The 57,671-nt window shown below is 63.6% G+C and carries 43 protein-coding genes, 2 tRNA genes, 3 rRNA genes and 5 pseudogenes (2 of these 53 only partly in view); 26 read left to right on the top strand and 27 right to left on the bottom strand.

The features are described from left to right. The 4 genes from BLV47_RS04120 to BLV47_RS04105 all read left to right on the top strand — a co-directional run. Nucleotides 1–560 carry the 3' portion of an AraC family transcriptional regulator gene (locus tag BLV47_RS04120; protein ID WP_092310207.1) on the top strand. It extends 250 nt beyond the left edge of the window, so the window shows 560 of its 810 coding nt (coding positions 251–810); the start codon falls outside the window, past its left edge; the stop codon is at nt 558–560. 80 nt (nt 561–640) lie between these two features. Next, entirely contained in the window at nt 641–1,027 is a 387-nt protein-coding gene (locus BLV47_RS04115; RefSeq protein WP_092310204.1) for a cupin domain-containing protein, read from the top strand. 257 nt (nt 1,028–1,284) lie between these two features. Then, nucleotides 1,285–1,899, top strand: a complete 615-nt coding sequence (locus BLV47_RS04110; RefSeq protein ID WP_092310201.1) for a biliverdin-producing heme oxygenase — start codon at nt 1,285–1,287, stop codon at nt 1,897–1,899. Then, nucleotides 1,896–4,130 (top strand): ATP-binding protein, encoded by a 2,235-nt coding sequence (locus BLV47_RS04105; protein ID WP_092310198.1) that lies wholly within the window; start codon nt 1,896–1,898, stop codon nt 4,128–4,130. Before BLV47_RS04110 ends, BLV47_RS04105 begins: the two co-directional genes overlap by 4 nt. Nucleotides 4,131–4,167: 37 nt before the next feature. On the opposite strand, the gene BLV47_RS04100 is transcribed toward BLV47_RS04105, so the two are convergent. Beyond that, entirely contained in the window at nt 4,168–5,067 is a 900-nt protein-coding gene (locus tag BLV47_RS04100; protein WP_092310195.1) for a LysR substrate-binding domain-containing protein, read from the bottom strand. Between the two features lie 102 nt (nt 5,068–5,169). On the opposite strand from BLV47_RS04100, the gene BLV47_RS04095 reads away from it, so the two are divergent. Further along, on the top strand, nt 5,170–6,099 hold the full coding sequence (locus BLV47_RS04095) for a DMT family transporter (protein ID WP_092310192.1): 930 nt from the start codon (nt 5,170–5,172) through the stop codon (nt 6,097–6,099). A 7-nt stretch (nt 6,100–6,106) separates the two neighbouring features. On the opposite strand, the gene BLV47_RS04090 is transcribed toward BLV47_RS04095, so the two are convergent. Beyond that, complete coding sequence (locus tag BLV47_RS04090) at nt 6,107–7,513, bottom strand: MFS transporter (protein WP_092310189.1); 1,407 nt, start codon at nt 7,511–7,513, stop codon at nt 6,107–6,109. Between the two features lie 97 nt (nt 7,514–7,610). On the opposite strand from BLV47_RS04090, the gene BLV47_RS04085 reads away from it, so the two are divergent. Further along, on the top strand, nt 7,611–8,495 hold the full coding sequence (locus BLV47_RS04085) for a LysR family transcriptional regulator (RefSeq protein ID WP_092310186.1): 885 nt from the start codon (nt 7,611–7,613) through the stop codon (nt 8,493–8,495). On the opposite strand, the gene BLV47_RS04080 is transcribed toward BLV47_RS04085, so the two are convergent. Then, nucleotides 8,485–9,087 (bottom strand): flavin reductase family protein, encoded by a 603-nt coding sequence (locus tag BLV47_RS04080; protein WP_092310183.1) that lies wholly within the window; start codon nt 9,085–9,087, stop codon nt 8,485–8,487. The two genes, BLV47_RS04085 and BLV47_RS04080, sit on opposite strands and share 11 nt — an antisense overlap. 163 nt (nt 9,088–9,250) lie before the next feature. Between BLV47_RS04080 and BLV47_RS04075 the strand changes: the two genes are divergently transcribed. The 3 genes from BLV47_RS04075 to BLV47_RS04065 all read left to right on the top strand — a co-directional run bounded on the left by BLV47_RS04075 (nt 9,251) and on the right by BLV47_RS04065 (nt 11,625). Further along, the gene (locus BLV47_RS04075; protein ID WP_092310180.1) at nt 9,251–10,024 is read left to right on the top strand and encodes an SDR family oxidoreductase; all 774 of its coding nucleotides are present in this window, start codon (nt 9,251–9,253) and stop codon (nt 10,022–10,024) included. Between the two features lie 109 nt (nt 10,025–10,133). After that, nucleotides 10,134–11,039 (top strand): LysR family transcriptional regulator, encoded by a 906-nt coding sequence (locus tag BLV47_RS04070; protein ID WP_092310177.1) that lies wholly within the window; start codon nt 10,134–10,136, stop codon nt 11,037–11,039. A 58-nt stretch (nt 11,040–11,097) separates the two neighbouring features. Beyond that, nucleotides 11,098–11,625 carry a GNAT family N-acetyltransferase gene (locus BLV47_RS04065; RefSeq protein ID WP_092310174.1) on the top strand — a complete coding sequence of 176 codons (528 nt, stop codon included), beginning with the start codon at nt 11,098–11,100 and terminating at the stop codon, nt 11,623–11,625. Between the two features lie 47 nt (nt 11,626–11,672). Here BLV47_RS04065 and BLV47_RS36885 read toward each other — a convergent pair. The 4 pseudogenes from BLV47_RS36885 to BLV47_RS36870 form a co-directional block, all read right to left on the bottom strand. After that, nucleotides 11,673–12,107, bottom strand: a pseudogene (locus BLV47_RS36885) (methyl-accepting chemotaxis protein); the annotation flags it as partial. 108 nt (nt 12,108–12,215) lie between these two features. Next, a pseudogene (locus BLV47_RS36880) lies at nt 12,216–12,989 on the bottom strand (PAS domain-containing protein); the annotation flags it as partial. A 190-nt stretch (nt 12,990–13,179) separates the two neighbouring features. After that, nucleotides 13,180–13,611, bottom strand: a pseudogene (locus BLV47_RS36875) (methyl-accepting chemotaxis protein); the annotation flags it as partial. Nucleotides 13,612–13,725: 114 nt separating this feature from the next. Next, a pseudogene (locus BLV47_RS36870) lies at nt 13,726–14,496 on the bottom strand (PAS domain-containing protein); the annotation flags it as partial. Between the two features lie 215 nt (nt 14,497–14,711). Here BLV47_RS36870 and BLV47_RS04050 point away from each other — a divergent pair. Continuing rightward, nucleotides 14,712–15,206 carry a RidA family protein gene (locus tag BLV47_RS04050; protein ID WP_092310165.1) on the top strand — a complete coding sequence of 165 codons (495 nt, stop codon included), beginning with the start codon at nt 14,712–14,714 and terminating at the stop codon, nt 15,204–15,206. 23 nt (nt 15,207–15,229) lie between these two features. On the opposite strand, the gene BLV47_RS04045 is transcribed toward BLV47_RS04050, so the two are convergent. Then, nucleotides 15,230–15,562 (bottom strand): DUF2790 domain-containing protein, encoded by a 333-nt coding sequence (locus tag BLV47_RS04045; RefSeq protein WP_092310162.1) that lies wholly within the window; start codon nt 15,560–15,562, stop codon nt 15,230–15,232. Between the two features lie 331 nt (nt 15,563–15,893). Here BLV47_RS04045 and BLV47_RS04040 point away from each other — a divergent pair, with 331 nt between their 5' ends. Together BLV47_RS04040 and BLV47_RS04035 are read left to right on the top strand one after the other, a co-directional pair. After that, nucleotides 15,894–17,222: an OprD family porin gene (locus tag BLV47_RS04040; RefSeq protein ID WP_092310159.1), complete on the top strand. Its 1,329-nt coding sequence runs from the start codon at nt 15,894–15,896 to the stop codon at nt 17,220–17,222. A gap of 176 nt (nt 17,223–17,398) precedes the next feature. Beyond that, nucleotides 17,399–17,617, top strand: coding sequence for a hypothetical protein (locus tag BLV47_RS04035; protein ID WP_092310156.1), 219 nt, complete (start codon nt 17,399–17,401; stop codon nt 17,615–17,617). 650 nt (nt 17,618–18,267) lie between these two features. On the opposite strand, the gene BLV47_RS04030 is transcribed toward BLV47_RS04035, so the two are convergent. The 3 genes from BLV47_RS04030 to BLV47_RS04020 all read right to left on the bottom strand — a co-directional run bounded on the left by BLV47_RS04030 (nt 18,268) and on the right by BLV47_RS04020 (nt 24,064). After that, nucleotides 18,268–21,405: a CusA/CzcA family heavy metal efflux RND transporter gene (locus BLV47_RS04030; protein WP_092310153.1), complete on the bottom strand. Its 3,138-nt coding sequence runs from the start codon at nt 21,403–21,405 to the stop codon at nt 18,268–18,270. A 26-nt stretch (nt 21,406–21,431) separates the two neighbouring features. After that, nucleotides 21,432–22,616 carry an efflux RND transporter periplasmic adaptor subunit gene (locus BLV47_RS04025; protein ID WP_092310150.1) on the bottom strand — a complete coding sequence of 395 codons (1,185 nt, stop codon included), beginning with the start codon at nt 22,614–22,616 and terminating at the stop codon, nt 21,432–21,434. Nucleotides 22,617–22,813: 197 nt separating this feature from the next. Then, nucleotides 22,814–24,064, bottom strand: a complete 1,251-nt coding sequence (locus BLV47_RS04020) for a TolC family protein (RefSeq protein ID WP_092310147.1) — start codon at nt 24,062–24,064, stop codon at nt 22,814–22,816. Between the two features lie 385 nt (nt 24,065–24,449). Between BLV47_RS04020 and BLV47_RS04015 the strand changes: the two genes are divergently transcribed. Next, nucleotides 24,450–25,124: a heavy metal response regulator transcription factor gene (locus BLV47_RS04015; protein WP_092310144.1), complete on the top strand. Its 675-nt coding sequence runs from the start codon at nt 24,450–24,452 to the stop codon at nt 25,122–25,124. Between the two features lie 52 nt (nt 25,125–25,176). Here BLV47_RS04015 and BLV47_RS04010 read toward each other — a convergent pair whose 3' ends face one another. Then, on the bottom strand, nt 25,177–26,073 hold the full coding sequence (locus BLV47_RS04010; RefSeq protein ID WP_092310141.1) for a cation diffusion facilitator family transporter: 897 nt from the start codon (nt 26,071–26,073) through the stop codon (nt 25,177–25,179). Nucleotides 26,074–26,608: 535 nt separating this feature from the next. Between BLV47_RS04010 and istA the strand changes: the two genes are divergently transcribed. Genes istA through BLV47_RS03990 form a run of 3 tightly spaced genes read left to right on the top strand, consistent with a single transcriptional unit; the run spans nt 26,609 to nt 29,371 of the window. Continuing rightward, the gene (gene istA / locus BLV47_RS04000; RefSeq protein ID WP_062838241.1) at nt 26,609–28,294 is read left to right on the top strand and encodes an IS21 family transposase; all 1,686 of its coding nucleotides are present in this window, start codon (nt 26,609–26,611) and stop codon (nt 28,292–28,294) included. Next, nucleotides 28,182–28,931 (top strand): IS21-like element IS1474 family helper ATPase IstB, encoded by a 750-nt coding sequence (gene istB, locus BLV47_RS03995; protein WP_062838242.1) that lies wholly within the window; start codon nt 28,182–28,184, stop codon nt 28,929–28,931. The genes istA and istB overlap by 113 nt, the downstream gene beginning before the upstream one ends. Next, complete coding sequence (locus BLV47_RS03990; protein ID WP_244168838.1) at nt 28,928–29,371, top strand: lysozyme inhibitor LprI family protein; 444 nt, start codon at nt 28,928–28,930, stop codon at nt 29,369–29,371. The genes istB and BLV47_RS03990 overlap by 4 nt, the downstream gene beginning before the upstream one ends. 110 nt (nt 29,372–29,481) lie before the next feature. Here the strand turns inward: BLV47_RS03990 and BLV47_RS03985 are convergent, their stop codons facing one another. After that, nucleotides 29,482–29,976 (bottom strand): hypothetical protein, encoded by a 495-nt coding sequence (locus BLV47_RS03985; RefSeq protein WP_208605245.1) that lies wholly within the window; start codon nt 29,974–29,976, stop codon nt 29,482–29,484. A 193-nt stretch (nt 29,977–30,169) separates the two neighbouring features. Further along, entirely contained in the window at nt 30,170–31,495 is a 1,326-nt protein-coding gene (locus tag BLV47_RS03980) for an MFS transporter (protein ID WP_092310132.1), read from the bottom strand. A 176-nt stretch (nt 31,496–31,671) separates the two neighbouring features. Here BLV47_RS03980 and panB point away from each other — a divergent pair, with 176 nt between their 5' ends. Next, the gene (gene panB / locus BLV47_RS03975; RefSeq protein ID WP_092310129.1) at nt 31,672–32,499 is read left to right on the top strand and encodes a 3-methyl-2-oxobutanoate hydroxymethyltransferase; all 828 of its coding nucleotides are present in this window, start codon (nt 31,672–31,674) and stop codon (nt 32,497–32,499) included. On the opposite strand, the gene BLV47_RS03970 is transcribed toward panB, so the two are convergent. Both BLV47_RS03970 and BLV47_RS03965 read right to left on the bottom strand, forming a co-directional pair. Next, complete coding sequence (locus BLV47_RS03970; protein ID WP_092310126.1) at nt 32,475–33,875, bottom strand: aminotransferase-like domain-containing protein; 1,401 nt, start codon at nt 33,873–33,875, stop codon at nt 32,475–32,477. The genes panB and BLV47_RS03970 overlap by 25 nt on opposite strands. Before the next feature lie 4 nt (nt 33,876–33,879). Beyond that, entirely contained in the window at nt 33,880–34,113 is a 234-nt protein-coding gene (locus tag BLV47_RS03965; RefSeq protein WP_092310123.1) for a Pathogenicity locus, read from the bottom strand. Nucleotides 34,114–34,227: 114 nt separating this feature from the next. On the opposite strand from BLV47_RS03965, the gene BLV47_RS03960 reads away from it, so the two are divergent. The 5 genes from BLV47_RS03960 to BLV47_RS03940 all read left to right on the top strand — a co-directional run bounded on the left by BLV47_RS03960 (nt 34,228) and on the right by BLV47_RS03940 (nt 42,335). Next, entirely contained in the window at nt 34,228–35,646 is a 1,419-nt protein-coding gene (locus tag BLV47_RS03960) for a short-chain fatty acid transporter (RefSeq protein ID WP_092310120.1), read from the top strand. Between the two features lie 194 nt (nt 35,647–35,840). Then, the gene (locus tag BLV47_RS03955; protein WP_092310117.1) at nt 35,841–37,541 is read left to right on the top strand and encodes an acid phosphatase; all 1,701 of its coding nucleotides are present in this window, start codon (nt 35,841–35,843) and stop codon (nt 37,539–37,541) included. Between the two features lie 192 nt (nt 37,542–37,733). Next, nucleotides 37,734–39,431: a molecular chaperone HscC gene (locus BLV47_RS03950; RefSeq protein ID WP_092310114.1), complete on the top strand. Its 1,698-nt coding sequence runs from the start codon at nt 37,734–37,736 to the stop codon at nt 39,429–39,431. Nucleotides 39,432–39,442: 11 nt separating this feature from the next. Next, nucleotides 39,443–41,053 carry a J domain-containing protein gene (locus BLV47_RS03945; RefSeq protein WP_092310111.1) on the top strand — a complete coding sequence of 537 codons (1,611 nt, stop codon included), beginning with the start codon at nt 39,443–39,445 and terminating at the stop codon, nt 41,051–41,053. A 109-nt stretch (nt 41,054–41,162) separates the two neighbouring features. Next, the gene (locus tag BLV47_RS03940) at nt 41,163–42,335 is read left to right on the top strand and encodes a hypothetical protein (RefSeq protein ID WP_092310108.1); all 1,173 of its coding nucleotides are present in this window, start codon (nt 41,163–41,165) and stop codon (nt 42,333–42,335) included. A gap of 46 nt (nt 42,336–42,381) precedes the next feature. Here the strand turns inward: BLV47_RS03940 and can are convergent, their stop codons facing one another. Further along, nucleotides 42,382–43,026, bottom strand: coding sequence for a carbonate dehydratase (gene can / locus BLV47_RS03935; protein ID WP_092310105.1), 645 nt, complete (start codon nt 43,024–43,026; stop codon nt 42,382–42,384). A gap of 190 nt (nt 43,027–43,216) precedes the next feature. Between can and BLV47_RS03930 the strand changes: the two are divergent. Next, nucleotides 43,217–43,408 (top strand): annotated as a pseudogene (locus BLV47_RS03930) (serine kinase/phosphatase); the annotation flags it as partial. 139 nt (nt 43,409–43,547) lie between these two features. Here BLV47_RS03930 and rimI read toward each other — a convergent pair. Beyond that, a complete protein-coding gene (gene rimI, locus BLV47_RS03925) occupies nt 43,548–44,000 on the bottom strand; it encodes a ribosomal protein S18-alanine N-acetyltransferase (RefSeq protein WP_016963566.1) in 453 nt (150 codons plus the stop codon). Next, complete coding sequence (locus BLV47_RS03920) at nt 43,997–44,797, bottom strand: energy transducer TonB (protein ID WP_092310099.1); 801 nt, start codon at nt 44,795–44,797, stop codon at nt 43,997–43,999. Before BLV47_RS03920 ends, rimI begins: the two co-directional genes overlap by 4 nt. A 179-nt stretch (nt 44,798–44,976) precedes the next feature. On the opposite strand from BLV47_RS03920, the gene mksB reads away from it, so the two are divergent. The 3 genes from mksB to mksF are packed head-to-tail and all read left to right on the top strand — an operon-like array spanning nt 44,977 to nt 49,791. After that, a complete protein-coding gene (gene mksB / locus BLV47_RS03915) occupies nt 44,977–46,254 on the top strand; it encodes an Mks condensin complex protein MksB (RefSeq protein WP_167365623.1) in 1,278 nt (425 codons plus the stop codon). Continuing rightward, the gene (mksE, locus tag BLV47_RS03910) at nt 46,244–46,951 is read left to right on the top strand and encodes an Mks condensin complex protein MksE (RefSeq protein WP_047285462.1); all 708 of its coding nucleotides are present in this window, start codon (nt 46,244–46,246) and stop codon (nt 46,949–46,951) included. The genes mksB and mksE overlap by 11 nt, the downstream gene beginning before the upstream one ends. Further along, nucleotides 46,948–49,791 (top strand): Mks condensin complex protein MksF, encoded by a 2,844-nt coding sequence (mksF, locus tag BLV47_RS03905; protein WP_092310093.1) that lies wholly within the window; start codon nt 46,948–46,950, stop codon nt 49,789–49,791. Before mksE ends, mksF begins: the two co-directional genes overlap by 4 nt. A gap of 156 nt (nt 49,792–49,947) precedes the next feature. Here the strand turns inward: mksF and BLV47_RS03900 are convergent, their stop codons facing one another. From BLV47_RS03900 to BLV47_RS03865, 8 genes are all read right to left on the bottom strand, one after another. Beyond that, nucleotides 49,948–52,251: a PqiB family protein gene (locus tag BLV47_RS03900; protein WP_092310090.1), complete on the bottom strand. Its 2,304-nt coding sequence runs from the start codon at nt 52,249–52,251 to the stop codon at nt 49,948–49,950. After that, complete coding sequence (locus tag BLV47_RS03895; protein ID WP_092310087.1) at nt 52,244–52,867, bottom strand: paraquat-inducible protein A; 624 nt, start codon at nt 52,865–52,867, stop codon at nt 52,244–52,246. The genes BLV47_RS03900 and BLV47_RS03895 overlap by 8 nt, the downstream gene beginning before the upstream one ends. Next, complete coding sequence (locus tag BLV47_RS03890; protein ID WP_092310084.1) at nt 52,854–53,513, bottom strand: paraquat-inducible protein A; 660 nt, start codon at nt 53,511–53,513, stop codon at nt 52,854–52,856. Before BLV47_RS03890 ends, BLV47_RS03895 begins: the two co-directional genes overlap by 14 nt. 150 nt (nt 53,514–53,663) lie before the next feature. After that, nucleotides 53,664–53,779 (bottom strand): 5S ribosomal RNA (gene rrf, locus BLV47_RS03885). Nucleotides 53,780–53,932: 153 nt separating this feature from the next. Continuing rightward, nucleotides 53,933–56,824 (bottom strand): 23S ribosomal RNA (locus BLV47_RS03880). A gap of 231 nt (nt 56,825–57,055) precedes the next feature. Next, nucleotides 57,056–57,131 (bottom strand) — tRNA-Ala (locus tag BLV47_RS03875). A 10-nt stretch (nt 57,132–57,141) separates the two neighbouring features. Next, nucleotides 57,142–57,218, bottom strand: a tRNA-Ile gene (locus tag BLV47_RS03870). A 123-nt stretch (nt 57,219–57,341) separates the two neighbouring features. Next, nucleotides 57,342–57,671: ribosomal RNA gene (locus BLV47_RS03865) — 16S ribosomal RNA — on the bottom strand (it continues 1,209 nt past the right edge of the window). The 16S, 23S and 5S rRNA genes sit together here with 2 tRNA genes alongside, the layout of an rRNA operon.

The following is a 57,671-nucleotide window of genomic DNA, read 5'->3' as shown; positions in this document are numbered from 1 at the left end:
GCTTCCACTACCGCATGCTGTATGTCGAACCCGCGCTGATCCAGCAGATCCTCGGTGGCCAGCCCCTGCCCTTCATTGCCGGCGGCCTGTCCAACGATCCCCGACTGTCTGCCGCCACCGACGCCTTGCTGCGCGGGGTCGACAGGCCCCTGGATCCGCTGGAGCAGGAAGACGCCCTGTTCGATCTGGCCCACGCCCTGAACGGCGCGTCCGGCGTCGCCCGGCCGCGGCAGAGCTTCGACTACGTGGCCGCCGAACGCGCCCGGGAATACATCCACAGTGCCCTGGACCGGACCCTGACCCTGGACGAGTTGGCAGCCCACAGCGGGCGCGACCGCTGGAGCCTGTCCCGGGACTTTCGCCTGCTGTTCGGCACCAGCCCCTACCGCTACCTGAGCATGCGCCGCCTGGACCTGGTCCGCGCCCTGCTGGTCCAGGGCCAGTCGCTGACCCAGGCGGCGCTGATCGCCGGCTTTTCCGACCAGAGCCACATGACCCGGCAGTTCCGCCAGGCTTACGGCCTGCCTCCGGCCCGCTGGCTGAAGATGCTCGGGCGCTGAGCCACGCACAATCGTTCAAGAAACCAACACCGCCGGCTGTTTACCCTCAGTGCTCATTCATCACTGATGTGGACCGCAACATGCCCAACCCAACCGCGCAAAACGCCTACCAGAGCATCAACTTCAAGCACAAGCTCGGCCTGTTCAGCGAACACTGGACCCCCAAGGTGATCGCCGAGATGAATGACTACCAGTTCAAGATCTCCAAGCTGCAAGGGGAATTCGTCTGGCACAGCCACGCCGACACCGACGAAACCTTCATCGTCCTCGACGGCCAGCTGTACATCGACTTTCGTGACGGCCGGGTGGCCATCGGCAGCGGCGAGATGTTCGTGGTGCCCAAGGGCGTCGAGCACAAGCCCTGGGCCGAGCAGGAGGTCAAGCTGCTGCTGATCGAGCCCAAGGGCGTGCTCAACACCGGCGATCAAGGCGGCGAACGTACTGCACAGAACGACGTCTGGATCTGACCCTGGCCTGAATCTGCAAGGTGGAAAAGGGAATTTCCACCGCAGCGGCGGGGTCAGAGACTCTGACACGCCACTCAATCATCGCTGCTGGCCGACCGACGGCGTACCGAAAACCCTACGTCGAGGGAACCAGCACGGGTAAAGTGACGCTCCAATTTTTTCTGTGCGATGGCTCTATCGCGGGGATGCCAGCCAGGTCCCGGCCTTTGATGACGCCCATGGCGCGTCCATTACCTGTTGCGACCCCTGATCCCTGCATGCCGACACCGCACCAAACCAGCACCACTCCCACCCTGCTTCAAGACCTGCGCACCGGCACCGCGACCTTGCACGTAGCCCTGGAGCAACGCCTGCCATTCTTCTGCGCGCAGCTGGATGCAGCCTGGTATCAACGCCTGATCCAGGCCTATTACGGTTTCTATCAGCCCCTGGAGGCGGCCCTGCATGCCAGCGGCTTGATCCCACAGGGCTACGACACCCAGCAACGCCTGAAGACCCCGACCCTGTTCGCCGATCTGCGCGCCCTGGGCCTGGACGCCGCCAGCATCAAGGCCCTGCCCCGCTGTGAGCACCTGCCCCCCCTGGTCAGCGCCGGGGCCTGCCTGGGCGTGCTCTACGTACTGGAAGGCGCGACCCTGGGCGGACAGATCCTGCGCCGGGAAATGGCCCGGCGCCTGGATCTCGACGCCGATAACGGCGGCGCCTTTCTGGATGTCTATGGGGCTGCCACCGGGCGGCGCTGGAAGGACTTTCTCGACTACCTGGGGCGCATGCCCGACGACGCGAGCACACGCCGACACGTGGTCAGCGCCGCGCAATCCACATTTGCCTGTTTCGAACGCTGGCTCGACCGCCGCGAGGTGCTGCTATGACCCCCCAAGACTCCCAAACCTTCGAACAGTTGCTGGCCAACTGCGCCAACGAACCGATCCGCTCCCCGGGGGCGATCCAGCCCCACGGCGTGTTGCTGACCCTGGACGAACCGCGACTGCACATCCAGCAGATCAGTGCCAACGTCGAAACGCTGCTGGGCCAGCCCGCCGAATCGCTGGCGGGGCAGCCCCTGGAGCAGTTGCTGGGAGCCGCGGACAGCCAACGCATCCGTGAGGTGTTGCAACTTGAGCGGCTGGCCGATGCCCCTGCGCTGTACCTGTCGCTCAACGGCCGACGCTTCGAAGGCTTGCTGCATCGCCACCAGGGGGTGCTGATGCTGGAGCTGGAAATCCAGCCCGATCAGCCGCGGCCACTCACCGGGCAGAACGAGGACCTCGGGCGCCTGTTGCGGCGCCTGCAAGCGGCCAGGACCCTGCACGAGCTGTACGCCATCAGCGTCAGCGAGATCCAGGCCATGACCGGCTACGACCGGGTGCTGATCTACCGCTTCGAGGAGGAAGGCCACGGCCAGGTGATCGCCGAAGCCACTCGTCCCGACATGGAGGTGTTCAACGGCCTGTTCTTCCCCGCCTCGGACATTCCCCAGCAGGCCCGCGAGCTGTACCGCAGCAACTGGCTGCGGATCATCCCCAACGCCGACTACCAACCGGTGCCACTGCTGCCGACCCTGCGCCCGGACACCCAGGAGCCCCTGGACCTGAGCTTCGCCACCCTGCGCAGCGTCTCGCCGATTCACTGCCAGTACATGAAGAACATGGGCGTGCTGTCGTCCATGAGCATTTCCCTGCTCAAGGACGATCAGCTCTGGGGCCTGATCAGTTGCGGCAACCGCCAGCCGCTGCTGGTGCCCCACGAACTGCGCATTGCCTGCCAGACCATTGGCCAGGTGCTGTCGCTGCAGATCAGCGCCATGGAATCCCTGGACATCAGCCGCCAGCGGGAAGAGAAAGTCACGGCCCTGGCCAGCCTGGAGCAGGCCATGCGCGACGCCGCCGGCAGCGTTTTCGACGGCTTGACCCAGGCACCGCAACTGCTGCTGGACCTGACCCAAGCCGGCGGCGTGGCGATCATCGAGGACAAGCAACTGCACTGCTTCGGCCAGTGCCCGCCCCGTGAGGAAATCCGCGCCCTGCAGCGCTGGCTGCAAGGCACCGGGCAAGCGGTGTTCGCCAGCCATCACCTGGCCAGCGTGTATCCGCCGGCGGCGAGTTATCAACAGGTGGCCAGCGGCGTCCTGGCCATGAGCCTGCCCAAGCCTGTGGATAACGGCGTGCTGTGGTTTCGCCCGGAGGTGAAGGAAAACATCCACTGGAGCGGCAACCCGGAAAAGCCCCTGGACCTGGAAAGCTCCGACGCGGGCCTGCGTCTGCGGCCACGTACTTCGTTCGAGATCTGGAAGGTGGAAATGGCCGGGATCTCCAGCAAGTGGAGCCACGGTGACCGCTTCGCCGCCAACGACCTGCGCCGCTCGGCCCTGGAACACGACCTGGCCCGCCAGGTGCTGCGCGAGCAGCAGGCGGTGCGCGCCCGGGATGAACTGGTGGCGGTGGTGTCCCACGACCTGCGCAACCCGATGACCGTGATCTCCATGCTCTGCGGCATGCTGCAGAAGGCCTTCAGTTCCGACGGCCCGCACACTTCACGGCGCATTTCCTCGGCCATCGACACCATGCAACAGGCCGCCAGCCGCATGAACAACCTGCTGGAGGACTTGCTGGACACATCGAAGATCGAAGCCGGGCGCTACAGCATCGCGCCACAGCCGCTGGAGGTCAGCCAGATCTTTGAAGAGGCCTACTCGCTGCTGGCGCCCCTGGCCCTGGACAAGGCCATCGACATCAGCTTTCACGCCGAGCCGGAGCTGACCATCAATGCCGACCCCGAGCGGCTGTTCCAGGTGCTGTCGAACCTGGTGGGCAACGCCATCAAGTTCACCCCCATGCAGGGCAAGGTCGGGGTGGTGGCGATGTCCGACGGCGAGCAGATCGTCTTCAGCGTCCGCGACAGCGGGGAAGGCATTCCCGCCGACCAGCTGCCGTTCATCTTCGATCGCTACTGGACCATGAAGGAAGGCAACCCCAACGGTACCGGCCTGGGGCTGTACATCACCCAGGGCATCATCCAGGCCCACGGCGGCAAGATCGAGGCCCACAGCGAACCGGGCAAGGGCAGCGAGTTCCGCTTTAGCGTGCCCCGCGCCAACCTCTGAGCCGTCCCCCCGGGGCTGCCGGTTCAGCCCCGGGCGCTCATTCAACCGCCTGAGCCACCAGCCAGTCGCGAAACAACTGGCCGCTGGCGGACAAGCGCTTGTGCCGAGGGTGCACCAGATAATCCGCCTGCCCGGTGCGGAACGCCCACTGGCCAACTCGTCGCAACTCGCCCCGGGCCACCAACTGGCTGGCCATGAAATCCCAGCCCAGGCCAACCCCCATGCCCTGCTGCACCGCGCTGAACATCAGGGTCAGCTGGTTGAAACCCATGGCGCCCGGCGGCGCGCTGTAGTCCAGGCCGAAATGGCGGAACCAGTCCCGCCAGTCGATGCAGTTCCAGGCCGAGGCATCCAGCTGGATCAGCGGCAGCTCGGCCAGTTGCACCAGCTCGCTGACCTCGGGCAACGCCAGATGCCGGCTGACGATCGGATAGACGACTTCATCGAACAGCGACACCGCCGCCAGGGACGACCAGTGCCCGGCGCCATAGAGAATGCCGAAGTCATGCTCGGCGACGCTGGATTCATCCATGTCGTTGTTGGCGTGGATGCTCACGGTGATCTCCGGGTGCTGCTTGTTGAACGCCAGCAAGCGCGGGAACAGCCAGAACTGCGCCACCGCGTGGGTGCATTGCACGGTAATGGTGTTGGCGTCGCGCCCGGCTCGCAGGCGGCTGACGCTGCGCAGCAGAGCTTCCAGCTGCGTGCTGACCTCGGCGAATAGCGAAGCGCCGCTGGCGGTGAGCTTCACGCCCCGGGCCTGACGCTCGAACAACTCGGTTTTCAGCGACAGCTCCAGGGCACGGATCTGTTTACTGACCGCGCTCTGGGTCAGGCACAGCTCGGTGGCGGCGCGGGTAAAGCTGGCGTTGCGCCCCACCGCCTCGAAGGTCACCAGGGTTTCCAACGGCGGCAAATGGCGCGCAAAACGACTCATCAGACATTCCCCTGAAGAATAGGTAGGTGCCTATATATCCTTTGTCCGTTCGGTCAGCAATGGCTAGCCTGCGCAGCCTGATGAACCTGTACGAGTGTTTGCATGAAACGCGGAATTGCTTATGCCGCCCTGGCCGGTGCGGTCTGGGGCCTGGCCATTGTGGTGCCCAGCCTGTTGCCTGAATTCAGCCCGCTGATGCTCAGCTGTGCCCGCTTCAGCCTGTACGGCGCATTCTCTCTGCTCCTGGCTGCGCCCCAGGCCCGGGAGCTGCTGCAACGCCTGACCTGGAACGATGCCGCGCTGCTGGTGAAACTGGCGCTGACCGGCAACCTGATCTATTTCATGCTGCTGGCCAGCGCCATTCAGTGGGCCGGAGTGGCCAGCACGGCGTTGATCGTCGGCCTGTTGCCGCTGACCATCACCCTGGCCGGACGCGGCGATGCCGATGCCCTGCCCCTGCGCCGGCTGCGCTGGCCCTTGCTGCTGGTGTTCGCCGGCATCTGCTGCATCAACCTCGACACCCTGCTGACTGCGCAGAGCGATTCGCTGGAGCTGGGCCAACGCGCCCTCGGCCTGCTCTGCGCCTTCGGTGCCCTGCTGTGCTGGACCTGGTTCGCCACCGACAACGCCCGCTACCTCAAAGGCAGCCGCTTCAACAGCAGCCAGTGGTCGACCCTGTGGGGCATCACCACTGGGCTGATGAGCGCCCTGGTCTGGCTGCTGGCGGACGGCCTGGCCCTGCCCGGCACCCAGGTCGAGGCCGGGGAGCAGCGCTGGATGCTGTTCTGGGGCCTGAGCCTGTCCAGCGCGGTGCTCGGCTCCTGGTTCGGCAATCGCATGTGGAATGCCTCGACCCGACGCCTGCCCCTGACCCTGAGCGGCCAGTTGATCGTGTTCGAGACGCTGTTCGCCCTGCTCTACGGCTTCATCAGCCTGAAGCACCTGCCGAGCCTGCTGCAAAGCTCGGCGGCCCTGCTGTTGCTGGCCGGGGTGCTGTGGGCGGCGCGGCGGCACCTGCCCCAGCCCCACTGATGGTGCCTCAGCCCTGGGTCGCGGAAGTGGCCGCCAGAGTCCCCGACGCCCTGGGCAGGCGCAGCGCCAGCAAGGCCCCGAGCAAGGCCAGCAAGGCACTGGCGGCAGTGGCCAGTTCGATACCGTGGGCCTGATTGCCCGCGGGGCCCAAGGTGTTGGCCAGCGACACCAGCAGCGCCAGCCCCAGGGCCCCGCCGATCTGCTGGCTGGTGGAGGCCACGCCTGCCGCCACCCCCTGCTCGGCAGCGGCAATGCCCTGCCCGGCCGAAACCCACATTGAAGTCCAGGTCATGCCCTGGCCGATGCTCATCACCACGATGCCCGGCAGCAGGCCGACAAAACCCAGGCTGCCGGGCAGGCCCAGGTAGATCATGCCGATGCCCACGGCCCCCGCCAGCAGGCCGCTGACCAGGGTCGCCCTCAGGCCGATGTGCAGCAGCGCCCGCTCCGCCACCCAGATGCCCAGCGTGCACAGCAGGGTCGAGGGCAGGAACGCCAACCCGCTCTGCAGCACGCTGAATTGATAGACCTGCTGGAAATACAGGCTGAGGAAGTAGTACTGCACGCCAAAACTGCTCATGAACAGCGCGGTGATCAGCATGGCCATGCGCAGCTGTGGATAACCCAGCAGGCGCAGCGGCATCAGCGGATCGCGGCAGCGTTGTTCCTGGCGCACGAACAGCCCGAGCAAGGCCAGGGACAACACCAGGCAAACCAGGGTCCCCGGTGCGCTCCAGCCCCACTCCGGGCCCTGGACGATGGAAAACACCAGCAGGGTGCCGCCCAGGGTCACGGTCAGCGCGCCACGCAGGTCGAACGGGCGGTTGCGCTGGCGTGGCGGGTCCGCGGGGATCCAGCGCCGGGCCAGCAGCGCACAGGCACCGGCCAGGGGCACGTTGACCAGAAACACCGCTTCCCAGCCCCAGTACTGGGTCAGCACCCCACCCAGCAACGCGCCGAGTGCCAGCCCCGCCGCCGAGGCCGCGCTCCACACCGCAAAGGCCCGGTTACGCGCCGGCCCTTCGGCGTACCAGGTATTGATCAGGGCCAGGGTCGCGGGGAACAGCATCGCCCCGCCGACGCCCTGCAGCGCCCGCGACAGCACCAGCAACAGCGCGCTGCCACCCAGGCCGCCGGCCAGGGATGCCAGGGCATACAGCGACTGCCCGACCCTGTAGAAACGCCGCTTGCCCAGCAGGTCCGCCGCGCGCCCGCCCAGCAGCAGGAAACCACCGAACGCCACGCTGTAGGCGCTGACCACCCATTGCAATTGCTGGGTGGAGAACCCCAGGCGAAGGCCGATTTCCGGCAACGCCACGAAGACGATGGTGGCATCCAGGGCAATGATCAGCTGCGCGGTGGCCAGCAGTGACAGCATCCAGCCCGACGGCTTGGCTAACGGGGTCGCGGACATCGCAAGAATCCTTGTGTGGAAATAAGCGGCGGCCAGTGTCATCGATGCGCTTTAAATGATAAATACGGTCATCACTCTTTCAGTAATGACTTTAATCATGGATCTGAATGCCCTTCGGCTGTTGGTCCGGGTCGCCGAAACCCGCAGTTTTACCCGCGCCGCCGGTGACCTGGGGCTGACCCAGTCCGGCCTGTCCCGCGCCATATCGCGCCTGGAGCAACAGCTCGGCGTGCGCCTGCTGCAACGCAACACCCGCAGGGTCAGCCTGACCCCGGACGGCCAGCTGCTGGTGGAGCGGGCAGCGCCATTGCTGGCGGAGTTGGCCAACACCGAGAGCCTGCTGCTGGACCGCCGCGACTCACCCAGCGGGATGTTGAAGATCAGTACGCCGTCGCTGTTCGGGCGCAAGGTGGTGATGCCGGTGATTGGCGAGCTGACGGCCCAACATCCTCAGCTGAGCATCGAGGCGGTGATGACCGACCGGGTGGTGGATATCGTCGATGAGGGCTTCGACGCGGTACTGCGCACCGGCCTGATCCAGGATCAGCGCCTGATCGCCCGGCCCTTGCCGCCCCTGCGCTGGGTCACTGTGGCGGCACCGGCCTACCTGGAACGCCACGGCACGCCGCGACAGCTGGCGGACCTGCAACAACACAACTGCCTGACGGTGCGCAACCTGCGCAGCGGCCGGCTGGTGGAGTGGCAGTTCATGGACCAGGGCAAGCCCCTGGACCTGGCGGTGCAGGGGCGGCTGATCTTCGACATCGGCGATGCCCTGGTGGATGCAGTGCTCGGCGGGTTCGGCATTGCCCAGTTGATGGAGTTCGCCGTGCGCGATGCCCTGGATGCCGGCCTGCTGCTGCCGGTGCTGCAGGCGCATGCCGGGCGCAGTCGCGAACTGTCGCTGGTGTATCCACCCTCGCGCCAGTGTTCGCCGAAGCTCACCGCCTTTGCCGACGCCCTGGGCCGGATCAACTGGTAGGAAGGGGCAACTGACGACCGTCAAGGGCGCTGCCGATGGTCAGGAAATGCCCGCCCGCCACATGGTGCAGGGTGCGCAACGAGTCCTGCCCGTCGAAGTGCCAGCGGCCCTCGCTGAATACTCGCGTATCGGCCTGGGCGGCGATCACTTCCCCGAGGAACAGGTCGTACTGCTGGTGATTGTGCGGCTCGGGCAGCAGCCGGCATTCCAGCCAGGCCACGCAGCCTTGCAGCAGGGGGGCCGCAAGGGCCTGACCGCTGAAGGTCGACAAGCCATAGGCGGCGAACTTGTCACTGCCGGCCTGCTGCAGCTCCAGTCCGGAGCTGTTGCCCAGGCTCTGCACGATGTCCACCTGGGCGGCGCAGGGCACGTTGAGGACAAAAGTGCCCGAGGCTTCCAGCAGCTGCCGGGTCCAGGTGGACTTGTCGAGCACCACGGCGACTTTCGGCGGCTGGAAATCCAGGGGCATGGCCCAGGCAGCCGCCATGATGTTGCGCTGCCCGCCGTGGGCGGCACTGACCAGCACGGTAGGGCCGTGGTTGAGCAGGCGGTAGGCTTTTTCCAATGGCACCGGACGACGAAATGCAGGCATGGCAGGCTCCTGAAAAAAGTCCGATTGTAGACCTATCCGCGACCTGTGCAGCCACACTGATTGGGCGGACTTTCTGGACAGTCCGTCCAGTCGCCGCTGGCTGATCAACGCCATGGCAGACACTAGACTCAGCCTTCACCTCAACCGTTGAAGGACCCGCGCCATGACTGATCACTCCCTCAAGAACAAAGTCGTGCTGATCGCCGGCGGGGTGAAAAACCTCGGTGGCCTGATTGCCCGCGATCTTGCCAGCCACGGTGCCAGGGCCGTGGCCGTGCACTACAACAGCGACGCCAGTCAGGCCGATGCCCAGAACACCCTGGAGGCGCTCAAGGCCCCGGGGGTCGACGCCCACGCCTGGCAGGCCGACCTGACCCGCGCCGGTGCGGTGGAGCGTCTGTTCAACGAGGTCAAGGCACGCTTCGGCAAGATCGACATCGCCATCAACACCGTGGGCAAAGTGCTGAAGAAACCCATCATCGAGATCAGCGAGGACGAGTACGACCAGATGTTCGCGGTCAATGCCAAGAGTGCGTTCTTCTTCATCAAGGAAGCCGGCAAGCACCTGGAGGACAACGGCAAGCTGGTGACCCTGGTGACGTCGCTGTTGGGGGCCTTCACTCCGTTCTATGCCGCCTACGGCGGTTCCAAGGCGCCGGTGGAACACTTCACCCGGGCCGCGGCCAAGGAGTTCGGCGCCCGGGGCATCTCGGTGACCGCTGTCGGACCGGGGCCCATGGACACGCCGTTCTTCTACCCCGCTGAAGGCGCCGACGCCGTGGCCTATCACAAGAGCGCGGCGGCCCTGTCGCCGTCGAGCAAGACCGGGCTCACCGATATCGAGGACGTGGTGCCGTTCATTCGCCATCTGGTGACCGAAGGCTGGTGGATCACCGGCCAGACCTTACTGATCAACGGCGGCTACACCACCAAGTAATCCTGGCGCCCACGGGGTAAATTGGCCTGCCGGGCCGCTGCATCGATTGCCTCGGACGATGCAGCGCTCCACCGCCGTCAGGCGTCCCCGAACCAGGATCGTTCATACGATGGATAAGCTTGAGCAATACCGCGTGTTCATCCAGGTGGCCGACATGGGCAGCTTCATCAAGGCCGCCCATGCCCTGGAGTTGCCACGGGCCACGGTTTCTTCCGCCGTGCAGCAACTGGAAACCGGCCTCGGCACGCGACTGCTGCACCGCACCACAAGGCATGTGCAACTGACAGCAGATGGCGCCATTTTGCTGGAGCGGGCGCGGCGCCTGCTGGCGGACGCGTCGGAACTCAACCAATTGTTCCACCATCGCCTGGTGGATGTCAGCGGGCGCTTGAATATCGACGTGCCCAGCCGCATTGCCCGGCGCCTGATCGTGCCCGCCCTGCCCCAGTGGCTGACGCAGTACCCCGACCTGCAACTGGCCCTGGGCGCCAGCGACCGCAGCATCGATCTGGTCCAGGAAGGCATCGACTGCGCGATCCGCGTCGGCAGCCTGGCGGACAGCAGCCTGATCGCCCGGCCCCTGGGGCAGTTGGCCATGATCAATTGCGCCAGCCCCGCCTATCTTTCCGAACACGGCGAACCCCACACCCCCCTGGATTTGCAGAACGGCCAATGGATGATCGGTTACGCCTCCCCGGACACCGGTCGCGAACAGCCCTGGGAGTACCTGCTGCAAGGGCGCGAACATCTTCTGGGCCTGCCCAGCCGGGTGATCGTCAACAACGTCGAGAACTACATCGCCTGCTGTCGCCAGGGCCTGGGGCTGATTCAGGTGCCACGTTTCGACGTGCAGCACCTGCTCGATCGCGGCGAGCTGGTGCAGGTGCTCAAGCAGTTGCCGGTGGCGCCGATGGACATCTGCGCCCTGTACCCCGACCGCCGCCATCGTTCGCGCCGGCTGAACGTGTTCATCGAATGGTTCGCCGAATTGATCGATCCGCATCTGCAGGCTTGATGCACACAAGGCAATCGTGAGATGAAAGCGCCTGCAACGGATTGAGATTCCCCGGACCATGAGCCACCTGCAGCTGTGCGCACCACAACTGGACGACTGGCAGGAACTGCTGGCGTTTGAACAAGAAAACCGCGCTTTTTTCGAAGCCTCGATCAATGCCCGCCCCGCGGCGTACTACTGCGCCGAAGGGGTTGCCGAGGCCATCGCCCAGGCGCAACAGGACGCCGCCGCGGATCGCGGCTATCAGTTTCTGATTCGACAGGATTCGCAACTGGTGGGGCGCATCAATCTGCACCGGGTGCAGCGCCCCTACTTCAATTGCGCCGAGCTGGGCTATCGCGTGGGCGCCCGATTCAATGGCCGGGGTATCGCCCGGGCGGCGGTGACGCAGGTGCTGCGACGGGCCTTCGGCGAGTTGCAGTTGAGCCGCATCGAAGCCAACGCCCGTCCGGAAAACCTCGGCTCGGTCAGGGTCCTGGAGGCGTCCGGATTCTCCTGCTACGGCCATTCACGCCGCAGCTTCCTGCTGCATGGACAGTGGTTCGACCGCTTGCACTACGAGTGCCATGCCCCCCTGCCGCGCTGAGCCCATCCGCGCCCACAGGCGCGGAGCCTAAACCGGCAGCACGCCACTCAGGTGGACAGTTGACTGGCGAACTGCCCCACCGCGTCCACCACTTTCTGGGCACCGTCCTGAATCTCGACGATCACCGTGCCGGCCTCCGCCGCCAGGGTCAGGCCCTGCTCGGCCTGCTGCCGCCCTTCGGCCATCAGCTCCACCGCTGAGCGGGCCATGTCCTGGTTGTGCCGGACCACGCCGACGATCTCGTCGGTGGCGTTGCTGGTCCGCGAGGCCAGTTGCCGGACCTCGTCGGCGACCACGGCGAAACCGCGCCCCTGCTCCCCGGCCCGGGCCGCCTCGATCGCCGCGTTGAGCGCCAGCAAATTGGTCTGTTCGGCAATCCCGCTGATGGTCTTGACGATGCTGCCAATCACCAGGGACTGCTCGTTCAGGGCTTCGATGCCGTCACCGGCCTCTTGCATGCACTTGGCCAGGTCACGCATCACGTCCAGGGTCTCGGTGACTACCGCCGAGCCGCGCTGGGCACTGGTATCGGTTTGCCGGGAGATGCTGTAGGCGATGTCGGCGGCCTCGGCCACCGAGCGTTCCTGGTTCACCTGATCGGTGATCAGGGTGGCGAACTTCACCACTTTGTACAGCTGGCCGTTGGCATCCAGCACCGGGTTGTAAGAGGCATCGAGCCACACCACCCGGCCCTGGCTGTCGATTCGCTTGAAGCGGTCGGCGACATATTCACCGGCGTTCAAGCGCGCCCAGAACGCCTGATACGACGGCCCTTCATATTCCTCGGGAGCACAGAAAAGACGGTGGTTCTGGCCCTGCACTTCATCGAGGCGGTAACCCATGCACGCCAGAAACCGCGGGTTGGCGGTCAACACCCGGCCTTGCAGGTCGAACTCGATCACCGCAGTGGAACGCAGCAACGCCGCCATCAGGTTTTCATGCTCGCAGGCGCTTTGCACCGCGGCCGTCTGGTCGGTGCAGATCAGCGAGTAGTGGTCCAGATGCCCGGCTGGGTCGTGGATCGGCTGGACACAGGCATGCAACCAGGCATCGCGGCCGTCGCCACGTTGCAAGCGCAATTGGCCGATGTAGCTTTCGTTGCGCCCCAGGGCCGCCCTGAAGGAGCGATACAGCTGCCCCGCCTGCGCATGACTCGACACGATCTGCTCCAGGGGATGCCCACAGAGCCGTTGCTCATCGAGGCCCAGGGTCCGTGTGAAGTTCTCGTTGACCCGACGGATCACCCCCTCGCTATCCAGTTCGATGCTGAGCACCTGGGTTTCCAGACAGGCCTTGAATTGCTGCAGAGCGCTCAGCTCATCGCTCAGGGAGGCAAGCTGTTGTTTCAGACGTTTATTGAACATGGACACACCGACAGACTAAGAGTGGATACAACGATCCCTAGCCATCGGCACCCTGTGACCTTTCTCCAAGCTGCCCCCGGAAGTTCAGAAACCTCCTAGCAGCTCTTCAGAAAACTCCTACAAACCCTCGGAGCCAGCGCACGCCGCTCCGAGAGCATCGAGCCCTGCCCCGCCTGCGGGGCCGTCCCCCTCAGCTCGACAGTTGATTGGCGAACTGCCCCACCGCACTCACCACCTTCTGCGCGCCGTCCTGGATCTCGACGATCACCGTACCGGCCTCCGCCGCCAGGGCCAGGCCCTGCTCAGCCTGCAACTTGCCTTCGGCCATCAGTTCCACGGCGTCACGGGCCATGTCCTGGTTCTGCCGAACCACGCCGACGATTTCCTCGGTGGCCTTGCTGGTCCGCGAAGCCAGTTGCCGGACCTCGTCGGCGACCACGGCGAAACCGCGCCCCTGCTCCCCGGCCCGGGCTGCCTCGATCGCCGCGTTGAGGGCCAGCAGGTTGGTCTGCTCGGCAATCCCGCTGATGGTCTTGACGATGCTGCCAATCACCAGGGACTGCTCGTTCAGGGCGCCAATGCCCTCGCCGGCGTCCTGCATGTGCCTGGCCAGATCGCGCATCACGTTCACCGCCTCGGTGACCACGGTGGTGCCACGCTGGGCACAGTTGTCGGTCTGCAACGAGGTGCTGTAGGCAATGTTGGCCGCTTCGGCCACGGCCAGTTCCTGATTCACCTGATCGGTGATCACGGTGGCGAACTTCACAATCTTGTAAAGCTTGTTGTTGGCGTCCAGCACCGGGTTGTAGGACGCCTCCAGCCAGACCGTGCGGCCATGGGCATCGATGCGCTTGAAACGGTCGGCGATGAATTCCCCGGCATTCAGGCGTTTCCAGAACGCCTGATAGGCCGCGCTGTTGTACTCCTCGGGCTCACAGAACATGCGGTGATGCTTGCCCTTGATCTGCGCCAGGCTGTAGCCCATGCCGGAGAGGAAGCGGTCATTGGCCGTCAGCACATGGCCATTGAGGTCGAACTCGATCAGTGCGGTGGAGCGCATCAGTGCACCGATCAGGTTCTCGTGCTCCCGGGAGGCCTCGATGGTGCGGGTCAGGTCGCTGGAGAAAATCGCGAAGTACTTGATCCGCCCCTCGGAATCGCGAACCGGCTGGGAGATCGAGCGCAGCCAGGCCTCCTCGCCGTTGCCCCGCAGCAGGCGCACCGCGCCGGCAAAGTGCTCGCCCCGGGCCAGGGTCGTCTTGAAGCGCTGGTGAAACTCGTCGTGCTTGACGTGGGCCGGAACGATGTCTTCCAGGGACCGCCCCAGCAGGTCGCCGCTCTTGTAGAGCATTTCCTGGGCGAAGTTGTGGTTGACCGATTGAATCCGTCCATCGGCGCTCAAATTGATCACGAGCATCTCGCTTTCAAGACTTTCCTTCACTTGCTGAAGGCTCGAGAGTTCTTCACGAAGAGCCGCCAGCTCTTGCTTCAAGCGTTTATTGAACATGGGGAGGCACCGGGAGGACATAAAAAAATAGGCTGCTGTGGGCCTAACATCGGCCCTGAAAGTTATTTCTTAATAGCAACCCGGAGTTGTCTGACAAAAATAATTCAACCACCGGCAAAGCCCCTGCCTGCGGGGCTTTGCCCGAAGATTTACCGGCGCTCTGGAGCGCGTATAGTCGGCATCGGGAAATCTCAGGCGATCGACGGAGTTGGACTATGGATGCATCACGCAAAGCGCTTTTTCAGCAGGAAGTAGCACGGGTTGGGCACCGTTTCGACGGCGAGATGCGCATTGGCGGCAACTATGTGCCGACGGTGCGCAATGGCGATGAGGTGTACGTCAGCGGACAGATCCCGCGGATCGACGACAAGGTGATGGTGGTCGGCCGGGTAGGCGCCGAAACCAGCCTGGAGCAGGCCCGCCACGGGGCACAGATCTGTACCCTGCGGGCCCTGGCGATCCTTGAGCAACTGCTCGGCGACCTGCAACGGATCCGGCGCATCCTGCGGATCAACGTCTACGTGCAGAGCGCGGCGGACTTTACCCAGCAGAGCGAGGTGGCGGACGGCGCCTCAGAGGTGCTCTATTCGATCTTCGCCGACGCCGGGGTGCACACGCGCACCTCGGTGGGGGTCTATCAATTACCGAAAAATGCCTCGGTGGAAGTCGACATGATCGTCGCCCTGCACCCTGAACCCGGCAACGACTGAAGGCCGCGCCAGCCTCTGATGGGTCAGCTGCCGTTGTTGCGGCACTGACCCATGACCTGGTACTCGATGGTCTTGAGCTGGCCGGCGGAGTCTTCGTAGGTCATGCGCGAAGGCACCACGTTGCAGGACTTGATCGGCGGGGTGACGCTGACCACCCTGGCGATATCCAGATCCATGCCGTAGCGGTAGTTCTGCACCACCGGCGCCGGCTTGCCCTGACTCGCCGCATAACGCTCCATGGCCTTCTGGTTCTCCACCATGGCCCGGGCAAAGGTGCGATCACCACCGCCTTCGGCCAGGGCCAGGGAAGAGAGGGACAGCAGCAGCGCGGCGATACTCAGGTTGAAAGCTTTCATGACAGTTTCCTCGTGCAGTGGACAGCGACGAGGATAAGCAACCGACCCTTTCACAATGATCACGGGCACATTACTTATCTGTAATGCGCCTGCCCGCATCGTCCCGGTGCGCCATCCAACGCCCGGTTCATCGGGGTTTCAGGGACGCTGCCGGCGCCTGTCGACGAGCCTTTCTTGCACAATTGTAATCAGCGGGTCACCGCGCCGTTATCTGCCGTTTGCAACTATCGACGGCGACTTTCAGGGCGTTACCACGCCTGTTGGTCGAGCCCAATAAGAACGCCTCTGGCGATATAAAAGTTGATAGCTGCCAACACTCAGGAGCGACCCCATGCGTATCAATCCCCCCTTGTCCCTGTCCGTGCTCGCCGCGGTACTGGGGCTTTGTCCCGTGGCCGCGGTGGCCGCCGAGGAACGCCCCGAAGGCTTTGTCGAAGGCAGCCGCCTCGACTTGCTGCTGCGCAATTACTACTTCAACCGCGATGATCGCAAAGGCCAGTCCAGCCCCACCGGCAACGGCTATTCCGAAGCCTGGGCCCAGGGCCTGATCGGCCAGTTCCAATCCGGTTTCACCCAGGGTACGGTCGGCTTCGGTATCGACGCCTTTGCCATGTATGGCCTCAAGCTCGACTCCGGCAGCGGGCGCAGCGGCGGCCGTGGCTCCTTCGGCATGCTGCCGGTGAACCACGACAACCAGCCCGCCGACGGCTACGGCAAGGCCGGCGGCGCGGTGAAACTGCGGGCCCTGGATACCGTGCTGAAAGTCGGCGACGTGTTCCCCAAGACCCCGGTGGTGCACTACGGCGATTCGCGCCTGCTGCCGGAAAGCTTTCGCGGGGTGACCCTGGAAAACACCAGCCTCAACGGTCTCAACCTGCAAGGCGGGCGCCTGCACGCCATGAGCCAACCCGATAGCAGCGGCATGCGCGACGGCTTCGCCACCTTCTACGCCGGCAAGGTCGACTCACCCTGGGTCGGCTACTTCGGTGGCGATTACAAGCTCAACCCCAACCTCAGTTTCAGCCTCTACAGCAGCCGCCTGAAAGACGCCTGGGACCAGTACTACTTCGGCACGGCGGTGAACTACCCGGTGTCCGACGACCTGACCCTGTTCAGCGGCTTCAACTACTACAAGGCCGTGGACGAGGGCAAGAAACTGCTGGGCGAGTTCGACAACAACATCTGGAGCGCCAAGGTCGGCGCCACCTACGGCGCCCACACCCTGGCCCTGTCGCACCAGCGCAACAACGGCAATGACGACTTCGACTACCTGCGCCAGTCGGACTCGATCTTTCTCGACAACTCGATCCAGTACAGCGACTTCAACTCGCCCAAGGAACGCTCGTGGATGGTCCGCTACGACCTCGACATGCAGACCTTCGGCATTCCCGGGCTGTCCTTCATGACCCGTTACGCCCGCGGTAGCGACGCCGACTACAGCCACGCCAACTCGGTGTACATGCGCCGCGACGCGGCGGGTGATCCGCTGACGGATCAACGTCGCTGGGAACGGGACATCGAAGCCAAGTACGTGTTCCAGGACGGCACGCTCAAGGACCTGTCCCTGCGCATCCGCCAGGCGACCATCCGTTCCAGCCAGTTCGAATCCGACCTGGAGGAATTCCGGCTGATCGTCGAGTACCCGCTGGCCCTGCTCTAGAGCGTCTAGCCGGGCAGGTTACGGCCTGCCCGGTGTTAAAACTTCTTCACAGACTCGCGCCTTTCAGAACTGTAATATCGGCCTCACCTTCTCGTTAGGTTGGCCTCCCTATACTCCCGGACACACTCAGATCCGCCGGACTTTTCCCGGCCCGAGAGCTTGTCAGGAGTCCATCCATGCGCCCAACCCAATTGTTGTTGATCGGCCTTCTGGCCGGCACCAGCTTCACCACCTTGGCCGACGACGGCAGCGAACGGTCGCAGCAAATGCGTGACGCCTTCCTGGCCAGCCAGGAACAGATTCACGGCGACGCCAACCAGCAAACCGCGGCCACGGGCGACACCGGCACAGCCCCTCGCGATGCTTCCACACCAGCGGCCGAGGAAGATATTTAACGGCCCCTGCCAACCGAGCACATTCATCTCTTGAAGCGTTTTTTGGATGCTCCTTTGGAAAGAGATGAATTTTTAGCGTCCCATACGGGGCGCTTTTTTTTGCCCGCCCATTGAGCAGCGTCCTGCTGGAACCGGCTTGCTGGCGACGACATCCTCAAGAACGCCTTCGCCGGCAAGCCGGCTCCTACAGGAATGAGTCCGATGCACTTGTCCTACGTGGGAGCTGGCTTGCCAGCGAAGACGTCCTCAAGATCGCCTTCGCCGGCAAGCCGGCTCCTACAGGAATGGGTCCGATGCACTTGCCCTACGTGGGCGCTGGCTGGACGGTGAAGACATCCTCAAGATCGCCTTCGCCGGCAAGCCGGCTCCTACAGGAATGGGTCCGATGCACTTGCCCTACGTGGGCGCTGGCTGGACGGTGAAGACATCCTCAAGATCGCCTTCGCCGGCAAGCCGGCTCCTACAGGAATGGGTCCGATGCACTTGCCCTCCGTGGGCGTTGGCTGGACGGTGAAGACATCCTCAAGATCGACTTCGCCGGCAAGCCGGCTCCTACAGGAATGGGTCCGATGGACCTGCCCTCCGTAGGAGCTGGCTTGCCAGCGAAGACGCTCGCAAGCGCACCATCACTCAGCCTACGGAGGAGGGGGCTAATCCTGCTCCTTGCGGTGAGCCCATTGGTACAGCGCAGGCAACACCAGCAAGGTGAGGATGGTGGACGACAGGATGCCGCCAATCACTACGGTCGCCAGGGGCCGTTGCACTTCGGCGCCGGTGCCGGTGGCCAGGGCCATGGGGATGAAGCCCAGTGACGCCACCAGGGCAGTCATCAGCACCGGGCGTAAACGGGTCAGGGCACCTTCGTGAATGGCCGTGGACAAGGTGCGCCCTTCCTCGCGCAGGTTGCGGATAAAGGCAATCATCACCAGGCCGTTGAGCACCGCGACACCCGACAGGGCGATGAACCCGACGCCCGCCGAGATCGACAACGGAATGTCTCGCAGCCACAGGGCCATGATCCCGCCGGTCAGGGCAAAGGGAATGCCGGTGAACACCAGCAGGCCGTCCTTGAGGTTGTTGAACATCATGAACAACAGGCCGAACACCAGCAGCAGCGCCACCGGCACCACCACTTGCAGGCGCTGGGAAGCCTCCTGCAACTGCTCGAACTGGCCGCCCCAGGTGGTCCAGTATCCCGCGGGCACCTTGACCTTGCCGGCAATCAAGGCCGTGGCTTCCTCGACGAAGGAGCCGATGTCGCGGCCGCGCACGTTGGCGCTGACGATCACCAGGCGCTTGCCGTTCTCGCGGCTGACCTGGTTGGGGCCCAGGACCAGGTCGAGGCTGGCCACTTCCGACAGGGCGATAAAACCGATCTGCCCGTTGCCCGTACTCGTGCTCGCCGGTATCGGGATCAGCAGCCGCGACAGGCCGTCGATGTCGGTACGCAGTTGATCCGACAGACGCACCACCATGTCGAAACGCCGGTCGCCTTGGTACAGGGTGCCGGCCTGACGCCCGCCCACCGCCACGGCGATGGTGTCTTGCACATCGCCCACGTTCAGGCCGAAACGCGCGGCCTTGTCGCGGTCGATATTGATGGTCAGTACCGGCAACCCCGAGGTCTGTTCCACCTTGACTTCCGAGGCTCCGGACAAGCCTTGCAACGCCGCGGCGATGTCATTGGCGGTCTTGTTCAGCACGTTCATGTCGTCGCCGAACACCTTGACCGCGACATCGCTGCGCACTCCGGAAATCAGCTCGTTGAAGCGCAGCTGGATCGGCTGCGACAGCTCGTAGGCACTGCCCGGCACCCGAGCACTGGCGCGCTGGATATCGGCGATCAGGGCCTCGCGGGACTTGCCCGGATCGGGCCACTGGGCCTTGGGCTTGAGCATCACGTAGCTGTCGGAAATGTTCGGCGGCATCGGGTCCGAGGCGATCTCCGCGGTGCCGGTACGGGCAAACACTCGCTCGATCTCCGGCACCTGCGCCAGCAGGGTCTTCTCCAGGCGCTGCTGCAGGTCCACCGATTGCGTGAGGCTGGTGCCGGGCACCCGCAGGGCCTGCTGGGCGAAGTCGCCTTCGCTGAGGCTGGGGATGAATTCGCTGCCCATGCGACTGGCCAGCACAGCGCTGCCCAGCAAGATCGCCGCGGCCAGGGCGAAGGTCGCCGCACGATGGCCCATGACCCAGTCCAGCACCGGTGCGTAGCCCCGCTTGGCGCTGCGCACCAGCAGGTTTTCCTCTTCCTTGACCTTGCCGGTGACGAACAGCGCGATGGCCGCCGGGACGAAGGTCACCGACAGGATCATCGCCCCCAGCAAGGCCATGACCACGGTGAAGGCCATGGGATGGAACATCTTCCCGGCCACCCCGGTCAGGGCAAAGATCGGCAGGTACACCACCATGATGATCAGCTGGCCGAAGATCAGTGCACGCCGCGCCTCCTTGGCCGCGGCAAAAACTTCGTGCAGGCGTTCGGAGCGAGTCAGCATGCGTCCGTGGTGCTGCTGGGCATGGGCCAGGCGGCGGATGGCGTTCTCCACGATCACCACCGCGCCGTCGACGATGATGCCAAAATCCAGGGCGCCGAGGCTCATCAGGTTGGCGCTGACCTTGTTGCTGAACATGCCGGTGAAGGTGAACAGCATCGACAGCGGAATCACCAGGGCGGTGATCAGCGCCGCGCGGATATTGCCCAGGAACAGGAACAGAATCACGATCACCAGCAGCGCGCCTTCGAAGAGGTTCTTCTTCACCGTGGCGATGGCTTTTTCCACCAGGTTGGTGCGGTCGTAGACCGTGACCGCCACCACCCCTTCAGGCAGCGAGCGGTTGATCTCTTCGAGTTTTTTCGCCACCGCCTGGGACACGCTGCGGCTGTTCTCGCCAATCAGCATGAACACCGTGCCCAGCACCACCTCGCGACCGTTTTCGGTGGCGGCGCCGGTGCGCAGTTCGCGGCCGATCTGCACCTGGGCGACGTTGCGCACGCGGATCGGCGTGCCGTCGCTGCTGCTGATGACGATGTTGGCGATGTCCTCGATGGACGCCAGTTGCCCCGGCGCGCGAATCAGCAACTGTTCGCCGCTGCGCTCGATGTAGCCGGCGCCAACGTTGGCGTTGTTGCGCTCCAGGGCCGTTACCAGATCATTCAGGGTCAGCCGGTAAGCCGCCAGGCGCTTGGGGTCCGGGGCGATCTGGTACTCCTTGGCGAAGCCACCGATGGTGTTGATCTCGGCCACGCCCTGCACGTTGCGCAACTGCGGCTTGATGATCCAGTCCTGGATCACCCGCAGGTCGGTCGGGGTGTAGGGCGTGCCGTCTTCCTTGCGCGCGCCCTCCTCGGCCTCCACGGTCCACAGGAAGATTTCCCCGAGGCCGGTGGAGATCGGCCCCATCACCGCCTCCACGCCTTGAGGCAATTGCTCGCGCGCCACCTGCAGTCGCTCGTTGACCAGTTGCCGGGCGAAGAACAGGTCGGTGCCGTCCTTGAAGATCACCGTCACCTGGGACAGGCCCGAACGCGACAGCGAACGGCTCTGCTGCAAACCCGGCAGGCCGGCCATGGCGGTTTCGATGGGAAAGGTGATGCGCTGCTCGGTTTCCAGGGGCGAAAAGCCCGGCGCCGCCGAGTTGATCTGCACCTGGACGTTGGTGATATCGGGCACCGCGTCGATCGGCAGTTTCTGGTAGCTGGCGATGCCGACGCCGGCCATCAGCAACACCGCCAGAAGAACGATGATGCGTTGCTCGATGGCAAATTGAATGATGCGTTCAAACATGGGAAAGCACTCTCAGCTGTGACCGATCAATGGCCGTGGTCGGCCGTGCCTTTGCCCAGTTCGGACTTGAGGGTGAAACTGCCGCGGGTGGCCACCTGGGCTCCGGCCGCCAGCCCTTCGCGGACCTCGACGAAACCGTCATCGGCGGCACCGGTGACCACCGGCGTGGCCTGGAAGCCCTCGGCCACCCGGACAAACACCGACGGCCGGTCTTCCACGGTCTGGATCGCACTCTGCGGCACGCTGACCGGCGCCTCGAAGGCTTCGGTGGCCACCTGCACCGCAACGAACAGCCCCGGGCGCCAGGCGTCATTCGGGTTGGCCAGGGTCACCCGCACCGTGGCGGTCCGGGTCTGCTCGCCCAGCAGGCTGCCGACGTAAGCCACCTGGCCCTGGACCTGGGTCCCCAGTTCGCTGGAGCTGACACTCACGGGCTGGCCGACCCGGACCTTGCCCAGGTCCTTGGGGAACACACCGAAAGTGGCCCAGACCCGGGACAGGTCCGAGAGGGTGAAGGCCGCACTGTTCTCGCTCACCACCTCGCCGACGCTGAGGTGCTTTTCCACCACCACGCCATCAAAGGGCGCGCGCATTTCATAGCGGTTGCCCCCCGCCAACTGGGCGCTGCCACTCAGGGCATTCATCTTCTGTCGGGCATTGTCGAGGGCGATTTGTGCTTCTTGCAGGTTCTGGCGGGCCAGCAGGTAATCCTGTTCGGCGGAGATCTGATCGATCCACAACTGCCGCTCGCGCTCGAAGGTGGTACGGGCCAACTCCACCCGCCGTCCGGCGGCCGCCAGCTCGCTGCGCTGGTCGGACACCTGCGGGCTGGCGATCACCGCCAGCAGCTCGCCGCGCTTGACCGACTGCCCCAGATTGACCTGCACCGACTCCACGACCCCGGCGGCCCGGGGCACGATGTGCGAGGTGCGATCCTCGTCGAAGCGGATTTCCCCCGGCAGGCTCAGCACTCGCTTGAGCTGCCGCGGACCGGCCTCGGCCAGTTCGATCCCGGCGGCCTGGATCTGCTCGGCGCTGAGTTCCAGGTGACCTTCGGGCTCCTCGGCGCCGTGCCCGACCGGTTCGGCGACATCCGTCCGCTTGGCATCGGCAGGCGCCCCGGGGGCGGACAGGCCCGGCAACAGCAGGGCCGCCGCTCCCAGGCCAACCACCGCGGTCATGACCATTATCAGGCTGCGTTTTTTATCCATGGGTACTCCTGAGAATCGAGGTTCGGCAGCGCGCGAAGCGCCTTACGAGGTAGGCGAAAAGAAAAAGTCGTCGAGGGCCCGATGCCATTCATGAACACACCAGTGCCGGGGCGGCTCCTCGGGTGGCGTCCCAGGCCCGGCACTGCAATCGCTGATTAGCAGGGCAAGCAGGCAGACCAGGCCCCGCAGCCCGGCTTTCACCAGCGGCTGAGGTCGCCGTAGATGCGCTCGATCCGCACCCAGGCATCGGTGGTTTGCGCCACGGCGGCGAGGTACTGGCTACGGGCGCCGATCAGCGTGCGCTGGGCGTCCAGTACTTCGAGGAAACTGAACTTGCCCATCTCGAAGCCCCGGGTGGCACTGTCCACCGCGCGCTGGGCGGCGGGCAGGATGGTCTGGTTGAAGGCCTGCACTTCGCCCCTGGCGGTGCTCCATTGCTCCAGGGCCTGGCGGGTTTCACTGCGCAGGCGCAGCTCCGTGGCGTTGCGCAGGTCCCGGGCCTGATCGGCGCGGCGCGCGGCGGATAGCAGATTGCCCTGGTTGCGGTTGAACAGCGGCAACGGCATGGACAGGCCCAGCAGATTGACCCGCTCACGGGCGCTGGCGTCGTACTGGCTGCCGATGCTGACGTCCAGATCGGGAATCCGCTGGGCCTTCTCCAGCCCCAGGGATGCCTCGCGCTGAACGATTTCCTGCTCCGCCAGGCGCAACTCCGCCGTCTCCGGCAAGCGACTCAACAACTGCGCCGAGGCCGGCAGCGAGGTCAGCGCCCGGGACGGCTCCTGCACCGCCGAGAAGTCCGTGGCGGCGCTGCCGGTGATCCTGGCCAGTTGCTGATAGGCAATGTCTTGCTCCATCTGTCCACGGCTGAGCTCCAGACGAACCTCGGCCAGTTGCACCTGGGCCCGGGTGGCTTCCACCGGCGAAGCCTTGCCGGCATTGACCCGCCCCTGGGCCACGTTCACCCCGCGTTCGGCCAGGGCCAGCGAGCGCCCGGCCAGTTGCGTGCGCTCCTGGGCCTGCAACGCGGCGTAGTAAGCCTGTAGAACATCGGCCCGCAGCTGATTGCCGCGTCGCTCCAGCTCCAGGGCGGCCAGTTCCTGGCCACGACTGGCCACCTCCACCCGGGCGCCACGCTTGCCCCCCAGTTCCAGCGCCTGGCTGAGCTTGACCGAGGTGGTGCGCGAATTCCTGCGGGTGTCCTCGGCGTCCACCGAGAGCACCGGGTTGGGCAGCAACCCGGCCTGTTGCCGGGCGCCCTGGGCGATGTCGATCTCCCAGCGTGCGGCGGCCAGTTCGGGGTTGTTGGCCACGGCCTTGGCCAGGGCACTGTCCAGGCTCAGGACGGAGGCTTGGGCAACGCTCAGCGGCGCGGCCGCCAGGACCAGCCACAGCAGCAAGCGGCAGGTCGGCGCAGCCCGGGCGGGTGTTCTCGGGAAAGTCGGCATAACAGGTTCCGGCCCCTGGTGAGGCAAAGTTTCTGCAAAGCGGCGCGGAACATATCGCGGGATATACAAAGAGGGCCCCGGTCGATATGAAACTGCAACACTGCGCCCATTGGCAGAATGAGTTTCAAGTTCAACCCAGGGTAACTTTCAGCGGTTATCAGCAGAGTGGCGCAAAGATTACAAATCCGTTAGCCAAGGCTCTGGCTCAAGGTTCTGTATTAATATCCGGGCATTGAAAGCAAGTGCAGCGCACGCTTTAAAGCGATCCCCCATCAACTTGCAGATCGTTCAAAGTGCATATGACCGAGCACACTCGCCGCGCATCTTCAGCGCCGCTTTCAACAACTTTCCTTACTGCCCGTTATCCACCGAGAACTTCACTCGCATGCGCATCCTGGTTATCGAAGACGAACTCAAAACCGCCGAGTACCTGCATCAGGGACTGACCGAAAGCGGTTATGTGGTGGATTGCGCCAATACCGGCGCGGATGGCCTGCACCTGACCCGTCAGCACGCCTATGACCTGGTGATTCTCGACGTCAACCTGCCGCAGATCGACGGCTGGGGAGTGCTGTCCCAGATCCGCCAGAACAGCAGCACCCGGGTCATGATGCTGACCGCCCAGGGCCGACTGGCGGACAAGATTCGCGGCCTGGATCTGGGCGCCGATGATTACCTGGTCAAGCCGTTCGAGTTTCCCGAGTTGCTGGCCCGGGTCCGCACCCTGATGCGCCGCAGCGAACAGAAACCGGTGCCGGATGTGTTGCGCGTTGCCGACCTGGAACTGGATCAGAGCCGCCACCGGGCCTTTCGCGGCAAACAGCGCATCGACCTGACCACCAAGGAGTTCGCCCTGCTGCACCTGCTGATGCGCCAGAGCGGAGTGGTGCTGTCGCGAACCCAGATCATCTCCTTTGTCTGGGACATGAACTTCGATTGCGACACCAATGTGGTGGAAGTCTCGATCCGCCGCCTGCGGGCGAAGATCGACGATCCGTTCGAACGCAAGCTGATCCACACGTTGCGCGGCGTGGGTTACGTCCTCGAAGAACGCGACTGAGGCGCGAGGCCGGGTTCGCGGGGGCGCCAGCTCCTGGGCGCGCGCTGCTCCTTCAATGTTCATGCACCTGCTGGTGAAACCCCACCTGCTCCACCTGCAGGGTGACGTGGGCAATCTCGAAGCGCTCCTGCAGCAGCTCGGTGACCTCGGCCAGGATCGCCTGCTCGTCGCGCCCCTGCAGGTGCGCCACCAGATGCGCGCTGAGCACGTTCTTGCCGCTGGTCAGGGCCCAGATGTGCAGGTCATGCACGTCGCCGATCCCGGGCACGCCGCGAATGGCCTGCTCCACCAGCTCGATGTCGATCCCGTCCGGCACCCCTTGCAGCAGCACGTTCATGCTCTCCCTGAGCAGGGTCCAGGTCCTTGGCAGCACCCAGAAGCCGATGGCCGCCGCCACCAGGGAGTCGACCCAGCCCCAGCCGGTGAACATGATCACCAGGGCCGCGCCAATCACCCCCAATGAACCGAGCATGTCACTCCACACTTCTAGGTACGCGCCCTTGACGTTGAGGCTCTGGCTGCTGGCCGAGGCCAGCAGGCCCATGGCGATCAAATTGACGATCAACCCCAGCACGGCGATCACCAGCATCCCCGTGGACTGGATCGCGGCCGGAGCCTGCAAGCGTTGCCAGGCCTCGAACAGGATGTAGAACGCCACCACGAACAGCAGCAGGGCATTGAAGGCCGCCGCGAGGATTTCGAAACGCGCGTAGCCGAACGTGCGCTTGCGGTCCGCCGGGCGCTTGGCCACCTGGATCGCCACCAGGGAGATGGCCAGGGCCAGGGTGTCGGTGAGCATGTGCGCGGCATCCGAGAGCAACGCCAGGCTGCCGGTGACAAAGGCGCCGATGACTTCGGCGAGCATGAAGCTGCCGGTCAGCCCCAGGGCCATCCACAACTTGCGTTCATGCCCGGCCCGCGCCTGGCCGTGTTGGTGTCCTGCACCCATGGAACATGCTCCTGTGGCTGAAAAGCGTCGGCCTGATGATAGTTCGATTGTCCGAGGGATCGCGGCTGGATAAGCGAATTGTCATCTTGCGCTCATCTGCCGGACATCAGTGGGCGGCCGTACCGAGCGAACCAGGCGCCGCACCCGAAGCCCGGGCCCGCGGCCACCCTCTTCTGCATCGACGGCGGCGCTGTAGAATGCCCGCTCCACTCTCAGCGCGAAGGGACCGTCATGCATCATCAGCCCTGGATCTTCGGCCTCGCTGTGGCTCTGCTGCTCGGGGTTGGCGGCGGATCGCCTGCCGCCCGGGTGCGGATTTCGGAGCACCGTGACCGGCCGTTTCGGTTGATCGTGACCGGTCATTTCGCTAACGCGTGACCGCTCATTTCGGTAGCAACGTGACCGATTTTCCGCCTGTTCCGAAACAGGTGGTCACGGCTTACCGAAATCGCCGGTCACGACTTAGCGAAAGCCTTCCCCTTCGTTGCGCATGACCTGATGCGCCGCCATCCTCGACCGATTTCGGGAGAGGAAGATGGCGGCGCCGCGAGTAGCCATGCGAAACATCAAAGAATGTCTGCGCCTCAAGTTTGAGGCCGGCTTGTCCCACGAGAAGATTGCCCGTGCCTTGCAGCTGTCCAAGGGCGTGGTTAGCAAGTACATCGCGGCGGCGCGGGTGGCCGGGCTGGACTGGCCGGCGCTGGTGGCCATGGACGAGGCCGCGCTGGCGGCCGCCTTGTTTGCACCGACGTCGACGAACAAGCCGCGCGGTGAGCGAGTGCTGCCCGATGTGCTGAGCATCCACCGCGAGTTGCGACGCAAGGGCGTGACCTTGCAGCTGCTGTGGGAGGAATATCTCGCCGCGCATGCGGGCCAGCCGACCTACCGCTACACCCAGTTCGTCGAGCACTACCGGCGCTACGCCCAGACGCTCAAACGTTCGATGCGTCAGCTGCACCGTGCGGGCGAGAAGCTATTCATCGACTATGCCGGGCCGACGCTGCCGGTGGTCGACCCGGCCACCGGCGAAGTGCGCCGGGCGCACATCTTCGTCGCCGCCCTGGGCGCCTCGAATTACACCTATGCCTGCGCGACGCCAGGCGAAACCCAGGTGGACTGGCTGACCTCGCTGGGCCAGGCTCTGACCTACTTTGGCGGCGTGCCGGAAATGGTTGTGCCGGACAATCCGCGCGCCCTGGTCGCCCAGCCGGATCGCTACGAGCCGGGCCTGAACCGGGCCACGCTGGAGTGCGCGCGTCATTACCAGACGGTGATCCTGCCGGCACGGCCACGCAAGCCTCAGGACAAGGCCAAGGCCGAGGTGGCGGTGCAGGTGGTCGAGCGCTGGATCATGGCGCGGCTGCGCCATCGGCAGTTCTTCAGCCTGCATGCGCTTAACCAGGCCATCGCCGAGCTGCTGGAGGATCTGAATCGGCGCCCGTTCAAGCGGCTCGATGGCTGCCGGCGCGACTGGTTCGAGCGCCTGGATCGCCCGGCCTTGCGAGCGCTGCCGGTGCATCCCTACGAGGTCGCCACCTTCAAGCGCTGCAAGGTCAGCATCGACTACCACATCGAGGTCAATGGCAGCTTCTACAGCGTGCCCTCCGCCCTGGCCCGGCAGAACGTGGACGTGCGACTGACGGCACACACCCTGGAAGTGCTGCATGGCAACCGGCGGGTGGCCAGCCACCTGCTGCTGGGGCGACGCGGCGCTTACAGTACCCAGCGCGAGCACATGCCCGCGGCGCACCAGGCGCATCGCGAATGGACGCCACAACGCCTGCTCGACTGGGGCGCGCGGATCGGCCCCTACACGCGCCAACTGATCGATCACCAACTGACCCACAAGCCGCACCCGGAGATGGGCTACCGCGCCTGCCTCGGCCTGCTCTCGCTGGCCCGGCGCTATGGCAATGCACGCCTGGAAGCCGCTGCCGAACGTGCCGTACACCTGCGCGCCTTCACCGGGCGCAGCGTGCGCAACCTGCTCCAGCAAGGCCTGGATCAACAGCCGCTGCCCCAGCGTGCCGCCGAAACGACCTTACCCGGCGACCACGAGAACGTCCGTGGCGCCGACTACTACCAACCCCCGCAACAGGAGCTGTTCGATGATGCCGCAACACACCCTGAATCAACTGCACCAGCTACGCCTGGACGGCATGGCCCGCGCCCTGGAAGAGCAATGGACGCTGCCGGCCAGCCACAGCCTGAGCTTCGATGAACGCCTCGGCCTACTGCTCGACCGCGAACTGGCCTGGCGTGACAACCAGCGCCTGGTACGGCTGCGCAAGAAGGCCAAGCTCAAGTACGCCAACGCCTGCCTGGAAGATCTCGACCGCCGCACCGGACGCGCCCTGGACGAGCGTCTGATCGCCACCCTGGCCAGTGGCGACTGGATCCGCCAGCAGCACAACCTGCTGCTGACCGGCCCGACCGGTGCCGGCAAAACCTGGCTGGCCTGCGCCCTGGGCAACCAGGCCTGCCGCCAGGGCTATAGCACCCTGTACCTGCGCACCCCGCGCCTGCTGGAACAACTGCGCATCGCTCATGGCGACGGCAGCTTCGGCCGTACCCTGCAACAGCTGGCAAAGGTCGACGTCCTGGTGCTGGACGACTGGGCGCTAGCCCCGCTGGAGGAAGGAGCCCGGCATGACCTGCTGGAGGTGATCGACGACCGCGCTGGCAGCCGCTCCACCATCCTGACGAGCCAACTGCCCATCGAGCACTGGCACGGCTGGATCAACGACCCGACCCTGGCCGATGCCATCCTCGACCGCCTGGTGCACAACGCCTACCGACTGACGATGAAAGGCGAGTCGCTGCGCCGAAAAAAAGCCGAGGAACAAGCCGCATCGTGACCGATGCGATTACAATCCAGAACCCGCGCAACCGGGGTGGAAGCACCGGTCACGTATTAGCGAAACGCTCGGTCACGTTCACCGAAATCCGCACCCGGGCCGCCCCGCTGGACTGCAGCCACATCGAGGTCAGCGAACAGGTCGATCGCTGTGCCCAGCAAGACAAGGAACGGGCCGACAATGCCCTCAATCAGAGCTATCAGGCGCTCTTGGCACGGGTGCACAACCTGTATCCCAGCAGCCTGCTGCAAGAGCAGGAATACCTCGGCAAGTTGAAGAACGCGCAGCGGGCCTGGATCAAGTACCGCGACAGCACCTGCGTGCTGGAAGCCTTCGAAGTGGCGCCGGGCAAACCGGCCCACGTCACCCTGATCAACCGTTGCGTGACCCGCCTGAGCAACGAACGTACCCGCTACCTGGAGCAACTGCTGCCCGAATAGCCGCCCGCCGGGTCATGCGCAATGGTGCAAGGCTCGGCGGCCGCTTTCGCCGGCGAGCCGGCTGCTAGGCGATGGCGCCGGTAGCGGCGGGCTTGCCCGCAAAAGCGCCATCAGGGCGCCGAATGCCGGTAGAACCGGCGGGAGCCGAGGCCATGGGCAAGCAGGCACACCAGGCTGCCGAGCCAGGCGAAACCCAGCATGCCCAGGCAGGATTCGCGCTCGCGCAGGCGCTGCTGGCATTGCTCGGCGCTGTCACACCGGGCAACGCACCAGGGCTGATCGTCGCGGGTACAACCCAGCAGGTAACCCCGCAGATGACTCAGCACCAGGGGCTGTCCGGGTAGTTGTGCGAGCGGCACCTGGAGCCGGGTCAGCTCGGGGCTCAAGCGCAAGCGTTGGCGTTCGCCGCTATCGAGGTCTTCGACCAGCAGCGCCCCCGCCTCCACCCTGACCACCCAGGCACTGAGGCTGTCGGGGCTGGCGCCTTCCAGGCCATAGTCCACCAGGGTACTGGTCCAGGCCTCGATCAGGACGAATACCAACCCCAGCACAAAGCTCACCAACGCCACTTGCAGCAGTGGGGCGAGGGCGGAGAAATTTCGCAAGGAACACAGCGTCGAACGAATCAAGACAGCTCCCGGAAACCCTGGCGCGGGCCGCGTTTTTCCGAGAGATTAGCGGGAAAAAACCAAGGGCTGAAAGCCATTTTTCAGCCCATTTTCAGGGTAGATTCATCGGCCTTTTGGCGAAGGCTCTAGCTCGCTGTTTCGCTTGATCACAAGCTGATGAAGAAATTTCCTACCCCTGATCCACGGCGCAGGATCCTCGCGCCAGCGGCAGCTCCTCGCCCACGCGGCCGCCGAAGTAACCGGCACTGATCACCCCCACTGCGCCCATCAGCGCGCAATAGATCACGCAGATCCACGGGCTCCAGGGCATCAGGGCGATCAGCAGCAACGGGGTGGTACTGGCCCAGAGGGCATAGGCGATGTTGTAGGTGAAGGAGATCCCCGAGACCCGAATCCGCGGTGGAAACAGGCTGACCATCACCGAGGGCACCGCCCCCACCACACCGCAACCCAGGCCGGCAATGGCGTAGGCCAGGCCGATCCAGGTGCCGCCGCTGATCAGGCAGCCATAGAGCACGGCGATGCCCAAGGGCAGCAGCAGGCTGTAGAGCATCACCGTGCGCCAGGCGCCAAGGCGGTCGACGATCAGCCCCGCCAGCACGCAGCCAATGTTGAGGAAGACGATGCCCAGGCTGCTCAGGGCAAAGGTGTGGCTGGCGCTCATGCCGAAGCTTTTCTGCATCATGGTCGGGGTGATGACCACGAACACCACCACCGCCGAGGTCAGCACGCAAGTCAGGATCAGCGCCGGCAGGATCGCCAGCCGGTGCTCGCGCAACACGGTGCGCAGGGGCAGTTCCGCGGCGTTCTCGCGCTGCTCCTGCAACGCCATGAACACCGGGGTTTCACTCAGCCAGCGGCGCAACCAGACGCCGATCACGCCAAACACCCCGCCCAGCAGGAAGGGATAGCGCCAGGCGTGGTCGAGGATTTCCTCGGGGCTGAAGACCCGCGCCAGCAGGGTCGCGGTCAGCGCGCCCAGCAGGTAGCCGAAGGTCAGCCCGGCCTGCAGGAAGCCCAGGGCATAGCCGCGATGGGCCCGTGGCGCGTGCTCGGCGACGAACACCCAGGCGCTGGGCACCTCACCGCCCACCGCAGCGCCCTGCAGCACCCGCAGCGCCAGCAGCAGCAAGGGCGCGAAATAGCCGATCTGGGCGTAGGTCGGCATGATTCCGATCAGCAGGCAGGGCAACGCCATCATCAGGATGCTCAGGCTGAAGACCTTCTTGCGCCCCAGCCGATCGGCGAAATGCGCCATGAGAATGCCGCCCAGGGGCCGGGCCAGGTAGCCGGTGACGAAGATCCCGAAGCTTTGCAGCAGGCGCAGCCATTCGGGCATTTCCGGGGGGAAGAACAACTGGCTCAGGGTCAGGGCGAAAAATACGAAGATGATGAAATCGTAGATTTCCAGGGCTCCGCCCAGGGCGGCCAGGCCCAGGGTCTTGTAGTCGGCGCGGGAAAAGCGCGCCGGCGACGACTCGGTGGAAGGGGTCATGAACGCAACTCGATGGCAGCACAAAGCAAAGGCGCTCATGGTCTACGCAAAAGATCCGGGGAACAACCCGTTCCCTGCCCTGGGCTGGTTTTCCGCGATTTTCTGTACCTTGAACGGCCGCGCTCCAGGCCAATAATCAGGCACTTTCCCACCCCAGCAGAATCAGGAAAGTCGTCATGAGCAGCCATACCCGCACCCAGCGCCTGAGCGTCCCGCAACTGGTGGCCATGAAGGGCCGGCAGAAGATCGTGTCCCTCACCGCCTACACCAGCCACATGGCACGGCTGATGGACCCTTTCGTGGATTTCATCCTGATCGGCGATTCCACCGCCATGGTCGGCTACGGCCGTACCTCGACCCTGGACATGAGCCTGGCGGAGATCATCGCCCACACCCGCGCCGTGGTGGCCGGCAGCCGCCTGGCCTGCGTGATCGCCGACATGCCCTTCGGCAGCTATCAGGAATCCCCGCAACAGGCCTACCGCAATGCCGCCGAGGTGATGGCACGCACCGGCTGCGCCGCGCTCAAGCTGGAGGGCGGCCAGGCCCTGGCGCCCACCGTGGAGTTCCTGGTGCAGCGGGGTATCCCGGTGATGGCCCATATCGGCCTGATGCCGCAGTTCGTCAATCAGATGGGCGGGTTCAAGGCCCAGGGGCTCGACAGCGAGGCGGCCGGCAAGATCGAGGCCGATGCCCGGGCCCACCTTGAGGCCGGTGCCTTCAGCCTGTTGCTGGAAGGGGTGGCCGAACCCCTGGCGCGGCGCATCAGCGACTTTTCAGCGATGCCGACCATTGGCATCGGCGCCTCCCCGGCCTGTGACGGCCAGGTGCTGGTGACCGAGGACCTGCTGGGGCTGGGCGGGCCCCAGGTGCCTCGCTTCGTCAAGCAGTACGCCGATGCCGGCGCCCTGATCAGCCAGGCCTGCGAACGCTTCGCCGCAGAAGTGCGGGAGCAGGCCTTCCCGCAGCTGCAGCATTGTTATGGGGTGGTTGAGGACGCCTGACTCACCACATGCGCCAGTTGCCCAAGGGCGCCCTGGATGTCCTTGCTCCAATCCAGGGTGAAACTCAGGCGCAGGTGCTGCTGCCACAAGCCCTGCTGACTGAAGATGCCCCCCGGCGCAATGACGATGCCCTCGGCCAGCAGGCGCTCATAGACCCGGGTCATCAGCACCGGGCGCCGCGCCTCGACCCACAAGGTCGCGCCCCCGGCGGCCAGCGGTGCGTGCAATTGACCGCCCGCCTGCTGTTCCAGCAGCCGGTGCAGCTGTTGCATGCGCAGGCTCAGTTGCCCCCGCAGTTTCACCAGGTGCTGGTCGACCCGCCCGGAACTGAAGAGCCGTGCCAGCGCCTTCTGACGGATCGGCGACAGGCGAAAGGAACGTTCGAGAAACTGGCGCTGCAATTGCGGGCCCAGGCTGCGGCTCAGCAGATAGCTCAACGGCGCCTCGGCACCGACGGCCTTGTCCAGGGAGGCGAACACCAGCAGGCGCTCCGGATCGGCAAAGTCCCGATAGCGCGCGGCGCCCGGCACAAAGCTGAATTCACCGTAGCTGTCGTTCTCCAGCAGCCAGATCCCGCGCTCGCTGAACCAACGGCACAGTTGCTGTTTGTCGACCGCGGGCATCAGGCTGCCGTGGGGGATATTCACCGTCGAGGACAACACCGCCAGACGTACCGGCTCGCGCTGCAGCAACGCCTGCACCTGCTGCAGATCGAAGCAGCCGGCGCCGTCCAGGGGCAGTTCGATGATCCGCAGGCGCGCCGCCCGCAGCAGGCGCAAGATCGCCCAGGAACAGGGCGACTCCACCAGTACCACGCTGCCGGCCAGGTCCAGGGTCTGCAACAGCAACTCCAGCACACTGCGCAGATCAGGCCCCAGGTACACCTGGTCGGCCTGCCAGTAGTCGCCGCTGGAGCGGGTATAGCGCCGGGCCAGTTCGCTGCGCAGTTCCCGCTCGCCCAGGGGCTGGTACAGCGGCGCCGAGTTGCGCGGGTACTGCCGGGCCAGTTCGCGTTCGGTCATCAGCAGGGGTTGTTCCAGGGACAGCAGCATCGCCGGCGCGTCGCTGCACAGCGCCAGGCGCCCCGGCTGGCGAGCCTGGGCATAAAGGTTGTCGAGCAGGTCCGCCCCGGCTTCGGGCAAGGGTGCCGCGGCCAGGGCCCGGGTGAAATAGCCCTGGCGCGGCCGCGACTGGATGCGCCCTTCATCCTCCAGCAGGGCGTAGGCGTACTTGGTGGTGGACAGGGAAACCTTCAGCCGCTGCGCCAGCTCGCGCAGTGACGGCAAGCGTTGCTCCTGATCGCTGGCGGCGTTGTCGATCCACTGCGACAGGTAGCGGTAGACCGCCTGGTAGGCGAAGGATGGTTGGCGCTGCACCGCTTCAGTTGCCCTTGGCCATGGCGATGGCCGCCTGGATCGCCGCGCGGGCCTGAGGGCTGTTTTTCCAGCAGCTGGAACCGACCAGAGCCGAGGCCTGGGTCACGATATCCAGGGCATCGGCGGCGGCCAGCTGGGCCAGGGAGGTGATGCCCAGTTGTTCCAGGCGACCGACCACCGTCGGGCCGACACCCTTGATCTTGAGCAGTGCGGCGCGTTCTTCGGAGGAAAATGACATCGACGTTGAATCCTTTGCAGTCCGTGGCAATTGCCGCATTCTTGCACAGTTCTCGGCCGCCTCAGCCTGGGGCGGCCGACCTCCTTATAAACATAAGAAACCCGAGGTATTCACGTGGCCGCTGATATTCAAGATAGCCGCTCCGCCCGCTTCGCCCTGCGCTGTTCGAACTGGGCCGAACGCTGGTTTCCCGACTCCTGGGTGTTTGCCGCGCTGGCGGTGATCATCGTCGCCCTGGCCACCCTGGCCATGGGCGCCAAGCCCACCGACGCCGCCATGGCCTTCGGCGACGGTTTCTGGAGCCTGATCCCCTTCACCATGCAGATGGCCTTCGTGGTCATCGGCGGTTATGTGGTGGCCAGCTCGCCACCGGCGGTGAAACTGATCGACAAGCTGGCGCGCATTCCCAAGAACGGCCGCTCGGCGGTGGCCTGGGTGGCGCTGATTTCCATGGTCGCCTCGTTGCTCAACTGGGGCCTGTCCCTGGTGTTCGGCGGGCTCCTGGTGCGGGCCCTGGCCCGGCGCACCGAACTGCGCATGGACTACCGCGCCGCCGGCGCTGCCGCCTACCTGGGCCTGGGCGCGGTATGGGCCCTGGGTCTGTCGTCCTCGGCCGCGCAGTTGCAAGCCAACCCGGGCAGCCTGCCGCCGTCGATCCTGGCCATCACCGGGGTGATTCCTTTCACCCAGACCATCTTTCTCTGGCAGTCGGGGGTGTTGCTGCTGGCCCTGATCGTCGTCTCGCTGATCGTCGCCTACGCCACCGCCCCGGGGCCCAACAGTGCCCGGGATGCCCAGGCCTGCGGGGTCGATCCAAGCTTCAGCATGCCCAAGCCGCAACCGCGGACCCGCCCCGGCGAGTGGCTGGAGTACAGCCCGCTGCTGACCCTGCTCCTGGCGCTGCTGGCCGCCGGCTGGCTGTATCACGAGTTCGCCACCAAGCCGGCGATCACCGCGATTTCCGGGCTCAACACCTACAACTTCCTGTTCCTGATGGTCGGCGCCCTGCTGCATTGGCGCCCGCGCAGCTTTCTCGACGCCGTGGCCCGGGCGGTGCCCACCACCACCGGGGTGCTGATCCAGTTCCCCCTGTATGGCTCGATCGCCGCGCTGATGACGGTGGTCAAGGGGGTGGACGGCCAGACCCTGGCCCATCACATCTCGACCTTCTTCGTGCAGATCGCCTCCCACGACACCTACGCCCTGTTGATGGGCCTGTATTCGGCGGTGCTGGGCTTCTTCATTCCCTCGGGCGGCGGCAAGTGGATCATCGAGGCGCCCTATGTGATGCAAGTGGCCAATGACCTGCAGTACCACCTGGGCTGGGCGGTGCAGATCTACAACGCTGCCGAAGCCCTGCCGAACCTGATCAACCCCTTCTACATGCTGCCGTTGCTGGGGGTACTGGGCTTGAAGGCCCGCGACCTGATCGGTTTCTCCTTCGTCCAGCTGCTGGTGCACGCGCCCCTGGTGCTGGTGCTGCTCTGGGCCCTGGGCACCACCCTGGCGTACTTGCCGCCGGTACTTCCCTGAATGCCCGCAGGCCCGCTGCCGCTGAACGCAGCGGGCCTGTGGACAATCCTGTTTCGACGCAGATTTCAGATGATTCCCGAGCGATCGCAGTGGACTCTTGAAGCATTCATGTAGTCTTTGCGTCATATTCGATTGCTACCGTGCGACCGAAATATTTTGTAACGAACTCTCAGATCGACGAGCAAGGACCCGACATGAGCGACGATACCGATCAGCGTGACCTCCCCGAAACCACCGCCGACCAGCCCACCGATTCCAGCCGCCGCCGCTTCCTCGGCGGCGTTGCCGTTCTTGGGGTCGGCGCCACCCTGAGCGCCTGCGCCAAGTCCGATGAGCCGGCAGGCAAACCGCAGGAGCGGCCACTGTCTCCCGCGGAACTGGACAAGGCGCTGCGCGAGCAGGTGAAGAACGTGGTGGTGCTGTTCGCCGAGAACCGCAGCTTCAACAACCTGTTCGCCAACTTCCCCGGGGTGGAGAAGCCCTTGTCGGCGCTCAAGCCCGAGGCGTTCCAACAGCGCGACCGTGACGGCAGCCTGCTGTCGAAACTGCCACCGGTCTGGGGCGGCATTCTCCAGGTCGGCCCGCAAACCCTGGACGGCGTCACCTACCCGGTGGAAACCCAGTTCCAGGAAAACCTGCCCAACGCGCCGTTCGCCCTCAAGGCCCCCAGCGGCGAGGACCTGCCTCTGGGCCTGGTGACCCGCGACCTGTGGCACCTGTTCTACCAGAACCAGATGCAGATCAACGGCGGCAAGAACGACGGCTTCGTGGCCTGGGCCGACTCCGGCGCCCTGACCATGGGCCACTACGCCCAGACCCGCTATTCCCTGCGCCTGTGGGATGTGGCCCGGGAATTCGTGCTCTGCGACAACTTCTTCCAGGGCGCCTTTGGCGGCTCGTTCCTCAACCACCAGTACCTGATCAGCGCCAAGGTGCCGTTCTACCCGGACGCCGCCAACTCGGTGGCCAAGTCGCAGATCGCCACCTTGCAGGGCGACGACCCCAAAGGCACCCGCCTCAAGCCCCTGGACAAATCCCCGGCCAGTGCCATGGACGGCGCCCCGCAGTTCGGCCCCAGTGCCCTGACCCCGGACGGCTACGCAGTCAACACCATGGCCCCGCCCTACTGGCCGACCTGGATCCGCGACCCGGAGCGCCCGGACTACGCCAAGCCCGACCTGCCCAGCGTGCTGGTGCCGCAGACCCACGAGCACATCGGCGACAAGCTGTCGAAGAACAACGTCGACTGGGCCTGGTACGGCGGCGCCTGGCAGGCGACCCTGGAGCAGTTCAAGGATTCCGGCGGGATTCCCAAGATCCCCAACTTCCAGTACCACCACCAGCCGTTCAACTACTTCCTGCGCCAGGGCCCGGAAAACCCCGCCGAGCGCGCCAAGCGCCTGCGCGACGGCGGCCTGGGGGATGAGTCGAGCACCAACAAGTTCTTCGCCGACGCCGAAGCCGGCAAGCTGCCCGCGGTGACCTTCTACAAACCCCAGGGCAACCTCAACCTGCACGCCGGCTATGCCGATGTGGCCGCCGGCGACCGGCACATCGACCGCGCGTTGAAAGTGCTGCAGGAAAGCCCGCAATGGAAAAACATGGTGGTGATCGTCACCGTCGACGAAAACGGCGGCTGGTGGGACCACGTGGCACCGCCCCAGGGCGATCGCTGGGGCCCGGGCACGCGGATACCGGCGCTGGTGGTGTCGCCGTTCGCCCGCAAGGGCACGGTGGATCACACGGTGTATGACACCGCTTCGATCCTGCGGCTGATCACCCGGGTGTTCCAGCTGGAAACCCTGGACGGCATCAAGGAACGCGACGAGGCCATGATCGCCCGGGGCCAGAAGCCCATGGGCGACCTGACCAACGCCCTGCACTTCAGCGTCTGACCCCGGCGGGGCCCGCAACGGGCCCGCCAGCCAGCGCAGGGCCGAAGCTCAAGAGCGGCTTCGGCCCTGCGGCAACGGCGCCAATAATAGCCATGTGACATCACGCACTTTACCCATCCACCCGACGGGTAATATCCTGCGCGCCACTTATTTGTTTCATCAGTTTTCCGATTGGAAAGGGAGTTCGTCGTCATGATCGTAGGCATCGACCTGGGGACCACCAACAGTCTGGTGGCGGTCTGGCGCGACACCGCCAGCGAGCTGGTGCCCAACGCCCTGGGCCAGTTGCTCACCCCCAGCGTGGTGGGGCTGGACGATGAGGGCCGGGTGCTGGTGGGGCAAGCCGCCAAGGAGCGCCTGCACACCCACCCGCAACTGACCAGCGCACTGTTCAAGCGCTACATGGGCAGCGCCACCGAAGTGCGCCTGGGAGATCGCCTGTTGCGTCCGGAAGAACTCTCGGCCCTGGTGCTCAAGAGCCTCAAGGAGGACGTCGAGCGCGCCTACGGCGAGCCGGTGGAAGAAGCGGTGATCAGCGTGCCGGCCTATTTCAGCGATGCCCAGCGCAAGGCCACGCGCATTGCCGGCGAGCTGGCCGGGCTGAAGGTGGAAAAGCTGATCAACGAACCCACCGCGGCGGCCCTGGCCTACGGCCTGCACCAGCGCGACAAGGAAACCTCGTTCCTGGTCTTCGACCTCGGCGGCGGCACCTTCGACGTGTCGATCCTGGAGCTGTTCGACGGGGTCATGGAAGTCCGCGCCAGCGCCGGCGACAACTTCCTCGGCGGCGAAGATTTCGACAGCCTGCTGCTGGAGCACTTCATCGAGCAGCAAGGCCGGACGGCGGACTTTCCCGAGCGCCAGAGCGTGCTCCAGGCCCTGCGCCGCGAAGCCGAACGGGTACGCCGTGCCCTGGGCCAGGAACCCAGCGCCGAGTTCAGCCTGCGGGTCGATGGCCGGCAATGGTCCCAGACCATCACCCAGGCGCAGTTGGCCAGCCTCTATACGCCCCTGCTGGAACGCCTGCGGGCGCCCATCGAGCGGGCCCTGCGCGACGCGCGGATCCGCGTCAGCGACCTGGATGAAATCCTCCTGGTGGGTGGCGCCACCCGCATGCCCCTGGTGCGCAAGCTGGCGGCGGGGCTGTTCGGGCGCTTTCCGTCCATCAGCCTCGACCCCGACGAAGTGGTGGCCCAGGGCGCGGCGGTCCAGGCCGCCCTCAAGGCACGCTCCGCGGCCCTGGAGGAAGTGGTGCTGACCGACGTCTGCTCCTACACCCTGGGCATCGAAACCTCCCAGCAGTACGGCAACCAGATCGAGGGCGGGCACTACCTGCCGATCATCGAGCGCAACAGCGTGGTGCCGGTGAGCCGGGTCAAGACCGTGCAGACCCTGCACGACAACCAGGAACAGGTGCTGCTGAAGATTTTCCAGGGCGAGAGCCGCCTGGTGCGCGACAACGTCGCCCTCGGCCAGCTGGAAATGCAGGTGCCCAAGCGCCCGGCCGGCGAAGTCTCGCTGGACGTGCGTTTCACCTATGACATCAACGGCCTGCTGGAAGCCCAGGTGAGCATTCCCCTGACCGGTGAAAGCCGCTCCCTGGTGATCGAGAACAACCCCGGCGTGCTGACCCCGGAAGAAATCCAGCAGCGGCTCAAGGCCCTGGAGCAACTCAAGGTTCATCCCCGCGACCAGCAGGTCAACACCCTGCTCAGTGCCCGCCTGGAGCGCCTGTATCAGGAAAGCCTGGGGGAATTGCGCGAGCAGATCGGTTACTGGGCCGGGCAGTTCCAGCAAGTGCTGGACACCCAGGACGAGCGCAAGATCCGCGAAGTGCGCAACCAGCTCAGTGAACAGTTGCAGAGGCTGGAAAACGGCCACTGGCACTGAGGAGCGGCGACATGGACTGTTGGACCCTGCTGGAGCTGCCGGACGATGCCGATGAGCGCAGCATCAAGCGCAGCTACGCCAAACGCCTGAAAACCACCCGCCCCGATGAAGATGCCGAAGGCTTCCAGCGCCTGCGCGAGGCTTATGAGCGGGCGCTGCAATTGGCCCGCTGGCGGGAAGACGAAACCGACGACGGTTGTGCCGAGCCCGTCGCCGCGGCTCTGCCTGGGGACAACCTGCAGGCCTGGTCGGGCCTGGTTGAAATGAGCCCGCCCCTGGCGCCCATGCCAGCAGCCGCTGTCGCGCCAACACCGGCACAGGCCCTGCTCAAGGGCCTGACCCTGGAGAACCTGCCACAACGCTGGCCGGAGGCTCAGGCCCGGGAATGCGCCCAGGACTTCCAGAACCTGCTGCTGGAGCATTGCTGCAAGCACCCGGAACAGCGCGCGCCCCTGATCGATTGGGCGGTTCGACACCTGGATTGGCTGACACCCTGGCAAAGCCTGTCGATGAGCGAGACGCAACAACGCTCGCTGGTGGATGCCCTGCTGAGCTATTACCGCCAGGCCCTGGAAGAACAACTGCAGGCCAACCAGGAACGGGCGTTCCTGGCGCTGTTGACGCAATACAGCGAACGGCCCTGGCTGCAGATTTTCGATCACCGTCTGCAATGGCAAAGCACGGTGTTGATACTGCTCAACGAGCAACAGTGGAGCGTTCCCCTGTTCGAGCGGGTCTGCCAAGTGTTCGGCTGGGATGAACAACGCGGCGCCATTCCGGAGCCGGCCTGGATCTGGCAACAACTGGTCCAGCGCTGTGAGCAGGAGGCCTTCTACCAGGACTTGCAACACAAGCTGCAGCAGGAGCACAGCTGGGCGCCGGAGGTGCTGGCGGCGCAACTGCTCGCCAAGCCCCTGTCCCCGCGCCAACAGCGCAATCTCACCCGCGGCTTTACCCAGAATGAATGGCAAGCCTGCCAGCAGTTGGCACAGACCCTGACCTGGCGCTTCCCTCAACTGATCGAACGCCTGCCGCAGAGTGACGTGTTCTATTGGCAGAAATTCATGCCGCAATCCTCCACGACGGGTGAAACATGGGTGCGAGCCTGGCTGGGCATCGCGCTGGCGCTGACCCTGTTTTTCATTCAGGAGCGCCACGACCCGCCCTTGCATGCGGCCATCTTGGCGGCACTGGGCGGCTGGCTGGCGGCAGTGCTCGGGCTGCTGGCCCTGACCGCCTGGAACGCCCTGGCGCTGCGCATGCTTGATCTGGACCTGTGGCTGAGTGAACGCCTGATACCGAAATCGCTGCACAGGCCGCCGTATCGAAGGCTACTGCGCCACGGTATTCCCTTCCTCGCCTTGATGGCGCTGTTCGCCAGCCTGCTCGGCCTGCTGGGCATGCTGACGTATCTGGGCTTTACCCTGATTGGCGTCCTGCACCACAAGCGCATCGGCCAGGTGAGCGAAGCATTCAGGCTCAAGCACCCCTGGCTGAGCGTCTTGCACTGGTCACACTTCAGTCCCTGGCAACCGGTTTTCTTGTTGCTGATGGTCGGCGTCATCCACGCTTGCCAGGTGTTCTACCCGGCCTTCCCGCTGACCCGGCTGCTACCAGGCTGAGCCCCGTACATGGGGGGCAGATTTTTTATCCGTTGTCTTTCTCTATCCACGGCGGTGTTCCAGTATGAACAGCCCCCGTGGAGGGGTTCACGCTGAAAAGGATCTGAGCATGTTCAAATTCGCAGGAATCACCCTCGCGCTGACCGCTGCCGCCTTGAGTACGACGGCCCGAGCCGATGTCGAGGTCGACCTGGGCAGCCCCCAGCGCGTCACCCAACTCTTCGCCTACCCCAACAACTGCAACGTGATCTGCTATCGCAACTGGACCCTTGAGGAGACGGTGGCTCACTACCTGACCCAGAGCGTGCAGCGTGACGGCTACAGCACGGCCAAGGTCAGCGTCAAAACCGTCAGCGACAAGGTCGTGGCCTCCATCAGCGGCGTGCCCCAGGGCTACGACAAGCCGTTGAGCGCCCTGCTCGATGCCGGCGACCTGGCCTACAAAGGCGCCAGCCAGCTCAACAGCGACGGTCATTGGGAATACAGCTGGTATCTGTTCCTGCCCCTGGGCATGGCCCTGGAAAACCGCAAGAGCGTGGAGCTGCTGCACTTCCCGCCTGACTATTCGCTGACCCACTTCCAGGACTATCTGGAATCGGCCACCACCGACCGCTGGGCCTCGTTGCTCACCGTCAACGGCATCGCCGCCGAGCAGACCCCGGCCTACCAGACCATCGTCGATATCGCGCCGATCGCCGCGCCTTCCAGCGCCGGCAAGAGCCTGGAAGGGGTCTATGGCTACTTCAACAGTTACCAGACCACCATGGTCAAGCAGGTCAGCCAGACCGCCAGCGGCGCGGCCCTGCCGATGGTGGCTTTCGGCACGCCGGTGCGCAATTGGCTCAAGCAGCAATACGGGGTGACGGTGAATGTGCTGGGCCTGGCGCAGATCAGCCCCAGCGAAGGGGTGAAGGTACCGGTCCTGGGCGCCAACCACCCGAGCTACATCTGGTACGCCGCGGACCCGGCCAACTATGACAACGACGAGGCCAAGGCCGACGCCGCCGGGCTGAAAGTCATGGGACAGGATTTGAGCGCGGCCTGCTGGCAGGCCGGCATGGGCAGCAAGCCGGGGACGGATCCGAGCACCCTGCTCAGCAGTTGCACCCAGACCTGGCAGGTGACCCAGAAAGAGCAGACCTGCGAGTTGTTCTACACCTCGGTACGCAAGCTGACCGAGCAGCAGGCCGCGGCCAAGTGCAGCAGCGCACCGGTCACGACCCAGCTCAAGCAGCTCAAGGCTCCAGCACCGGCGCCAAGCACCGAGGTGCCGCACCTCTGAAGTCCGCCGCTGGCCGCTGCGTCTTCACGCAGCGGCCAGCCCGCATTCAGACGGCGCCGAGGGGACGCAGGCGATATTGCGGTGGCAGCTGTTCGAAACCGCTGATGGTCGTATCCAGGCTCTTCCAGCGACCGTCCTTGATCCCGTAGATGCAACCGTGGATCGACAGGCTCTGCCCGCGATGCCAGGCGTTCTGCACGATGCTGGTGTGGCCGACGTTGGCCACTTGCTGGATCACGTTCAGCTCGCACAGGCGGTCGACCTGTTCTTCTTCGGTGGCCAGTTTTGCCAGCGCCTCGCGGTGCTCGTAGTACAGGTCACGAATCGAACGCAACCAGCCATCGATCAGGCCGAACTGGCGGTCCTGCATCGAGGCGCGCACACCGCCGCAACCATAGTGGCCAGTGACCAGGATGTGTTTGACCTTGAGTACATCCACCGCGTACTGGATCACCGACAGGCAATTGAGGTCGGTGTGCAGCACGACGTTGGCCACGTTACGGTGCACAAACAGGTCGCCCGGCAACATGCCGACGATCTCGTTGGCCGGCACCCGGGCGTCCGAGCAGCCGATCCACAGGTACTCCGGAGTCTGCTGGCGAGCCAGCTTGGAGAAGAACTCCGGGTCTTCCTGCTTGATCGCTTCGGCCCAACGCGCGTTGTTATCAATCAGATCTTGTAGTTCGTTCATGCTGTGAAGCCTCAAGAATGATGCGCAGGTATGACAGACGAGTGCCCGTCGGGGTCACGCCAATAACTGCAGATACCGGTTATCCCTGCCGGGGAATCTTCACCGGGGCTGTGGGTCCACCCTGCAAGCCCCTGAAGTATGAGGAATCGCCATGACCGAATCACGACGCCCCTTCAGTGCGCCCCAGCCCGAGCCGATCGACGATGACCTGAGCCCGGAAACCCTGATCCGCGAGGATGGGGCCCGTTCTGCCCGGGAAGTCGGGGTCGATAAACCGGCGGACTGGGATCTGAGTATTGTCGATGCCACGGACATTGGGGGTGGCAGTGGTCTGGATGAAGCCGAACTGGCGCGTCGCGACCCGCTGGACGGCAAACCCTGAGCCTGACGCCACATTTAATGACGCCCTCTCCCGTAGGAGCCGGCTTGCCGGCGAAGAGGCCCTCAAGCCATACATCGCCGCGAATGGCGCCTTCGCTGGCAAGCCAGCTCCTACGGCGGCCTGCGTGCTGGTTGCAGGCTCAGTCGACCAGGGTGCAGGCCATCACCAGGGCGTCTTCGCGGCCACCCACAGCCGGGTAATAGTCGCGGCGACGCCCGACTTCATTGAAGCCATAACGTTCGTACAGCCGATAGGCGGTCTGGTTGCTGGAACGCACTTCGAGGAAGCACTCCCGGGCATTCTTCTGGTAGGCGCGCTTCATCAGCTCTTCCAGCAAACGCAGGCCCAGGCCGCGGCCCTGGCTTTCCGGCTTGACGGTGATATTCAGCAAATGGGCTTCGTCGATGATCACCTGGATGACGCCGTGGCCCACTTGCTGGCTGCCTTCGAACATCAGCCAGACTTCGTAGGACTTGAAGGCATCCATGAAAATGCCCCGGGTCCAGGGATGACTGAACGCGGCATATTCGATTTTCAGGATGGCATCCAGGTCCGCCTCGGTGGCCAGGCGGAAGGTCAACGCGTCACTCATCGGTCATTGTGCTCATCAGTGCTTTTCCAGCGCGTCATCAAGCGACGCATGGCTTGCCAGACATCAGCCTTACGCTGTGGCTCTTCCATTAATAGTTCCAGGCCGGGCAAGGCCCAGGCCGAACCCAGGCCTTCGACCTGCAGTTCACGGTTGTAGGATTCAGCGTTGGCTTCCCCGGCGAAACGTACTGCCGGCAGGCCGATCAGCCACAGGCAGACGCAAGGCTCTTCTTCGATGCGCACGCCGACGAAGGCCTGGACGAAGTCGCGGGCGGCTTCAGGCCCCTGGTCGAGGTTGCCCCGGGTCAGCATCGGCCAGCGCACCGGCTCGGCGAGGATCTGCGGGCTGTCCGGCAGGCCGGCGGCGCGCAGCATGTCCTTGAGCAGCAGATAGGCCGGGTCGCGGCTCTGGAAGGCTTCCCCTGTGGGTAACTCCACCAGCAGCAGGCAACGGCCGGCCCGCAACAGTTGCAGGGCGAAGCGCGGCGGCGGAACCACTGGCGCCTTGACCACCGGAGCCGGGGCTTCTTCGCCATCGGCCACCGGCTTGCTGGCTGACTTTGCAGGCGCGGTGGAAGGGCGCGGCACCTCGATTTTCGGCCGCTCGCCGGTCCTGGCCGCCGGCGCTGCCGGGGCTTTGGCTTCGACCACCGGGGCAGGCGGCGCCTGCACCTCGGGCTCCGGCAAGGCCAGCAACTCGGGGCGCGAAGGGGCGGCAAAGGGCAATTCGCTGCGCGGCAACCAGCTGACCACCTGCATGGCGGACAGATAAGCGCGACGACGGGACTCGATAAGCAAAGGTCGGCCACTTGTGGATAACTGAGGTGGGGGATTCTACCGTCCTTCGGCAAAGATCGCCTGCTGTTGATTGCCCACAAAAGCGACTGTCCGTCTCATACCTGGGCCCGGGGGTGAATCGTCGGCCCCCTGATGCAGTACAATCGCCGCTTTTCATTGCCAACCAGCCGGCCATTCCGATGATCGAACCCAAGCGCGTCTTGCGCGCCCTCGCCGAACACTGGGCACTTCTGGAGCCGCTGTGCGAGCACTTCGACCAAGGCACCCTGAGTCTTGCCGAACTGCGTTCACAGCTGGCTGCCCAACAACTGGACAGCACGCCCCAGGACATCACCCACCTGCTGGACGTATGGATACGCCTGGACATCCTGGTCCCGGTGGCGAAAAGCCCGAACCGTTTCGAGCTCAACGCGCAGATCCACGACTTTCTCGCCTACCTGCGCCGTGAGCACCGCCTGGGCCTGTGCCTGGAAATCGAAGCCTACCTGCGCCACCTGGAGCGCCTGGCCGGTTATATCCAGGACGCCTTCGACGTGCGCGACGGCAACGACCTAGCGCGCCAGCTGCGGCTGCTGGACATGCGCGTGCGCGATGTTCTGAAAAAACTCGCCAACGACGAACAGGCCCTGGTGGCCGTGGCCGAGCGGGCCAAGACCAGCGACCGGCAGATTCCCCTGCGCCAGCGCTACGCCGAGGTGTTGGCCACCTGGGACGAATACGTCGAACCGATGATCCAGCTGGTGAACGCCGACGGTGCCTTCGAGCAGGGCGTGCGCAAGGTGGAAAACGTCCTGCTGCGCCTGCTCACCGAACAGCAGCGCCTGGGCCACCTGGTGGACGACGACATGCTGCTGCGCACCCACGCGCGGATCCTGGAAATGCAGACCAGCGCCCAGTTGACCCTGCGCCACGCCCGGGAACTGCTGCTGCCGTTGCGCGAGGAAGCCCGCCGGCACAACGCCGTGACCCGTGGCGCGGCCCTGGCCCTGGCGGCGATCCGACGCAAGGGCATCGACGCAGTGCCCCAAGCGGCGATGCCGCTGTTCACCCGTCCGCAGAGCACCTTCCTCGGCAGCTCCGGCCAGGTGGAAGCCTATGTCTACGCCCTGGCCCGCTTCGAGCCCAAGCCGGCGCGCTTCCCCAAGGCCCACAAGACCCACAAGGGCCTGGCCCCCAAGGCGCCGCGCACGGTTCGGGAAATGCTCGAACGCTGCGAAGACGCCCTGCCGATGCCGGACCTGATGAGCTGGCTGCTGGACCAGGAGCCGGATGGCGCCACCGACGAACTGCTGTACTGGTTCTCGCGCCTGTCCCGGGAAAAACGCTTCAAGCGCGAGCGCCTCGAACGCCGCGACTACCACACCCAGGAGCATCAGGTCAGCCTGCGCTCCTTCGCCCTGCTCTCGGCCCGCGATGACGCCGCCGAGCATTCTGCGAGCAACGCCAATGCATCTTGATCTTTCCGAACTGTCCCAGCTGGCGCCGATCTTTCGCGAGCTGTTCAAGGGTTACCACGTCAGCCGCCGCGACCCGGAGCTGTACGCCCAACTGTCGAACTTCCAGGACCAGTACCGCACCCTGTTCAAGGCCCTGGGCTTCGAACTGGTGTGCGACACCCGGGGTTTCTACTACTTCGTGCCGGACAATGCCGCCGCCCAGGTGAACAAGACCGCCCAGCGCCTGGCGCTGTTCACCTTCATCCTGGTGGAGCACCTGGCCGACCAGGGTCGCGACCCGATTGCCGTGCTCGATGGCGGTAGCCTCGGCCGCGACGAACTGCCGTCGCTGCTGGAGAAATACCGCGACCTGTTCATCCAGGCCGAAGTGCAGACCCAGGAAGAACTGGAAGAGAAAATCATGCGCCGCATGACCCAGCTGGGTTTTGCCGCCGAGGAACCGGGCATCTACCGCTTCCTGCCGCCGATGCACCGCTTCCTCGACGTCTGCCTGTCGGTGCAGCAGGACCGCGACCTGGCCGCCAGCCTGCACAGCGTGCTGCCGTTGCCGACCCCGGTGCTGGTAGACGACGACAGCGACGAAAAACTGCTACAGACCGATGACCCGCTGGACCTGAGCGAATTCGACGAGTCCGAAGAAAGTGAAGAAGACGCGCTGGCCCGGGCCATCGCCGAAGAACAGGAGCTCGACGCATGAGCAAGGAACGCTACGGCATCCGCCGCTTTGCCCTACTGAACACTGCCGGTTACAGCCTGGGCCTGTTCCCCCTGGAAGAGCCGCTGTCGGTCTACGGGGCCAACAACCTGGGCAAGTCGGCGTCGATCAACGCCCTGCAATTCCCGATTCTGGCGCGCATGTCGGACATGAGCTTCGGCAAGTACAGCCTGGAACAGTCCCGGCGCTTCTACTTCGCCTCCGACACCAGCTACATCCTGGTGGAAGTCTCGCTGCCCCACGGCCCCCACGTGATCGGCGTGGTCGGGCGCGGCCCGGGCGGCGGCTTCGGCCACCAGTTCTTCGCCTACGCCGGCCAGCTGGACCTGGCGCATTACCAGAAGGACGACACCTGCCTGCGGCAGAAAGAGCTGTTCACCAACCTGGAGCGCCAGGGCCTCAAGGCCTATGAGCTCAAGCCCGATGAACTGCGGCGTCTGCTGGTGGGTGGCCACACCTCGATTCCCCTGGACCTGACCCTGATCCCGCTGCGTTCCACCAGCGAGCAGAGCCTGAAGACCTTCCGCGCGCTGTTCATCAACCTGCTGCACATGCGCGAGATCACCGCGGCCAAGCTCAAGCAGCTGTTCCTCGATGCCTTCGAACACAGCCTGCGCTCCGGCAGCGTCGACTACATCGCCGCCTGCGACGAAGCCTTCCGCGATGTGCGGCGCATGGAGCAGGACTACAACTCCCTGGTGGCTGCGGGGCCTCTGGTGGAAGCCCTGGCCAACGGCGTGAAGCAGCGGGACATTCTGCGGGGCAAGCTGCATCGCCTGTCGCCGCTGCTGGATTCGCTGCTGGGCACCTGGTCGGACTATGCCGGCGCGCGCAAGGAAGAGCTGACCCTCCAGGCCGAGCACTACCGCAACGAGCAGGACGCGCTGCAGAACGACCAGCGCAGCAGCACCCAGGAAATGATGCGCCTGGAACGGGAAATCACCGGCACCCAGCGCTGGCTCGGCGAGTTGTCGGTGCTCAAGCACCGCTTCGCCCTGGTGGACGACGTCAAGGTCCTGGAACAGCAACTGCTGGCGGCCAAGGATGCCCACGATGAACTGGCCGGCGCCCTGGCCCAGTCCCGGCAATTCTCCGCCGAAGACCTGGAAGAACGCCTGCGGGACCTGGAAAAACGCCTGAAGTCGGTCAAGCAGCAGCTCGACCACGCCGACAACAACAGCTATGCCCGGCTGCGCGAGGAGTTCTCCCAGCAGGATGTGGAGCGCCTGATGCGTCTGTTCAACAGCGCGCTGTTCAGCCTGCCCCTGGGCGAGCACGGCATCTCGCTGGACGAGGATGGCCAGTGGGTGAAGTCGGTGGAGCTGATCCTCGACGGCTTCAAGGGCGAGCGTTTCGAAGTGCCGGGACTGTCCATCGACATTTCCCACATCGAACCACCTGCCTTGCAGGCCCTGGCCGACCGCGCCGCCCTGCGGGATCAGAAAGAGCGCCTGGAAAAGGAACTCAAGCAGCTCAAGACCCAGGCCGCCGTGGCCGCCGACCGCGCCGCGAGCAAGACCCAGACCGAAGCCCTGTACCAGCAGGTGCTGGATGCGCAGAAGGCCCTGGAAGACTTCCGCCGCGCCCAGACCCTGAGCGCCGAGGAAGGCGAGAAGCTGGAACAGCTGGCGCAGATGGAAGCCGCCCAGGACGAACTCAAGCGCTCCAGCGATGCCTTCACCGAACGCGTCCAGCAACTGTCCGCCAAACTGCAACTGGTGGGCCGGCAGATCGCCGACATGGAAGCCAAGCAGCGCACCCTCGACGACGCCCTGCGCCGCCGTCAACTACTGCCGGCGGACCTGCCGTTCGGCACGCCGTTCATGGACCCGGTGGACGACTCCATGGACAACCTGCTGCCATTGCTCAATGACTATCAGGACAGCTGGCAGGGCCTGCAGCGGGTCGACGGCCAGATCGAGGCGCTGTATGCCCAGGTACGCCTCAAGGGCGTGGCCAAGTTCGACAGCGAGGATGACGTCGAGCGCCGCCTGCAGCTGTTGATCAACGCTTACGCCCACCGCACCGACGAGGCCCTGACCCTGGGCAAGGCGCGTCGCGCGGCGGTAACCGACATCGCCCGGACCCTGCGCAATATCCGCAGTGACTACGACAGCCTGGAACACCAGCTGGCGCTGTTCAACCGCGAGATCAACAAGCGCCAGGTGTCCAACCTGCAGAGCTTCCGTATCGTCCTGGCGCCGAACAAGGAAGCCCTCAAGCACATCGACCAGATCATCCACAGCGCCGGCCAGTACGAGGAAGGCGAGACGCTGTCGGTGTTCGACCTGAGCCAGAGCGCCGAACAGGACAACAAGAACGAAGAGGCCAAGGAGTACCTGGCGCGGCTGGTGGCGGCCAACCACAACCAGCTGGGCCTGAAGGACCTGTTCGAGCTGGCGTTCGAGATCACTAAGGTCAACGGCCAGCCGGTGATCCACACCGACATCGATGGCGCGGCGTCCAACGGCACCACCATGACCATCAAGGCGCTGACCAACATGTACCTGTTGCTGCACTTGATGGACCGCGACCAGGCCGGACGCATCCGCCTGCCCTACTACCTCGACGAGGCGGCGGATATCGACGAACGCAACCAGGCGGCGCTGCTGGAAACCAGCCTGCAGCTGGGCTTCGTGCCGATCCTGGCCAGTGTGAAACCGCAGGTATCGGCCCAGGTGGCCATCGACCTGGAAGGCGGCAGCGGGCCGAACGGCATCTACATCGACGAGGCGGACTGGAAGTTCATCCGTCGTCACGATCAGGTCAAGGCGGTGCTGAACGTGGAACCCGAAGCAGAAGCGGAACTGGACGAAGTCTGATTCCGTAACGCCGCAACGAAAAAGGCCGCGCTCTTGGGAGTGCGGCCTTTTTTATTGGATAGCCTTTGTAGGAGCTGACTTGCCAGCGAAGGCGTCCTCTAGAAGAACGCAGGACTTGAGGGCCTCTTCGCCGGCAAGCCGGCTCCTACGAGCGGGTTATTTGCCCAGGGGGATCTTGGGGGCCCAAGTCAGCCATTCATCCTCGAACTTGTCGAACAGGGGGAAGGTCTGCTGGGGACGGGCCGGGTTGCCCATGCGCTCGCCATCCGGAGTGGCGAAGGCAATGCCGCCCTGGATCAGGGTTTCCAGGGACTCGGTACGCACCGTGGCGCCCTTGAACAGGCCAAAGTCCACGCCAAATCCGCTGCTGTTCCAGAAGCGTGTGCCACCACGAATCAACGGCGCGTACTTGGGCTCGATGAGGATGTGGATCAGGACCCGGTCGGCCGTCTGGCCCAGCTCGTAGCCGGTCACCTTGCCCACCGTCACTTCGCGGTAGGTCACCGGCACCCCCACCTTCAGCGAGCCACGGCGCGCAGCGCTCAGTACCAGGCTCAGGCCCGCTTCAGGAACGCTGGCCTCAGGCGGCTGCGACAAAGCGACAAAGCTGGTCTGTACGCCCTGGTTCTTCGTCGCGGGCTGCACCTCGATGTATTGACCGGTGACCAGGGTTTCCAGGTTCGAGGTCTTCATCAACCCCAGTTCCGGCTTGACCACCCAGAACTGGCTGCCGACCCGGGCGATACGCTCCGGCACTTCGGTGATCCGCGCCTTGAGCATCACCGATTGCAGATCGGCGCTGAGGGTCACTTCTTCCAGCTTGCCCACATCCAGGCCCTTGAAACGCACCGGCGTGCCAGCGCGCAGCCCATCGGCGCGATCGACCTTGATGGTGACCAGGGTGCCACGCTGCGCCGCCTCTTCCTGGTTGGCGAACAGCCGGAAACGCGGAATGCGCTTTTTCAGCGGCACGTTGGGCAGCGGTGTCTCGAAGGCAATCCCCCCGGCCATCAGGCTCTGCAGCGACTCGCTCTTGATCTGGATGCCGCCGGTGAGTCCGCCGGTGAGGGTGATGCCGCTGACGTTCCAGAAACGCGTCGAACCGTTGACCAGCGACTCGTACTCTTTCTCGATATGAACGCCGATCACCACTTGCTTGCGGGTGTGAGAGAACTGATAGCTCTGTACCGAGCCGACCTTGACCTGCTTGTAGAGGATCGGGCTGCCCACATCCAGGGAGCCGAGGTTGTCGGTGAACAGCACCATGTGCAGGCCCGGTGCACGCAAATCCAGAGGCGGGGCCTTGGCCCGGGCTTCGAACTCGCGCTGGGGCGCAGCGCCCTTGTCGCCGGGGCGAATGGCGATGTAGTTGCCTTTGACCAGCGCCTCAAGCCCAGTGATGCCGGCCAGGGAGATGGAGGGTTTGACGGTCCAGAACTGGGTGCCCTGGACCAGGTAGTCCTCGGCCAGCGGATCGAGGGTCAGCTCGGCGGTGGCGCTGGTGAGATCGGAATCGACCTTCAGCGCTTTCAGGCTGCCCACCTGGATGCCCTTGTACATCACCGGGGTGCGTCCGGCCTGCAGGCCTTCGAAATCGGTGAGCTTGACCTTGACCCGGATACCGGCCTGGGCGGCATCGAAATCCTCATAGAGGCGGAACGGCAGGCTTGGATCGGTCGGCGGGCTGTCCTTGCGATTTTCCGGCGTGGCAAAGGCGATACCGCCGGCGACGATGCTGGACAGGGACTCGCTGCGCACTTTGACCCCGGACAGGTTGGCGTCGATGCTGATGCCGCTGGCGTTCCAGAAACGTGTGTGTTTGCGCACCAGGTTGGCGTAGGTGGGCTCGATATAGACCTTGAGTTCGACCGTGCTCTGGTCTTCGGAAAGCAGGAAGCTTTTGATCTGTCCCACCTGGATCTGTTTATAGAACACTGGGCTGCCACGGTTCAGCGAGCCCAGGCGCTCAGCCTTGATGGTCAGGTGCAGACCGGGCTTGGCGTCCGATAAGGGCGGTTCTTCGGCCAGCGCCTTGAACTTGCGTGCGGGCTCCCCTTCGCCGGGATTGACCGCGATGTAGTTGCCGGAGACCAGGGTTTCCAGGCCGGTGATGCCGGCCAGGCTGACACTGGGCTTGACCAGCCAGAAGCGGGTGTTGGTCTTCAGGTACTGTTCGACGTCCTTGTTCATCTCGACCGTGGCGATCACCCCCTTGGAGTTGCCTTCATCGTCCAGGGCCAGAGTCTTGACCTTACCCACGGGCATGCCTTTGTAGACCACTTCGGTCTTGTTGGCCTGGATCCCCTCGCCGCTTTCGAAGCGCAACTGGATCTCGATGCCGGTCTGGCTGTAGGCACGCCAGCCCAGCCAGCCACCGATGATCAGGGCAATCAGGGGCAGTACCCAGATGGCTGACCAATTGGAGGCCGGGCGGGTTTTGGCGGTAGGCAAATCACTCATGGTCGTCGTCCGACTCCGTGTTATCCCAGATCAGTCGGGGATCGAATGTTACTGCGGCCAGCATGGTCAGAATCACCACACTGGCAAAGGCAACCGCACCGAGATTGGCTTCGATGCTGGCCAGCCGTCCAAAGTTGACCAGCGCCACCAGGATGGCGATGACAAAGATATCCAGCATCGACCAGCGACCGATGAACTCGATAAAGCGGTACATGATGATCCGCTGCCTTGCTGACAATGGCTGGTGGCGCTGTACCGAAAACAACAGCAGGGCTATGCCCACTAGCTTGAAGGTGGGCACCAGGATACTGGCGACAAATACTACCGCGGCAATGGGAAACATGCCGTGCTGCACCAGCTGGATAACCCCCGACATGATGGTGCTGGGGTCGCCCTGGCCCAGTGAGCTGACCGTCATGATCGGCAGCAGATTGGCCGGAACATAGAGAATGGCGGCGGTGAGCAACAACGCCCAGGTGCGCAGGATGCTATTGGGACGGCGGGGGTGGACCAGGGCTCCGCAACGAGTGCAGGTCTGCTCGTCGCTGTCGGCCTCCTGCCGGTTCAACTCATGGCATTCGATGCAAATCAGAATGCCTGCATCAATCGCCCGCATGCACATCCTCTCCCGATAACGCTTGCCAGATCTGGTGAGGTGACATCACCACCTCCAGCCAGACCTGGACCAACAACAGACTGATAAAACACACCAGGCCCAGGCCCACGGTGATGGAGGCCATGTCGGCTAACTTGACGATGGCCACCAGCACGCCCATCAGATAGACCTCGAGCATGCCCCAATCGCGCAAGTGGTGATAAATGCGGTAGAGCAGCAAGCCGTAACTGCGCCCGATGTTCCAGCGAATACTCAACAGGACCAGGAGCTGGCAAATCAACTTGATCAGGGGGATGCCCATGCTGCACAGGAACACCACCAGCGCCACGCCTTCCATACCGGTATCGAACAGGCCTTGCACGCCGCTCCAGACGGTATCTTCGGAAGACTGTCCCAATAGATTGAGCTGCATGATGGGAAGAAAGTTCGCCGGTACATAGAGCAACAAGGCGGCGATCACCAGAGCCAGGCTACGTTCAACGACATTGTGCCGGTGTGCGTAGAGTTCATAGCCACAACGCGGGCATTGAGCCTTTTCACCGAGAGCAAGCCTTGGCTTGCGCATCAGCAGATCGCACTCGTGGCAAGCAACCAGGTCGTCCAGTGGTAATTCTGACAACCCGGGGGCGTCAACCGGATCTGGCATAGAAGGCTCTGGAAGTGGAGAAAGTAGCGGCTATTCTAGTGTTCCAATTCGAAAATAACTGTACAAATTTGTTTGCGGATAAGAGCGAATTTTTCCGCAGCACAAAAACAAAACCCCAACTGCTTTCGCAATTGGGGTTTCGGAATTTAATCTTGACGATGACCTACTCTCACATGGGGAAACCCCACACTACCATCGGCGATGCATCGTTTCACTTCTGAGTTCGGGATGGGATCAGGTGGTTCCAACGCTCTATGGTCGTCAAGAAATTCGGTAGCCAGTCCGTTGCTTGTGCAACGTGCCAGCGAATGGGTATGTAATAGAGTTGGTGTTTTGTGAGCCTGCAAACTTTCGGTTTGTTTCGTCTTCACACACCGCAATCTGGCCTCTTTCGAGTTCGCAAATTGCTTGGGTGTTATATGGTCAAGCCTCACGGGCAATTAGTATTGGTTAGCTCAACGCCTCACAGCGCTTACACACCCAACCTATCAACGTCGTAGTCTTCGACGGCCCTTTAGGGGATTCAAGATCCCAGTGAGATCTCATCTTGAGGCAAGTTTCCCGCTTAGATGCTTTCAGCGGTTATCTTTTCCGAACATAGCTACCCGGCAATGCCACTGGCGTGACAACCGGAACACCAGAGGTTCGTCCACTCCGGTCCTCTCGTACTAGGAGCAGCCCCTCTCAAATCTCAAACGTCCACGGCAGATAGGGACCGAACTGTCTCACGACGTTCTAAACCCAGCTCGCGTACCACTTTAAATGGCGAACAGCCATACCCTTGGGACCGGCTTCAGCCCCAGGATGTGATGAGCCGACATCGAGGTGCCAAACACCGCCGTCGATATGAACTCTTGGGCGGTATCAGCCTGTTATCCCCGGAGTACCTTTTATCCGTTGAGCGATGGCCCTTCCATACAGAACCACCGGATCACTAAGACCTACTTTCGTACCTGCTCGACGTGTCTGTCTCGCAGTCAAGCGCGCTTTTGCCTTTATACTCTACGACCGATTTCCGACCGGTCTGAGCGCACCTTCGTACTCCTCCGTTACTCTTTAGGAGGAGACCGCCCCAGTCAAACTACCCACCATACACTGTCCTCGATCCGGATAACGGACCTGAGTTAGAACCTCAAAGTTGCCAGGGTGGTATTTCAAGGATGGCTCCACGCAGACTGGCGTCCACGCTTCAAAGCCTCCCACCTATCCTACACAAGCAAATTCAAAGTCCAGTGCAAAGCTATAGTAAAGGTTCACGGGGTCTTTCCGTCTAGCCGCGGATACACTGCATCTTCACAGCGATTTCAATTTCACTGAGTCTCGGGTGGAGACAGCGCCGCCATCGTTACGCCATTCGTGCAGGTCGGAACTTACCCGACAAGGAATTTCGCTACCTTAGGACCGTTATAGTTACGGCCGCCGTTTACCGGGGCTTCGATCAAGAGCTTCGCGTTAGCTAACCCCATCAATTAACCTTCCGGCACCGGGCAGGCGTCACACCCTATACGTCCACTTTCGTGTTTGCAGAGTGCTGTGTTTTTAATAAACAGTCGCAGCGGCCTGGTATCTTCGACCGGCATGAGCTTACGGAGCAAGTCCTTCACCCTCACCGGCGCACCTTCTCCCGAAGTTACGGTGCCATTTTGCCTAGTTCCTTCACCCGAGTTCTCTCAAGCGCCTTGGTATTCTCTACCCAACCACCTGTGTCGGTTTGGGGTACGGTTCCTAGTTATCTGAAGCTTAGAAGCTTTTCTTGGAAGCATGGCATCAACCACTTCGTCACCTAAAAGGTAACTCGTCATCAGCTCTCGGCCTTGAAACCCCGGATTTACCTAAGATTTCAGCCTACCACCTTAAACTTGGACAACCAACGCCAAGCTGGCCTAGCCTTCTCCGTCCCTCCATCGCAATAACTAGAAGTACAGGAATATTAACCTGTTTTCCATCGACTACGCTTTTCAGCCTCGCCTTAGGGACCGACTAACCCTGCGTCGATTAACGTTGCGCAGGAAACCTTGGTCTTTCGGCGTGGGTGTTTTTCACACCCATTGTCGTTACTCATGTCAGCATTCGCACTTCTGATACCTCCAGCAAGCTTCTCAACTCACCTTCACAGGCTTACAGAACGCTCCTCTACCGCATCACTTACGTGATACCCGTAGCTTCGGTGTATGGTTTGAGCCCCGTTACATCTTCCGCGCAGGCCGACTCGACTAGTGAGCTATTACGCTTTCTTTAAAGGGTGGCTGCTTCTAAGCCAACCTCCTAGCTGTCTAAGCCTTCCCACATCGTTTCCCACTTAACCATAACTTTGGGACCTTAGCTGACGGTCTGGGTTGTTTCCCTTTTCACGACGGACGTTAGCACCCGCCGTGTGTCTCCCATGCTCGGCACTTGTAGGTATTCGGAGTTTGCATCGGTTTGGTAAGTCGGGATGACCCCCTAGCCGAAACAGTGCTCTACCCCCTACAGTGATACATGAGGCGCTACCTAAATAGCTTTCGAGGAGAACCAGCTATCTCCGAGCTTGATTAGCCTTTCACTCCGATCCACAGGTCATCCGCTAACTTTTCAACGGTAGTCGGTTCGGTCCTCCAGTCAGTGTTACCTAACCTTCAACCTGCCCATGGATAGATCGCCCGGTTTCGGGTCTATTCCCAGCGACTAGACGCCCTATTAAGACTCGCTTTCGCTACGCCTCCCCTATTCGGTTAAGCTCGCCACTGAAAATAAGTCGCTGACCCATTATACAAAAGGTACGCAGTCACAGAACAAAGTCTGCTCCCACTGCTTGTACGCATACGGTTTCAGGATCTATTTCACTCCCCTCTCCGGGGTTCTTTTCGCCTTTCCCTCACGGTACTAGTTCACTATCGGTCAGTCAGTAGTATTTAGCCTTGGAGGATGGTCCCCCCATATTCAGACAAGGTTTCTCGTGCCCCGTCCTACTCGATTTCATGACTAAGAGATTTTCGCGTACAGGGCTATCACCCACTATGGCCGCACTTTCCAGAGCGTTCCGCTAATCTCAAAGCCACTTAAGGGCTAGTCCCCGTTCGCTCGCCACTACTAAGGGAATCTCGGTTGATTTCTTTTCCTCAGGGTACTTAGATGTTTCAGTTCCCCTGGTTCGCCTCTTGCACCTATGTATTCAGTACAAGATAACCATCTTATGATGGCTGGGTTCCCCCATTCAGAGATCTCCGGATCAAAGTCTGTTTGCCGACTCCCCGAAGCTTATCGCAGGCTACCACGTCTTTCATCGCCTCTGACTGCCAAGGCATCCACCGTATGCGCTTCTTCACTTGACCATATAACCCCAAGCAATCTGGTTATACTATGAAGACGACATTCGCCGAAAATTCGCAAAACTCTTAAGAGTTACTCACAAATTTTACCTTAGCCTGATCCGTTACCAGTGAAAGTAACGTTCAGTCTATCTTTCTATCACATACCCAAATTTTTAAAGAACGATCTAATCAAAAGACTAGAAATCAACATTCAATGTGAATGCTCATTTCTAAGCTTTCAGAAGCAGTTTATGGTGGAGCCAAGCGGGATCGAACCGCTGACCTCCTGCGTGCAAGGCAGGCGCTCTCCCAGCTGAGCTATGGCCCCATAACAAAATTGGTGGGTCTGGGCAGATTCGAACTGCCGACCTCACCCTTATCAGGGGTGCGCTCTAACCAACTGAGCTACAGACCCAATTTCGAGCTTGTAACTGTTAGCTTGGAGCTATCAGCTTGGAGCTTAAAGCTGCTTCTATCGTCTTCTTCAATGAATCAAGCAATTCGTGTGGGAGCTTATGAAGCAGCTGATGTCGTCGATTAAGGAGGTGATCCAGCCGCAGGTTCCCCTACGGCTACCTTGTTACGACTTCACCCCAGTCATGAATCACACCGTGGTAACCGTCCCCCCGAAGGTTAGACTAGCTACTTCTGGTGCAACCCACTCCCATGGTGTGACGGGCGGTGTGTACAAGGCCCGGGAACGTATTCACCGCGACATTCTGATTCGCGATTACTAGCGATTCCGACTTCACGCAGTCGAGTTGCAGACTGCGATCCGGACTACGATCGGTTTTATGGGATTAGCTCCACCTCGCGGCTTGGCAACCCTTTGTACCGACCATTGTAGCACGTGTGTAGCCCAGGCCGT

This window comes from Pseudomonas saponiphila, assembly GCF_900105185.1.
Taxonomy (GTDB): Bacteria; Pseudomonadota; Gammaproteobacteria; order Pseudomonadales; family Pseudomonadaceae; genus Aquipseudomonas; species Aquipseudomonas saponiphila.
The sequence above is the reverse complement of the archived record's forward strand: the minus strand, read 5'-3'. Positions and strand labels throughout refer to the sequence as shown.

What these genes read in the sequence shown, in the direction of transcription:
- BLV47_RS04080 (WP_092310183.1), bottom strand. Translation starts at nt 9,087, where the DNA reads ATGCCTGCATTTCGTCGTCCGGTGCCATTGGAAAAAGCCTACCGCCTG.
- panB (WP_092310129.1), top strand. Translation starts at nt 31,672, where the DNA reads ATGAGCAGCCATACCCGCACCCAGCGCCTGAGCGTCCCGCAACTGGTG.
- BLV47_RS04050 (WP_092310165.1), top strand. Translation starts at nt 14,712, where the DNA reads ATGGATGCATCACGCAAAGCGCTTTTTCAGCAGGAAGTAGCACGGGTT.
- BLV47_RS04035 (WP_092310156.1), top strand. Translation starts at nt 17,399, where the DNA reads ATGCGCCCAACCCAATTGTTGTTGATCGGCCTTCTGGCCGGCACCAGC.
- mksE (WP_047285462.1), top strand. Translation starts at nt 46,244, where the DNA reads ATGCATCTTGATCTTTCCGAACTGTCCCAGCTGGCGCCGATCTTTCGC.
- rimI (WP_016963566.1), bottom strand. Translation starts at nt 44,000, where the DNA reads ATGAGTGACGCGTTGACCTTCCGCCTGGCCACCGAGGCGGACCTGGAT.
- BLV47_RS04040 (WP_092310159.1), top strand. Translation starts at nt 15,894, where the DNA reads ATGCGTATCAATCCCCCCTTGTCCCTGTCCGTGCTCGCCGCGGTACTG.
- istA (WP_062838241.1), top strand. Translation starts at nt 26,609, where the DNA reads ATGGCGGCGCCGCGAGTAGCCATGCGAAACATCAAAGAATGTCTGCGC.
- BLV47_RS04025 (WP_092310150.1), bottom strand. Translation starts at nt 22,616, where the DNA reads ATGGATAAAAAACGCAGCCTGATAATGGTCATGACCGCGGTGGTTGGC.
- BLV47_RS04070 (WP_092310177.1), top strand. Translation starts at nt 10,134, where the DNA reads ATGGATAAGCTTGAGCAATACCGCGTGTTCATCCAGGTGGCCGACATG.
- BLV47_RS04090 (WP_092310189.1), bottom strand. Translation starts at nt 7,513, where the DNA reads ATGTCCGCGACCCCGTTAGCCAAGCCGTCGGGCTGGATGCTGTCACTG.
- BLV47_RS03980 (WP_092310132.1), bottom strand. Translation starts at nt 31,495, where the DNA reads ATGACCCCTTCCACCGAGTCGTCGCCGGCGCGCTTTTCCCGCGCCGAC.
- BLV47_RS04110 (WP_092310201.1), top strand. Translation starts at nt 1,285, where the DNA reads ATGCCGACACCGCACCAAACCAGCACCACTCCCACCCTGCTTCAAGAC.
- BLV47_RS04100 (WP_092310195.1), bottom strand. Translation starts at nt 5,067, where the DNA reads ATGAGTCGTTTTGCGCGCCATTTGCCGCCGTTGGAAACCCTGGTGACC.
- BLV47_RS03965 (WP_092310123.1), bottom strand. Translation starts at nt 34,113, where the DNA reads ATGTCATTTTCCTCCGAAGAACGCGCCGCACTGCTCAAGATCAAGGGT.
- BLV47_RS03890 (WP_092310084.1), bottom strand. Translation starts at nt 53,513, where the DNA reads ATGCCAGATCCGGTTGACGCCCCCGGGTTGTCAGAATTACCACTGGAC.
- BLV47_RS04115 (WP_092310204.1), top strand. Translation starts at nt 641, where the DNA reads ATGCCCAACCCAACCGCGCAAAACGCCTACCAGAGCATCAACTTCAAG.
- BLV47_RS04020 (WP_092310147.1), bottom strand. Translation starts at nt 24,064, where the DNA reads ATGCCGACTTTCCCGAGAACACCCGCCCGGGCTGCGCCGACCTGCCGC.
- BLV47_RS04010 (WP_092310141.1), bottom strand. Translation starts at nt 26,073, where the DNA reads ATGGGTGCAGGACACCAACACGGCCAGGCGCGGGCCGGGCATGAACGC.
- BLV47_RS04030 (WP_092310153.1), bottom strand. Translation starts at nt 21,405, where the DNA reads ATGTTTGAACGCATCATTCAATTTGCCATCGAGCAACGCATCATCGTT.
- BLV47_RS03955 (WP_092310117.1), top strand. Translation starts at nt 35,841, where the DNA reads ATGAGCGACGATACCGATCAGCGTGACCTCCCCGAAACCACCGCCGAC.
- BLV47_RS04085 (WP_092310186.1), top strand. Translation starts at nt 7,611, where the DNA reads ATGGATCTGAATGCCCTTCGGCTGTTGGTCCGGGTCGCCGAAACCCGC.
- BLV47_RS03940 (WP_092310108.1), top strand. Translation starts at nt 41,163, where the DNA reads ATGTTCAAATTCGCAGGAATCACCCTCGCGCTGACCGCTGCCGCCTTG.
- BLV47_RS04065 (WP_092310174.1), top strand. Translation starts at nt 11,098, where the DNA reads ATGAGCCACCTGCAGCTGTGCGCACCACAACTGGACGACTGGCAGGAA.
- BLV47_RS04105 (WP_092310198.1), top strand. Translation starts at nt 1,896, where the DNA reads ATGACCCCCCAAGACTCCCAAACCTTCGAACAGTTGCTGGCCAACTGC.
- BLV47_RS04095 (WP_092310192.1), top strand. Translation starts at nt 5,170, where the DNA reads ATGAAACGCGGAATTGCTTATGCCGCCCTGGCCGGTGCGGTCTGGGGC.
- mksF (WP_092310093.1), top strand. Translation starts at nt 46,948, where the DNA reads ATGAGCAAGGAACGCTACGGCATCCGCCGCTTTGCCCTACTGAACACT.
- can (WP_092310105.1), bottom strand. Translation starts at nt 43,026, where the DNA reads ATGAACGAACTACAAGATCTGATTGATAACAACGCGCGTTGGGCCGAA.
- BLV47_RS04015 (WP_092310144.1), top strand. Translation starts at nt 24,450, where the DNA reads ATGCGCATCCTGGTTATCGAAGACGAACTCAAAACCGCCGAGTACCTG.
- mksB (WP_167365623.1), top strand. Translation starts at nt 44,977, where the DNA reads ATGATCGAACCCAAGCGCGTCTTGCGCGCCCTCGCCGAACACTGGGCA.
- BLV47_RS03945 (WP_092310111.1), top strand. Translation starts at nt 39,443, where the DNA reads ATGGACTGTTGGACCCTGCTGGAGCTGCCGGACGATGCCGATGAGCGC.
- BLV47_RS03950 (WP_092310114.1), top strand. Translation starts at nt 37,734, where the DNA reads ATGATCGTAGGCATCGACCTGGGGACCACCAACAGTCTGGTGGCGGTC.
- istB (WP_062838242.1), top strand. Translation starts at nt 28,182, where the DNA reads ATGATGCCGCAACACACCCTGAATCAACTGCACCAGCTACGCCTGGAC.
- BLV47_RS04045 (WP_092310162.1), bottom strand. Translation starts at nt 15,562, where the DNA reads ATGAAAGCTTTCAACCTGAGTATCGCCGCGCTGCTGCTGTCCCTCTCT.
- BLV47_RS03900 (WP_092310090.1), bottom strand. Translation starts at nt 52,251, where the DNA reads ATGAGTGATTTGCCTACCGCCAAAACCCGCCCGGCCTCCAATTGGTCA.
- BLV47_RS03895 (WP_092310087.1), bottom strand. Translation starts at nt 52,867, where the DNA reads ATGCGGGCGATTGATGCAGGCATTCTGATTTGCATCGAATGCCATGAG.
- BLV47_RS04075 (WP_092310180.1), top strand. Translation starts at nt 9,251, where the DNA reads ATGACTGATCACTCCCTCAAGAACAAAGTCGTGCTGATCGCCGGCGGG.